Origin of the sequence: Phaeodactylibacter sp., assembly GCF_040219495.1 — a bacterium.
Lineage (GTDB): Bacteria > Bacteroidota > Bacteroidia > Chitinophagales > Saprospiraceae > Phaeodactylibacter.
Genome location: NZ_JAVJSK010000026.1, coordinates 1 through 57,671 on the forward strand (window position 1 = coordinate 1; position 57,671 = coordinate 57,671).

General features: G+C 51.5%; 31 protein-coding genes (1 of these 31 running past the window's edge). 16 read left to right on the plus strand and 15 right to left on the minus strand.

Going from position 1 to position 57,671, the window contains the following annotated elements; all coding sequences use genetic code 11:
• Positions 1-2,420: T9SS type B sorting domain-containing protein (locus RIC19_RS04245; RefSeq protein ID WP_350177047.1), on the plus strand; the 2,420-nt coding region annotated here is incomplete at its 5' end.
• A 7-nt stretch (positions 2,421-2,427) separates the two neighbouring features.
• On the opposite strand, the gene RIC19_RS04250 is transcribed toward RIC19_RS04245, so the two are convergent.
• Entirely contained in the window at positions 2,428-3,159 is a 732-nt protein-coding gene (locus RIC19_RS04250) for a phosphatase PAP2 family protein (protein WP_350177048.1), read from the minus strand.
• 102 nt (positions 3,160-3,261) lie between these two features.
• Between RIC19_RS04250 and RIC19_RS04255 the strand changes: the two genes are divergently transcribed.
• Positions 3,262-4,350, plus strand: a complete 1,089-nt coding sequence (locus RIC19_RS04255; protein WP_350177049.1) for an AI-2E family transporter — start codon at positions 3,262-3,264, stop codon at positions 4,348-4,350.
• 29 nt (positions 4,351-4,379) lie between these two features.
• Here the strand turns inward: RIC19_RS04255 and RIC19_RS04260 are convergent, their stop codons facing one another.
• Positions 4,380-5,297, minus strand: coding sequence for a bile acid:sodium symporter family protein (locus RIC19_RS04260; protein WP_350177050.1), 918 nt, complete (start codon positions 5,295-5,297; stop codon positions 4,380-4,382).
• Between the two features lie 111 nt (positions 5,298-5,408).
• Here RIC19_RS04260 and RIC19_RS04265 point away from each other — a divergent pair, with 111 nt between their 5' ends.
• Positions 5,409-6,791, plus strand: a complete 1,383-nt coding sequence (locus tag RIC19_RS04265; protein ID WP_350177051.1) for a M20 metallopeptidase family protein — start codon at positions 5,409-5,411, stop codon at positions 6,789-6,791.
• Between the two features lie 65 nt (positions 6,792-6,856).
• On the opposite strand, the gene RIC19_RS04270 is transcribed toward RIC19_RS04265, so the two are convergent.
• The 11 genes from RIC19_RS04270 to RIC19_RS04320 form a co-directional block, all read right to left on the minus strand.
• Positions 6,857-7,543: a hypothetical protein gene (locus RIC19_RS04270; RefSeq protein ID WP_350177052.1), complete on the minus strand. Its 687-nt coding sequence runs from the start codon at positions 7,541-7,543 to the stop codon at positions 6,857-6,859.
• A gap of 68 nt (positions 7,544-7,611) precedes the next feature.
• Positions 7,612-8,853 (minus strand): helix-hairpin-helix domain-containing protein, encoded by a 1,242-nt coding sequence (locus RIC19_RS04275; protein WP_350177053.1) that lies wholly within the window; start codon positions 8,851-8,853, stop codon positions 7,612-7,614.
• Between the two features lie 61 nt (positions 8,854-8,914).
• Positions 8,915-9,823, minus strand: a complete 909-nt coding sequence (locus RIC19_RS04280; RefSeq protein ID WP_350177054.1) for an OmpA family protein — start codon at positions 9,821-9,823, stop codon at positions 8,915-8,917.
• 125 nt (positions 9,824-9,948) lie between these two features.
• Positions 9,949-11,874, minus strand: coding sequence for a tetratricopeptide repeat protein (locus RIC19_RS04285; RefSeq protein WP_350177055.1), 1,926 nt, complete (start codon positions 11,872-11,874; stop codon positions 9,949-9,951).
• Positions 11,875-12,860: 986 nt separating this feature from the next.
• On the minus strand, positions 12,861-14,309 hold the full coding sequence (locus RIC19_RS04290) for a TolC family protein (protein ID WP_350177056.1): 1,449 nt from the start codon (positions 14,307-14,309) through the stop codon (positions 12,861-12,863).
• 2 nt (positions 14,310-14,311) lie between these two features.
• A complete protein-coding gene (locus RIC19_RS04295; RefSeq protein WP_350177057.1) occupies positions 14,312-15,697 on the minus strand; it encodes an HlyD family secretion protein in 1,386 nt (461 codons plus the stop codon).
• Positions 15,698-15,702: 5 nt separating this feature from the next.
• Positions 15,703-17,496, minus strand: coding sequence for a peptidase domain-containing ABC transporter (locus RIC19_RS04300; RefSeq protein WP_350177058.1), 1,794 nt, complete (start codon positions 17,494-17,496; stop codon positions 15,703-15,705).
• A gap of 181 nt (positions 17,497-17,677) precedes the next feature.
• A complete protein-coding gene (locus RIC19_RS04305) occupies positions 17,678-18,466 on the minus strand; it encodes a TetR/AcrR family transcriptional regulator (RefSeq protein ID WP_350177059.1) in 789 nt (262 codons plus the stop codon).
• A 53-nt stretch (positions 18,467-18,519) separates the two neighbouring features.
• Complete coding sequence (locus RIC19_RS04310) at positions 18,520-19,053, minus strand: RNA polymerase sigma factor (RefSeq protein ID WP_350177060.1); 534 nt, start codon at positions 19,051-19,053, stop codon at positions 18,520-18,522.
• Between the two features lie 244 nt (positions 19,054-19,297).
• Positions 19,298-24,793 carry a T9SS type A sorting domain-containing protein gene (locus tag RIC19_RS04315; RefSeq protein WP_350177061.1) on the minus strand — a complete coding sequence of 1,832 codons (5,496 nt, stop codon included), beginning with the start codon at positions 24,791-24,793 and terminating at the stop codon, positions 19,298-19,300.
• A gap of 593 nt (positions 24,794-25,386) precedes the next feature.
• Complete coding sequence (locus tag RIC19_RS04320; protein WP_350177062.1) at positions 25,387-37,896, minus strand: CLIPPER-2 domain-containing protein; 12,510 nt, start codon at positions 37,894-37,896, stop codon at positions 25,387-25,389.
• 1,472 nt (positions 37,897-39,368) lie between these two features.
• On the opposite strand from RIC19_RS04320, the gene RIC19_RS04325 reads away from it, so the two are divergent.
• From RIC19_RS04325 to RIC19_RS04375, 11 genes are all read left to right on the plus strand, one after another.
• Positions 39,369-39,731 carry a response regulator transcription factor gene (locus tag RIC19_RS04325; RefSeq protein ID WP_350177063.1) on the plus strand — a complete coding sequence of 121 codons (363 nt, stop codon included), beginning with the start codon at positions 39,369-39,371 and terminating at the stop codon, positions 39,729-39,731.
• 48 nt (positions 39,732-39,779) lie between these two features.
• Positions 39,780-40,961: a sugar transferase gene (locus RIC19_RS04330; RefSeq protein WP_350177064.1), complete on the plus strand. Its 1,182-nt coding sequence runs from the start codon at positions 39,780-39,782 to the stop codon at positions 40,959-40,961.
• Positions 40,958-41,698 (plus strand): TolC family protein, encoded by a 741-nt coding sequence (locus RIC19_RS04335; RefSeq protein ID WP_350177065.1) that lies wholly within the window; start codon positions 40,958-40,960, stop codon positions 41,696-41,698. Before RIC19_RS04330 ends, RIC19_RS04335 begins: the two co-directional genes overlap by 4 nt.
• 4 nt (positions 41,699-41,702) lie before the next feature.
• Entirely contained in the window at positions 41,703-43,934 is a 2,232-nt protein-coding gene (locus RIC19_RS04340; RefSeq protein ID WP_350177066.1) for a GumC family protein, read from the plus strand.
• On the plus strand, positions 43,931-45,283 hold the full coding sequence (locus RIC19_RS04345) for an oligosaccharide flippase family protein (RefSeq protein WP_350177067.1): 1,353 nt from the start codon (positions 43,931-43,933) through the stop codon (positions 45,281-45,283). The genes RIC19_RS04340 and RIC19_RS04345 overlap by 4 nt, the downstream gene beginning before the upstream one ends.
• Positions 45,280-46,755 carry an O-antigen ligase family protein gene (locus RIC19_RS04350; protein WP_350177068.1) on the plus strand — a complete coding sequence of 492 codons (1,476 nt, stop codon included), beginning with the start codon at positions 45,280-45,282 and terminating at the stop codon, positions 46,753-46,755. The genes RIC19_RS04345 and RIC19_RS04350 overlap by 4 nt, the downstream gene beginning before the upstream one ends.
• A 15-nt stretch (positions 46,756-46,770) precedes the next feature.
• The gene (locus RIC19_RS04355) at positions 46,771-47,667 is read left to right on the plus strand and encodes a glycosyltransferase family 2 protein (RefSeq protein WP_350177069.1); all 897 of its coding nucleotides are present in this window, start codon (positions 46,771-46,773) and stop codon (positions 47,665-47,667) included.
• Positions 47,668-47,677: 10 nt separating this feature from the next.
• Positions 47,678-48,898 (plus strand): glycosyltransferase family 2 protein, encoded by a 1,221-nt coding sequence (locus RIC19_RS04360; protein ID WP_350177070.1) that lies wholly within the window; start codon positions 47,678-47,680, stop codon positions 48,896-48,898.
• On the plus strand, positions 48,895-50,049 hold the full coding sequence (locus tag RIC19_RS04365; protein WP_350177071.1) for a glycosyltransferase family 4 protein: 1,155 nt from the start codon (positions 48,895-48,897) through the stop codon (positions 50,047-50,049). The genes RIC19_RS04360 and RIC19_RS04365 overlap by 4 nt, the downstream gene beginning before the upstream one ends.
• Complete coding sequence (locus RIC19_RS04370; protein WP_350177072.1) at positions 50,046-51,239, plus strand: glycosyltransferase; 1,194 nt, start codon at positions 50,046-50,048, stop codon at positions 51,237-51,239. The genes RIC19_RS04365 and RIC19_RS04370 overlap by 4 nt, the downstream gene beginning before the upstream one ends.
• 255 nt (positions 51,240-51,494) lie before the next feature.
• Positions 51,495-52,109, plus strand: a complete 615-nt coding sequence (locus RIC19_RS04375) for an acyltransferase (RefSeq protein WP_350177073.1) — start codon at positions 51,495-51,497, stop codon at positions 52,107-52,109.
• Positions 52,110-52,490: 381 nt separating this feature from the next.
• On the opposite strand, the gene RIC19_RS04380 is transcribed toward RIC19_RS04375, so the two are convergent.
• Together RIC19_RS04380 and RIC19_RS04385 are read right to left on the minus strand one after the other, a co-directional pair.
• A complete protein-coding gene (locus tag RIC19_RS04380) occupies positions 52,491-54,557 on the minus strand; it encodes a glycosyltransferase family 2 protein (protein WP_350177074.1) in 2,067 nt (688 codons plus the stop codon).
• 5 nt (positions 54,558-54,562) lie between these two features.
• Complete coding sequence (locus RIC19_RS04385; protein ID WP_350177075.1) at positions 54,563-55,882, minus strand: glycoside hydrolase family 2 TIM barrel-domain containing protein; 1,320 nt, start codon at positions 55,880-55,882, stop codon at positions 54,563-54,565.
• A gap of 268 nt (positions 55,883-56,150) precedes the next feature.
• Here RIC19_RS04385 and RIC19_RS04390 point away from each other — a divergent pair, with 268 nt between their 5' ends.
• Positions 56,151-57,341: a glycosyltransferase family 2 protein gene (locus tag RIC19_RS04390; RefSeq protein ID WP_350177076.1), complete on the plus strand. Its 1,191-nt coding sequence runs from the start codon at positions 56,151-56,153 to the stop codon at positions 57,339-57,341.
• Positions 57,342-57,509: 168 nt separating this feature from the next.
• Positions 57,510-57,671 carry the 5' end (the start) of a DUF6702 family protein gene (locus RIC19_RS04395; protein ID WP_350177077.1) on the plus strand. Its footprint extends 342 nt past the window's final position, so 162 of the gene's 504 nt are visible here — the first part of the coding sequence; it begins with the start codon at positions 57,510-57,512; the stop codon falls past the right edge of the window.

Genomic DNA, 57,671 nt, shown 5'->3' on the forward strand with positions numbered 1-57,671 from the left:
CCTGCAACCCTCAGGATACAGGTAGCGTTACGCAGACTTTTATGAGCCAGTTAGGGTGTGACTCTATTGTTGTCAACCAAACCCTTTTGTGGCCCAGCGACACCACTTTGCTATTCAGCGAAAGTTGTAGCCCCACGGATACCGGTACCGTCGTGCAAAACCTGGCCAATCAATTCGGGTGCGACTCTACCGTCATTACTACCACGACGCTACTGCCTAGCGACACCACACTGCTATTCAGCGAAAGCTGCAGCTCCTTGGATACCGGTACCATAGTGCAAAATCTCGCCAATCAGTTCGGGTGCGACTCTACCGTCATTACCACCACGACGCTGTTGCCTAGCGACACCATATTCCTGAATGCCATAAGTTGCAACCCTCTGGATACCGGGGCTACGGTACAGATGCTCACCAATCAATTCGGGTGCGATTCTACCGTTATCACCACCACGACGCTGGCAGAAGAATACCTGATTACCAATACAGACTATTCCTGCAACCCTCAGGATACAGGTAGCGTTACGCAGACTTTTATGAGCCAATTAGGGTGTGACTCTATTGTTGTCAACCAAACCCTTTTGTGGCCCAGCGACACCACTTTGCTATTCAGCGAAAGTTGTAGCCCCACGGATACCGGTACCGTCGTGCAAAATCTGGCCAATCAGTTCGGGTGCGATTCCACCGTCATTACTACCACGACGCTACTGCCCAGCGATACCACTTTGCTATTCAGCGAAAGCTGCAACCCCATGGATACCGGTACCGTCGTGCAAAACCTGACCAATCAGTTTGGGTGCGATTCCACCGTCATTACTACCACGACGCTGTTGCCTAGCGATACCACTTTGCTATTCAGCGAAAGCTGCAACCCCATGGATACCGGTACCGTCGTGCAAAACCTGGCCAATCAGTTTGGGTGCGATTCCACCGTCATTACTACCACTACGCTGCTGCCTAGCGATACCACTTTGCTATTCAGCGAAAGCTGCAATCCCGTAGATACCGGCACCGTCGTGCAAAACCTCGCCAATCAGTTTGGGTGCGACTCTACCGTCATTACAACCACTACCCTGTTGCTTAGTGATACTACGCTCCTGTTCAGCGAAAGCTGCAACCCCGTGGATACCGGTACCGTCGTGCAAAACCTGGCCAATCAGTTTGGGTGCGATTCTACCGTCATCACAACCACTACGCTGTTGCCTAGCGATACCACACTGCTCTTTAGCGAAAGCTGCAACCCCGTAGATACCGGTACCGTCGTGCAAAACCTCGCCAATCAGTTTGGGTGCGATTCTACCGTCATCACCACCACTACGCTGTTGCCTAGCTATCAGATACCGGTTGTTCTAGATATTTGTGCCGGTGACAGTATATTTTTCAATGGCAGCTATTATTCTGAGCAACAGCCAGCGGGAATAGATACGCTGAACACAGTAGACGGTTGTGACAGCATTCTGGTTGTGAGCATTAACGTGCTGTTGGAGCCTGAGATCCGATTCTTAAGGGACACTCTTTGCACCGGGGAAACATTGGAATTGTACGGCACGACCTATTCTGCTGCACAGCCAACAGGGCAGCACACTATCAGCAGCTTGGAAAATGGGTGTGACTCTGTCATTATGAATATAGAGCTAACCTTTAATACACCCGTAGCAGAGCTCGAGCTATCAGACCCAGGCTGTCCGGACAGCACCGGTCTTTGGGCAATCAGGCGACTTTCGGGGGGGCTTCCGCCCTACACTTATGCCATTGATGGTACCAACTTTGAGGTGGCAGAAGGCTTACCGCTACGCGGACCTATTCTTCCCGGGAATTATATACTCGTCATTCGGGACGCATTGGGCTGTGAAGCACAACAGGCTTTCGAAATACAGGCCATGCCTCCGCTTACCCTCGACCTTGGTGGGGATATTGAAGTCCGCCAGGGAGATACCGTTACGCTCAGTCCGGAACTCAACTTCACACCAGATACTTTGATTTGGTCACCGGTCGACCTGCTGAACTGTACCGATTGCCTTAACCCATCGCTTGTGCCGTTGAACAGTACAACTGTCACCCTGCGCGCCCTGCTGGATGCCGGCTGTGCAGTAGAAGACGAGGTATTGATACAGGTAGACAAACGCATACCCGTATTTGCCCCAAACGCATTCAGCCCCAACGGGGACAACAACAATGATTTCTTCACGCTTTTCGCCAAGTCAAACCAGGTGATGGAGATCAACGTACTAAGTATCTATGACCGTTGGGGCAACCAAGTGTTTGAGGAACGGTCTTTTCCACCCAATGAAGAGAGCATGGGCTGGGATGGAACAAGCCGTGGGCAGGTGCTCAATAGCGGAGTCTTTGTTTACATGGCAGAAGTCAGGCTATCTGATGGCCGTATCCTTAATCTGGAGGGAGAGGTCTTGCTATTGCGTTAGTAATTCATTAGCGATGCAAGTTGGGCACCAAAACCCCGATCAGGGCACCAATACCATAACCTACAATTACATCAGTGGGAAAATGCTTGCCCGCTTTAACCCTCCACAGAGCAGTCAATGCCGGAAGCGTGGCTGCAGTAGCCCAAACCAACCCCTTGTTTTGCATCTCCGGCCGGTTTTGCACCAGGGTTTGCGCCGTGAAGAAAGACATGGCTGCGGTATTGGAAGCATGCCCGGAGAAAAAGGAAAGTCGGGCTTCAGGATCAATTTTTAGTGCTTCCCCGGTCAGAGGGTTGTAGGTGTAGGGGCGGCTGCGGCGGGCCCCAATTTTCACCAGACGAGTGATGCCATTCGTGACCAGTAACGTTTCCAGCCACATCAAAGACACGACCCCGTAGTTTTCCCGGCTATTTGACTCCGCCAATAAGCCTAATGGCAATAGCAGCGCCGTACGCAGGGCGACATCAGAAGCTAGGCGGGCTTTCTCACTGGCTTGCAGCGTAGCAATACGATCCAGGCTGTTTAACTTTAGTGGGTCCAGGAGTTCGAGGTCATCCAGCGTCATACCCGGCATCTTCTTTTGAAGCGGTATGCTGAGCCCATAGGTTAATGCACCAGTCCCCAGCAGCCCGCCATCGACCGGCCAACTGAGTTGATGGACCTGGCTCTGTGCTGAAGTAGGCAACAGTACCAGGAACGTGAGGCAATACCAGAAATACTTAAAGGGCATAAATCGCATAGACAAAGGGTTTTAGTACTGGCAAAGTAAAAATTTCCGGAATAAATCCCATCTCTAAATGATTTTCAGTCCTAACTTAGTGGAAATTATTGCCTAAAGCCTATGCAAGCCAATACCTGGACCCTGGACCGCATCATCAATATTCTACTCTATCTCGGCGGCATCGCTCTTTTTCTCTGGCTGCTGGACTATCTAAGTCCTTATCTGACTTCCTTCTTCATTGCCCTTTTCGTAGCCTACCTGCTGGAGCCAGTGGTCCGTTTTTTTCAGCAACGGCTTAAGGTACGGATTCGGTGGCTGGCAGTGCTGCTCACCCTAGTTAGCCTGATCGGTTTCCTCATTTTGGTCGGCCTGCTGGTCGTCCCCGCTCTCAATGTAGAGATTGCCAAAATGCAGGCGTTGTTTGAGGGGAGTTTAGACCTGCATTTCGAATCCCTGCTCCCGCCAGAAGTGCTGGCGGAGATTCAGGCTTATCTGCACAGTGAGGAGCTCAAAGCCTTACTCACAGAAGAGAATATTTACAATTATGGTGTCCTGATCCTATCCTATATCTGGAGTGGGCTGAGCAGTGCCATGGGCATCGTTTTGGGGCTCTTTAGCATCATCACGTTCATGCTCTACCTGGTCTTTATCATGCTGTTTTATAATGACTTTGCAGATAACTGGGAGGCGGTCATCCCTCCCGCCTACCGGGAACCCGCCGTCATGTTGGTGCACGATGTGGAAGATGGCATGCAAGTGTATTTTCGCGGGCAGGCCTTGGTGGTTTTTTGGGTCTGCATCCTTTTTGCGACCGGCTTCAATCTGATTGGGCTGCCATTAGGCATACTACTGGGCATCTTTGTGGGCCTGCTCAACTTTGTACCTTACCTGCAGACACTGGGGCTGTTGCCTGCGCTGCTGCTGGCCGGAGCGCAAGCCGTGGAAACCGGGGAAAGCTATTGGGTATGTGCCGGTGGGGTACTCCTGGTATTTGTGGTGGTACAGGCGGTGCAGGAAATCATTCTCACCCCCCGGATTTTAGGCAATGCCACCGGGCTGAACCCGGCGGTAATCCTCCTCGCACTTTCAGTATGGGGCGGATTGTTCGGGGTGATTGGTATGGTAATCGCCTTACCGCTTACTACCCTGCTGATCAACTACTACAAGCGGTTCGTTTTACAGGACACCCCACTGACCGAAGAAGAATAGACTGACAGGCCCGACCTGTACATGGTTTGTTATTCGTTAACAGGGCTTCTAGTAATGGGCCGGTACTGCCACCACAAAGACAGCAGAAAGGCGGAGATCAGGTGCCAAACGCCCCAAAAGGCCGCCACCAGTGCCATTCCACCCAATCCATCAAAGAAATTAAAGATCAGGATGAGCGCCAGCCCTGAGTTCTGAATGCCCGTTTCAATGGAAATGGCCCGGGCATCCGCCTGAGGCAGGCCATTCCTGAACGCCCACTGATAACCGACAAAGAGCGCTGCTGCATTGTGGATCACCACCAGGTAGAAAACGATGTGGAGGTAATTAACGATGTTGTCGTAATTGGCGTAAAGCGCGAAGATCACAAACCCGATGAAGATAGCCATGGACAGCGTGCGGACAGGCTTCTTCAGCATAGTAGTGGTTTTGGGGAAGCGGGCGTGTAACCACATACCAATCAGCAAAGGCACCAAAATCAGTTGCACGATCGTTGTCACCATGCTCATTGGATCAACGTAAATATCGCTTTGTAAACCAGCTGAGCCAGGCACAACCGGGGCCAGCAGTGTAAAGTAAAGCGGTGTGATGACCACTGCGGCCAAAGTAGATATGCTCGTCATCAATACCGACAAGGCCGTATTCGCCCGGGAAAGATGAACCGCAAAATTGGAGACATTCCCGCCCGGGCAGGTCGATACCAGCAACATGCCCAAAGCGATACTCGGTGCGGGCCGGAAAAGGTAGATCAACCCGATGGTCAGTATGGGTAGGAGAATGAGCTGGGAGCTGAGCCCGATTAATGGGGCTTTTGGCCGTTTCAATAACTTCCGGAAGTTATCAATACGCAGGTCAAGGGCCACTCCAAACATGATGAAGGCCAGACAGATATTCAGCAAGGTGAGCTGCTCCGGATTAAAGTTGATTTTTATGGCATCAATAGCGTTCATCTCTGCAACTTTGGACGCCCTAAATGTAGGAAGAAAACCAGAAAGACAAGGCAACACTCGTATTGGCCCTATGGTTTTGCCTATATTCGGTACCGGATGAACTAAAGAATCATGATGAAGCACCTGATCCTGACGAGTTTGATACTAGGCAGTGCGATGGCACTATCAGCGCAGAATGCTCTGGACGCCTTAATACAGGAAGCGCGCGATGACCACGCTCACCTTTCCCGCACGAATGACCCTTATGCCGGCCTGAAAGCAGCCGTGCAAGAGGACTATCCTTACCTGCAAGACCTTTACCAGCATTACCACCTGCACCCGGAGCTGTCCTTCCACGAAAAGGAAACCTCCGGGCGCATGGCTTCAGAGCTGCAGCAACTGGGATTTGAAGTCACCGAAAAGGTTGGTGGATATGGCGTGGTCGGTGTACTACGCAATGGCGAAGGCCCAACGGTGCTTGTCCGGGCAGATATGGATGCGCTGCCGATTGTTGAGGACACAGGCCTGCCTTATGCCAGCACCGTTACTACAAAAGATGACGCCGGAAATGAAGTAGGCGTGATGCATGCCTGCGGGCACGATGTGCACATGACAGTTTGGACCGGAGCCGCCCGGCAGTTAGCAGAGCGGAAAGATCAGTGGAGCGGCACGCTCGTTTTCATTGGTCAACCGGCCGAAGAACGGGGCGGCGGCGCTAAAGCCATGCTTGCGGACGGGCTTTACGAGCGGTTTCCCAAACCAGACTATGCGATTGCACTGCACGTAAACGCGGGTATGGAGGCCGGTAAAGTAGGCTGCCGGAGTGGGTACAGCCTGGCGAATGTAGACATGATGGATATCACCGTGTACGGACAGGGCGGGCACGGGGCTTATCCCCACACTACCAAAGACCCGGTCCTTCTTGCTTCCAGAATTGTTGTCGCTCTGCAAACAGTGGTCAGCCGTGAACTATCGCCTTTGGAGCCAGCGGTGGTCACAGTAGGGTCCATTCACGGAGGTACCAAGGGCAACGTTATCCCCAATGAAGTAGGGCTCGAGCTCACCCTGCGTTCCTATACCGATGAGGTCCGGGCAGCCATTATTGAGAAAATCAACCGCATTTGCAAAGGGGTAGCCCTATCTGCCGGACTGGAAGAAAGCCAGTACCCGAAGGTAGAACTCCGGGACGAGTTCACCCCGGCTACCTACAATGACCCCGAACTAGCCAATCGGGTACAGCAGGTTTTCGTCAAAGCACTGGGCAAAGACCGTACCCTTGACGTGGAACCGGTGATGGGAGGTGAAGACTTCGGCCGCTACGGACGTACTGAAGAAGAAGTCCCCATTTTCATGTTTTGGCTGGGCACCGTAGCTAAGGAGCAAATGGCGGCCGCTGAACGGGGGCAGTTACAGTTGCCGTCGCTGCACAACTCTGGCTTTGCTCCTGATCCTGAGCCGACAATCACGACAGGTGTGGTGGCAATGACAGCCGCAGTCCTCAATTTGCTCCAATAAAGAATGCCCCGCTTACAACCCGGAAGTTGCAAGCGGGGCACCGGCTCAAGTAGCTGAAAGAGTGGTTATTCGAATGTGACGTCTTTCATATTGTAAGCATCTTTGTTTATACGCAGCTCGTTATCGAGCACCATTTGATAGGAACCATCATCGCCCTGCAGGTAGATAATGTCATTCTTGACCAGGGTTTCTTCATCATCGGCTTCCATCCTGCGAAATTTGGTCAGGATATCTAAATCTGTATCCCCATCAAGGTCAGTGATAAAGCTGTCCTGTTGGTAGCAGAAGTCCCCCTTGCAGTAAGCATAAGCCAAGACCTGCACCGGCTCCATTACTTCTCCATTGAGATCAAAAAGTACAATCGTATTAGGCCCTTTGTCGGAAGGCATCCTTACCAGATAGTGCTCCGCTTTATTGCCCTTAATACTGTAGATACCATAGGCATAAGCTTTATCCGCTTCAAGCAGGGCGCGGTAAGTCCCGGAAAACATTTCATAATAGGCTTTAGGAATCTCTTTCCCTTTGAAAGGATAATTGTAGGGTAGTTCATCATCATGATGTGCGTATACTCGTAAGTTACCGACGTTGCTCTCCTCAAACAGCGCAATGAATGCTGCGGCTTCGGGACTAGCCGGTACGTTGGCAGCAGGATAAGGGCGCACATCAAATTCCCCGTAGGAAGTATCTTGCTCTTGCCCGATAGCAGAAAGCGTCATACAAACAGAAAGAATCAGCAAACTCAGGAATCGCATATTTTACAGTGTTTTTAATTTCTTATTCAACTGTAAAACAACGACTTACGGGCACATGTTCGTTCAATTCACCCTTCACGCATCTCTTCCTGGTATTCCTGCAGCAGCCCCCACTGCCCTTCTACAGCCAGGCGTGCCTGTGCTGGCCAGGTTGAGGGGTCGTGCATGTTATAGTTGGGCCCGGAAGCTTCAAGCACTTCGCGCAGATGCCCGGTATCGGCGGCAGCCAGTTCGCCCCAATTGCTGATACCAGCGGTCTTGAGCGCATCCGCTACCATAGGCCCGATGCCTTCAACGATGGTTAGGTCGGAGGGGTCTTCTGACAATGGAGCGATCTTAGATTTGAAGTCATCCGGGTTTTCCTGCTTTTGGAGCGCCAACTGAGCAGCCTGTTCCACCCATTGGTCTTTTTCGATCCGCCCTTCGAAGTAACCAATGGCTTGCGTTACTTCCTGAATGCGCCCGGAGTCCCAACTGCTCATTTCTTCGTAAGTGTTCACCCCGATATCATTGAGCTGCTTTTCCAGGAAATTGCCAATGCCTTCGATGCGGGTCAGATCGTCCCGTTCCTCTACCTGCTCTCTGATTTTGTCCATATAGGGTTTCCGGGAGGTAAAGCGCAGCTCCGGTTCTTCATCGACAACCGTGGCATCCGGCAGGCCGGGCATGGGGTGGACCTCAGGGTGCAATTGGGTTTCCTGTGGTGTAATACTTCGGGGCACTTCACCCACTTTCAAGGCGTTCAATTCGGCATGCAGCGCTGCATTATCGCTGGACAAGGCTTCCATTTGGTACTCTAATGCTTCCAGCCGCTGCTGATTGCCGCTGCTGCCGTTTTGCCCCGGCGGTACCTGACCGGCCCCCGCTTCCTCCAACGCATTAGCCAATGCCTGATTCTCTGACCGCAGCGCCGTGATTTCGCCATTCAGGTCATCCACAATTTGCTGGTAGGAGTCTCCACTATGCCCCCCTTCTTCCAACTGCCGGTTGAGTATAAAAATTTCTTTATCCAGTTGTTCTTTTTCTTCCTCCACGCGATTGAGGCCAGCTTCTGCTTCCTGCAGGGAAAATCCCAACTTTTTGAGGTCAGCATCTTTCAGGGACAATTGTTCGCGCAGGGCTTCTGTTTCTGCCCGTGCATCAGCTAGTTCTTTTTTTTTATCCTTCAGCTCGCGCCGAAGTTCGCGCACCCGGCGGCTCCGCAGCAGGTAGCCTAAAAGCAGCCCAAAGAGAAAGGCCACCAGCATAACGATGAGGATAAAGATACTTTCGCGGGCAGTAAATTGGCTGAATAAGTTACTCAAGTCCATGGTTTATTGGTATTAAAACGGGCAAAAGCCCAGGGTTATTAACTAGGTTGACAGGCCGGGCCTACTGTGTGGCAGTAGAATCAGCAGCGGTGCTCAAAACGAAATTGACCCGCCGGTTTTTCTGCCGCCCTTCCGGATTATCACCACCTGAAGGCTGGGAATTGGGCGCTACGGGCCGGGTTTCCCCTTCGGAGTCGATTTGTATTTCTGCGGTCACATCCAGTGAATCCTGGAAATAAAAGCGGGCATTTTCCGCCCGGCGCATCCCCAGGTCCAGGTTGTAAGCATCCGACCCAATGCTGTCGGTATGCCCGATGATAGCCATACTTGCCTCCGGGTTGAGCTCCAGGTAGGTCCTCACAGAATCGGCATACAGTTGTAATGAAGGCCCCGGCTTAAATGCCGCAGAGTTGTACTCAAAGTTAGCATCCGAAAAGGTCATATTCTTAAAGGTGAATAAGACTTTCTCGAAGCCGCCCTCCACAGCAGAGGGGTCATAGAGGTCAAACAAAACCGGTTCCCGCAGTTGGCGGTCTTCGCTAATGCCGTAGTCAAGGGTGAAACGGTTTTGATTGATCCCCCTGCGCATCATCAGTTTACGGATTTGGTCTGCGCGGGCCAAGCCTAAATTTTCAAAAAAACCAGGGGCAACCTCACTTTCGCTTTCGCGGTAAAGGGCGGTGAGGGTCACGTTGCGGTCCGTGTGGTCTTTCAGGATTTCCGCCAGTGTATCCAAAAAGAAACGATTCTTGTCATTGAGTCGGGGCTGCAAGCTGGCCGAGTCAAAGGCAAACTGATCGTACCCACGAAGCAGGACGCTATCGCCTTCCGTCAGCTGCAGAGTTTGTAAACGAGCATCGACCAGCTCTCCGGGACCACACTGTTGCCGAAGCTCACAGATGAAGTACCACCGCGCCAACAAAGCGAAAGCCAGGAAACCCAGAAAAACCAGTATGGCCAAAAAACGCATAGTGTTCTAAGTTGGTTATTCGTTAGTACAAAGGGGATTCACCCTTTGGTTATTGCCAAAGTAATACTTTTCTTCCTAAAATGCCCGAAGCGGTTTGGGAAATAGCCGCAGGTGCAGGCAGCCTTCTAAATTTTTTCGATAAAAGTATCCAAATCTGCGGTGGTGCCCAGCCCTAATTTTCTACTCAGCCGATGGCGGTTGCGCCACACGCTTTGGAGAGAAATCCCTAAGGCATCCGCTATTTCCTTACTATCAAATTTCAACTTTATGAGCAAAACAAGGCGGGTTTCGCCAGAGGTCAGCTTAGGGAACTTGTACTTCAAACTATCAAGCAACCCCGGGAAGCTTTCCTCGTAGCGCTCCTTAAAAACGAGCCAATCTCTGTCTGTCAGTATTTTCATGCTTTTTAGCCCCCCAAACTCCTGGGGCGTATTGCCAACTATTGAAGCCGGAAGATTGCCCTTTTGGCTGAGTTTGATTTGCAACTCCTCAATAAGCTGGCTTTTCAGTGCCAACGCCCGTTCGGTATTACTGAGCTCTTTTTCCGCTTCCTCGAGCTGATTCCTCGAACGCTCCAATGCTTTTGATTTTAGTTTTTCCCGGGCATGGATCAGTTCTTTTTCCTGCGACAACAAGTGGTTCTTTTGTACAAGAATAAGCCGGCGATTGTGCTGCCTGATGTAAAGTGCCGAAAGCAGGAGAATGACCGACAGCAGGGCGAGCGCCCAGACAAACTGCCGCAGTCTTAAGGATTGGTGCTCTTGCTCCAGGCTAGCTATCCGATGCTCTTTTTGTGAACTTTCATACCTCGCTTCAAGTCTGACCACCTCTTTGGCTTTATCCGAGTCTAACTTGATTCTGTATAGCCGATGGCTTTCATTGGCTTCGTTCAATGCGCTTTCCCAATCACCACGTTTCGCATAAATATCACTCAGCATTCTGTGCGCAGCATAGAGATTGCCGGTGTCTGGGGAAGCCAATGACTCTTTGATATACCATTCTGCAGAATCCAGTTGCCCAAGGTTAAGATAACACTCCCCGAGTGCCAAAGGTACCTGGAAATAAGAAATACGGATACTGCCAAATGGATTTTGGTGGTAAGCGCCCTGAAATAAAGGAAGAGCCAACTGATACCGCCCTGCTTCGGAATAAGCCCTCGCGAGCCTGTAGTCCATAATAGCGGGTAGCTCTTTTTCAGGGTTGGCTTCCTTAAAGATTTTTTGCATTTGCTTTACCCAGTAAATACTGGAGTCCGGTTGAGTTCTAAGATAGTGGACACTCAAGTGACTCGCTGTCCTTGCCCGAAATCTCCAGGGGTTGTATATTTTAGAGACATCCGCTTTCCAACTTTTTTGTGCCCACTCCAGGGACTGAGGCCTGTCCCCACTGCGCTCATAAGCTACAGTAATATCAGAGTAAAGATTTGCATGCCGGTCAGAAAAATGGCTGCTTGCCTTATTCAGGACGTCCAGCAATTCAAAATAAATTTCCAGTGCTTCCGCAAACCTGCTCTGATAAATATAGCTGCGGGCCTGAAGATAGCGAGCATCACTTGCATCAAGAGGCCGGCCCAACTCCATATAGCGCCGGTAGGCATCTTCAGTACATATTTTAGCCAGGTCGAACTCGGCAAGATCCACATAAAACTCAGCACGCATCATCTGACAAAAAGCAAATACCGTATCGTGGGGATAATGCGTTTCATAGAGCTCCAATAAGCGGAAGTTGACTTCCGGGCTGTCCCGCGGCAGGTGGTACCACAGAGATAGACAAGCCCAGGGCTGCAGAAGAGCTGGCACTTCTTCTTTTAGCCGGACAATACAGGCGTCGGGATCTGAAAGTGGATAAGTAGCGAGATAGTCTCCGTCATGAGCCGCATTTTGTCGTTCGAAGAAATCATCTCCGGTTTTATCCTCCGTTTGCTCACAGCCTGTTATTGCTATTGCTATGCAACACCATAAAAATAGTACGAGGTATTTTAAAGCATCTCTCAAATCAGGAAACAGCACGCAACGGTATCCCCTACCACTCCGTCCAACTAGATTCAACATCTTCATTGAATTGAACATATCATTTGCTTACAGAAAAAACTTGATCTGGGGTAAAAGTAAGACGTCATCCCCCTTTTACCCACAGAAAAGGAAGGTGTTTCTTGCGTATTAGCGATTTGTCCGAGTAATTGTCCGATTGTAAAACATGGAAATCATACGATTCAGTGCGTAATTTGTACTTGTAAATAAGAGGTCAGTTTATAAGCCTCTCACTCGCAAAACAACTCAAACAAATATGCTTTTACAGCTCTATTGTCTATTCCAATAAACCGATCATAACAACGCCCCCCATTGGCGATGCCGGCTTTTGGCTGCTCATTGTTACGCCCTCTAATGTAGCGCGTAAACCTTCGCAGTATCTGGTTGCAATGCCCCTCTGAACCTGCTCGAATATTTGAGTTGATGTTGTGCCTGAAATGATCAGGTACAGCATCGGTAAGGGGCTATAAGCCTGAGCATTTGTCTGTTCAATTGCACTAGTGGTTTGTAAAGTATCAAACAAAGGGTAATCTGTGGCATCCTTTGCCCAGCTCTGTGTTAGAGAACCGCTCATGTAGCTCCACGAGGGAAGGGGTTAAAGGGAGCCATTATTGAATCGCATAGCTTTAGTTGCATGACCGAAGAGCAGGACGAAACCTGGCAAGAGCAGCCCGAAGGATAAAATCCAAACAACCTCTAAATCTGCTCTTGAGCAAAAACCAATTATGGGGAATTTTTTTAAGGCGCCACAGACATTGCTGTGGTGCTTTTTTATTAGCGTTTATGCCTGCGTTCCTGACAACTCAACAGTACTATTGTCAAGTGTGAAAAGCTGGGTAGCTGGGGATGAGCATAAAGGGCATCTCCTTTGGCTGGGGAGAACATGCGGTTTCTCCGAAGTCGACCTCCTGTAGTGTTGCCAGGGTTAAAAAGATATAACATCTCCCAAGTTTTGCAGTGCTTTCTGGCTTGACTCCGCTTATTATTTCATAAGAATTGACAACCCACTAATTCGCCATCAAGCCCAGCCGGCCGGCAGCCCATTCGAGCTTCTGCCGCGTTTTGAAGAACTTACCGCGCAGTTCCGTAAGTTTCAGTTGCGCATCGATGAGCTTCTGCTCGCGGGAGTTGACCAGGAATATGGAACTTTCACCCAGGTCAAACTTGATGTATTCCGCTTCGAGCAGGGTATTGTAGTTTTGGACAGCCCCTTCATAGAGCTCTATTTGTGCAATGAAGTTGTCCTGCTCATTGTAGTAGTTGTTAATCTTGTTTTCCACTTCCAGCTGCTTGCGCTGCAGGGTGTACTCAGCATCCTGAATTTTGATGCGTGTCAGCTGCAGTTTGCCGCGCTCCTTGCGCAGGAAAACCGGGAAGTCGAAGCGGACGCCCCATTTGTAATTTTGGCCCACCAATTGGGTAATCCCATTATCTGTCGTGGTACCGGGCAGAAAATTGGTACCCTCGCCCAGAAAATTGTATTCCACATCGAGGCGTGGTTTGAGCTGCTCCAGCGCCAGGCGGCGATCCACGTCGTACTGCTGCAGTTTGTAGCGGTACTGCAAAAGATCGGGGTGCATTTGCCGGGCTTCCTGCCAGAGCTGCTGACGGGTATTGGGGACCGGATCCGGCTCCAGGTCTTCCAGCAATAAAGGGCGGAGCTCATTGGTCACTTCCAGAGGCTCTCCGGCTTCTGTCCATAGGAAATTGGACAGCTGTAGCGTGGCATTCCGATAGGCAATCAGGGCGTTGTTGTAGTCAAACTGCCGGTTTTGCACCTGAATCATAGTCTCCAGTGTATCCATAGCCGGCAGGTCACCCGCAAAGAAGCTTTGCCGGATGCCTTCAAAGCGCTCTTCTGTAATCACCAGCGCCCGATCAAAGACCATCAACTGATTGAAAGCAACGCTCCAATCCCAGTAAATTTTGGCGGACTCCAGCAACAGATCGTTGACCATGCCTTGCTGCTGCGCTTCGTTGGCGTTCGCCATAATTTTGGCCTGTTCGAGTGCTGCACGCCGGTCATCAATGATCAGGTTGCGGCCCAGTGGGACTTTTATCCCCAATACCGCTTGCCCCATCTCCGGCAGGGTCCGCTCCGCATTCTGATAAAGAGCGTCTACATCGGCTACAGTATAGGCTCCTTTGAGTTCAATACCATACCAAGTCGGGATTTTCACGCCCGCTTCACCAAAGGCGAAGTATTCACTTTCCTTAAAATTCTTCTGGTCCCAGTCACCGTAGAGCTTGGGGTCAAAGCCACCACGAGCCAGACGCTCCAGCGCCTCAGCCTGCACATTGAGCAGTCGGCCTTGCCGGGCTACCGGATGGTAGTTGGCCACCCAGGACAAGTACTGCTCTGCGGTGAGTACCTGTGCACTGTCTGCCGGCTGCCCCGTAGCTACGGAGCTAAACAAAACGAGGACGAGTAGCGTCGGGATGAATTTCAATACCATTGTTATTTGATTGATTTTGCCGGAGCTTTCATTTTGATGCCGTCTTTATCTCCGTCTTTGCCTTCACCTGTCTCGTAGTAGTCGGGCGGGAAACCGTTGAGGCGGCGCCAGATTTCGTACCAAAGCGGCACATTATTCAGCAGTGCGATACTCTGAGCACCGGAGCCCACCCGAAGTGCTTCCGGCCAGGACTTGCCATCGGGGTCTGCTCCAACAAGAATCCGGTACTGCCCATTACTACTGATCATATTGTCGATAGCGACCACACTCCCGGAATAAGTACCGAATGACTGCCCGGGCCAGCCGGAGAAAATAAAGGCAGGCCAGCCATCAAAAATAAACCGGACTTCCTGCCCCAGTTCAATCAATGGCAGGTCCATGGGCTTGATAAACAGCTCGACTGCCAGCTGATAATCGGCAGGCATAATGGTCACAATCCCCTCCCCTTCCTTGACCGTCTCGCCAATACCGGGCTTTACCGCTTTTGTGATGTAACAATCCTGAGGAGCCAGGATATAGTAAAACATGCTCCGGGCGCTGTAGTTGGAGGCTTCAATGCGTAGTTTATTCACACTGCCTTCTGCGTCATACAGAGTAGACAGGGTACTAAACTTGTCTGACTCAGCTTTCGCAATTTTCTGGTTGTACTCGTATTGAACCGTACTTAGGGCCAGCTTAGCATTTTCCAGCTCGTTGCGGGCTTCCTGTACTTTATTTTGGGCAGAGACCAGCTTAGCCGACGTTTGCTGCACCTTCGACTGCTTGTCTTCCAGTTTGGTCCGGGAGTCGATGCCCTTGTCAAACAGTTCCTGCGAACGGATGTACTGCCGCTGGGCAAGGGAGTCCTGTACAATCGCCTGTGCGTAATCAGCCTGTTCAGAATTCAGCTTGAATTCCATCTGGCTGATTTTGTTGGTCAGCTGCCGCTGCTTGAATTCGAGCTCCGACCGCATTGCAGTAATTTGCTGCTCCAGCGCAACGATTTTATCCCGGTAAGACCCCATAGCTCCTTCCTTTGCCTCGACTTGGGAGTTGGTACGGCCTACGAGGTCAGGGTCAAAGTATTCGGATTTAATCTCCGAGAGGTAGACAATGGTATCGCCCTTACTGACTAGTTCTCCTTCCCGTACGTACCATTTTTCGATACGGCCGGCAATGGTCGACTGAATGGTCTGTGGGCGCTGCCCGGGCTGCAGGGTCGTCACGTTGCCACTGGATTGCACATTTTGTGTCCAGGGCAGGAACAGGAAGACCACGACCAGGAAAAGCGTAAACAACAGCCAACGCGTAAACATCCGGTTGGCATTAGACAGTACCGTACGCTTGAAAGAATTGAAGCGGCTGAATTCTACCTCTTGATTCACCGTATTATCGGAAATATTAAGCATGTCGATTAGGCATTAGATTCAACAGATTCGGTTGACTTATCCACTCTTTTGCCGGAGTGGCGAGTCCCGTCTGTACGGGTAAAAATATTGTGATAGTGTGGCCCCTCGTAGATATCATCAAAGGTGCCGGATTGAACAATCTGCCCTTCCTTCATCACGATGACACGATCGCAACGGGAAGCCAGTACAGGGTCATCCGTTACGGTCACCATCGTCCAGTTGTGCTCTTTGGAAGTCAGATAGTCTGATATCATTTCGCGGTCGCCCTGCTCAATACCGTAGAAGAAGCCTTCAACGGCCAGCATTCGGGGGCTTGTGATGATACAACGGGCCAGAATTATTCGGGTTCGAATGCTTTGTGTCACGTTGCTGCCTTCCGGCAAGAGCATGGTTTCATATCCTTTAGGGAGCTTATCAATATAAGTGCTCAGCCCGATTTGGTTGGCGACCTCCACGACCCGCTTCAAGGGTACATCCGGGCAGCTGAAGGTGATATTTTCCAGGATCGTACCCCGGAAAATGTCCTCCTGTGCCGAATAGTCCCCAATCTGCTGCCGCAGGCTATGGATATTCAGGTTCCGCAAGGGGAAACCGTTATAGGAAATGCTGCCCTTGAAGTCAGTATAAAGCCCTGCCATGATTTGCAGCAGCGTGGATTTGCCAGAGCCGTTGTAACCCGCAATGCAGATGCGCTCATTCGCATCGATCATCAGGTCAAGGTTATCCAAAGTGTTTTTGTAGGAATCGTGGAATTTAAAAGTCAGCTTCTCCAGCTTCACCTCAATCCCTTTGCCGGTATCGACCTGCTCAAACAGGCGGCCTGACTCCTCTTCGATCGGCAAGTCGGTAACAGCACCCAGTTTTTCCAGGCCAGTCAGCACATCGTAGATAGTTTCCATGCTCAGGATAAGCTTCTCGACGGAGTTCATCACCAGGATTACCACGATCTCAGCCGCAACAAACTGACCGATGTTGATCTGATTATTAATCACGAGGTAAGCACCCAAAAACAGGAGCCCGGCAGTAATGATGGTCTTAAAGGCAACGATGTTGCCATACTGAAAGACCAGGATTTTAAAGTGGTTTTTGCGGGCATCCAGGTAATCGCATACCAAACTATCGGTTTTGTTGAGCGAGAAGGAATTGCCGCCGGATAACTTGAAGGTATTCATAGCGCGGGCAATTTCTTCCAGCCAGTACGCCACTTCGTATTTGTGCTTAGACTCCTTGAGGCTCGTTTTGAGCCCCCCGGGCCCGGTGATCCGCATAATCGCCAACAGGATCACAATCAACGCCAGGCCGAAGAAAACGAAGAAGGGGTGGTAAAAGGAGATCAGGATAAGCCCAAACAGGATCTGCAGGACAGCCGTCGAGAAGTCCATCAGAATTTTGGGGACGCCTTTCTGCACAGCAAGCGTATCAAAAAAGCGGTTCACCAGTTCAGGCGGGTAAAAACGGACCACCTCATCGAGCTTAATACGCGGAATGCGATAGGCAAAATCAAAAGCAGACCGGGCAAATATGCGCCGCTGAATGGTCTCTGTCACGGTCAGCTGCATCACCTTAAGAATACCAGACAACGCAGTAGCCAGCGTGACCACCGCTACGAGGACGACCAGAGAAGCAGAAAGCGTACCCCCCGCGATCAGGCCAATAATAGCCTGTATCCCCAACGGAAGGCTAAGGGTAATCAGTCCCGCGAAGATCGCGTAGACGTAGATGTAGTAAATGTCTTTTTTATCGAGTTCCAACAAACGGAAAAACCGTTGCAGCGGTTTTGCAGAACCATAATCAGCCATTCTAAAAAATGTTTGACAGACTGTTGATAACGGCGAACCGATTCAACAGTGCTGCGTGAATGATACAAACCGATAGTTTTGAAAGTGTGGTTAGGGATGCCTGTTCAGGCGTACGAAGAACCTGCTCCGCGGAGCACATCCCAATGAGCCTTTAATGAGGTCAGACTTTGCAAATAATACGCTATTCTGTTGAATGTTGCAAACCGTTGGTTACCACATCTACACTCCAGCGTTCAGGCATCAATACCTGACGATTGATTTGCTGTTCCTTCTCATCATGCTGAACGGTTGGCGGGAAGATAAGTTTCCAAATATAGTACAACATCAGCTCTTCTACCTGCGCAAGAATATCACAATTGTCTTTTACTTCTGTGAGGCTGGGCAAATGTTCGGCAAAGTAGATATGGTTGTTGGTCATTTCCAGAATATTGGAAGCCATAGACCGCGGGTATGGAAAATCAGGGTTATTCTCCAGGATTACATCGGCCACCTTTTTAGAAAGCTCCTTATAGGAGGAGAAAAAACCATCCCGATTCTGGGCATCTACGGCTTTATTGTGGTACGCTTTGGTACCTTCCGCCACAACGATGCGGTGCAGAATATCTTCATCAATGAAGGCTACCGTTGTATTGCGTTTAGCTGTATCTACAATACAGCTAATGACTGTCCGAAGCCGCCTGACCGGATCCTCGATCTCCATCGTCTTGAGATCAATCCGGAAGCTCATCCACTCCCAATACCAGTTGACCAGATAGATCAACAGCAGGTATTTATTCTCAAAGTACCGGTAGATGGACGCTTCGGTCGACCCAATACGCTGCGCCAGTTTTTTGAAATTGAAGCGTTCCAGCCCGAGCTCATCAATCATGATGACGCTATATTGCAGGATTTTCCGGCCCAGGTCGGTGCGCTGGGGGTCGTTTTTAAAAAGCTTCTCGTTAATCTTTAACTCAATAGAAAGCAGAGCCATTGGAATTTGTCAGTTGATAAACAGTTCAATATAATGACCTGACGACCTGCCAATTAGTTCAGCAGCTCATTAAGGTTTTGGGATTCATACATACGCTTCAGCCCTTCTTGCAGTTTCTTGCGGGCGAAAAAGATCCGGCTCTTTACCGTACCGAGCGGAATGTCCAGCTCATTGGCAATTTCTTCGTACTTGAAGCCCTGATAGTGCATCAGAAAAGGCACTTTTAGCCAGTCTTCCAACCCGTCCACGAGGCGTGACAGCTCTTTCATGGTCACAGAGGACTCCCCGCCGTTCAGTACGGTGCGGGTTCCACTGTTCAGGAAGTAGTTGTTGGGGGTCTTGTCATTCAACGTCTGACGGCGTTTCTTCTGGCGGTAGTTGTTGATGAAAGTATTCCGCATGATGGTCATCAGCCAGGCCCGCAGATTGGTGTGCGGCTTGTACATACTGCGGTACTTGAAGGCTTTGTATGCGGTGTCTTGTAACAGGTCCTGTGCCTCCTCCTCATTCTTCGTTAAGTGGTAAGCAAAGGAAGATAACATAGGCCTGAACTGGCAAAATGACTCGGTGAATTCAATCTGTGACATAGGGCTACAATTTTTTAAAAAAGCTTAACTCCATCAAGCAATAGTAAAACTATCACACGTGCAAATATAACACTCTTGCCCAAAGTTGGTTGAAATCCAAATACTTTTTTTAGACAAATTTCAAATAAAGCCCGGAACCCGGAATCCTCAAAGGTAAGATGCACACTGCCCTGCTAAATAAAACAGCCCCGCGTGCTTTCCTGACACGCGAGGCTACTCAACTATTTCCTACAATAGTAAAACTCTAATCCAACTTCAGCAGACGGTGAGACCAGACCTGATTGCCACTGCGAAGCCGGAGGAAATACAGCCCGTTCATGGGAACAACCGGTTCTGGGAGCAGCCATTCCTGCCAGCCTACAGACTGTGGCTGTCGCTGCCCTTCCCAAATTATTCGGCCTTGCTGATCCAGTATCCTCAGTTGGGCGGGCTCGGTGGATGAAGCATAGTACCGTACCACCACCTCTTTCACAAACGGATTGGGAAACACTTCCAGTTGCTGACCTGCTCCATTTGGCGAAGCGAACTGCAGGAAGACCGGCCCTTTCTCCAGGCCGGGCGTATAACATTCCGGTAGTATTGGATGAGCCTCCAGGCGCACGGCTTCAGAAAGCTGAACGGCACGCTTGGCGCGCAGGGTCAGGTACAGCAGCGGTGCATCTGCTTCAGGGGGCGCAGGTGCATTCCAGCTGATGCCCAGTTGCCCGGTTGTATGCCGGTAGAAATGCTCCGGCAGCGTGCCGGGTACCACACGCTCCAGTTCTACTGCTTCCGGGTCGAAATGCAGCAGAGCCTGCAGCCCGGAAAGCCCCGACCAATCACTTGTCAGCGGTACTTCAAGGGTGGCTCCTGCGGGCAAATAGGTTTCTTTGAGTTGGAGGGCTGTGGCCCGGCCACGATAGCGCCCTCTGTTTTCGGTTGCCTGCAGGCCATTAGCAACAGCACTCAGGTCGATATCCCCAATTTTTACCGCAACGTAATCCTCTCCCAGCTGGGAAGTGGCCAAATCGTTATAGGTTACCGAATAAGGCACCGGCTCCGTCCAGGGGTTGGCGGGGTCTTCAAACTGATGGCTCTTCGGTATAAAGCGCCAGCTGGGGCCATTCGGTATTTCCACCAGAATGCTCAAAATCACCTGACGGAGCAGGATCATATCGAGCGTACTGACCGAGCCGGAGCCGTTGACATCGGCAGCGATCAGTTGGTAAGGGGAGTCCAGGTGATCTATACCCAAAATATGCCGGCTGATTAATACCACATCGTAAGTGGTCAGCCCGTTTTGGTCATCCCCGTCCAGGAAAGGGGTTACCGTGTAATCATAGTTGGGCTCCAATCCTTCCAAAGCATAAGCGCCCAGGCTATCCGTAGGCACGGACTGACTGAGCAGGCCACTCAAATCCACAGATACACCAGACACCGGCGTTTCATTTTCCCGTTCTATAGCTCCGGCAATTGCCGGCAGCGGAGCATTACAGTCGGCCAAATTATTGGTGACGAGTATATAGGTTTCGCAATTATCGTAATTCGGGCCGCCTACTGTGCCATCGGGCTGTATTTGGAAGGGGTTGTCGGCGCTGTCCCAGGCGTAGACTTCTACAATCGCCACGCCCAAATCTTCACAAGTCAGAATGATAGAAGTTTGGTCGCGGCCGGGTTGTTCTCCCACCCGGTTAATGCTGTAGGTAACCGGACCGCTGCAGTCCGTATAGGGGCTCGCAATCAGGTCTGTAGCAAACACGGTCGCAGCTCCACGGTCAAAGTCTCCATCGCCGTCCACATCAGTTTGCGGGGGCACAGGCATGAGGGGCGTAGACAGCCCGTTGATACAGGTGGGTGCAGGAGCCAGGCAATCTACAATACGGAATGGCATCGTTGCCGAGGCCTGATTACCACAGCCGTCCTCTACGCGGATTTCAAACTCGTGTTCGCCAATCGGCCAGTCCCCGTTAAGCTTCCACTTTGGGTAAGTCCCGAAAATATCGGTGAATACAGAATCAACCGTACCGTCGGAATATTCATCGTAGTATACCTCTATAGTCAGGTCGGAAGGCGTACAATTGTCCAGCACACTAAAGAGGTACTCTGCTGAAGCCCGGCAGGTGACGTTGTTGATGCTGCACACATCCAAAGGAGGGATAAACAGAATCTGCGGCGCTTCATCATCATAGACCTTAATGTGCTGCTTGTACTGCCAGAAACCATTAGAAACCACATTGCGCCAGAAACCTTCCGGGTTGGTCTGCCCATTGCAGACCGTTCCCTTGGTGCCGGCAGCGGGTATGCTGTTGTTGTGGGCATTATCACGGTCTACAAAGGCGTGTTCGGGCCGGCGCAGCACCCATACATCCTCATCACCGGGCACCTCGTCGCAGTCTTCATCACGGCCAATCACTACGGGCGGGCTTTCCCCATCGTATTCACACCAGTTGATGACCTTATAAGTGCGGAATATCTTGTAGCATTCATCCCCTGAAGCGGAGAAAACGGTATCTGTAACACTGACAGCCAGCAAATCGCAAGCCATCTCGAAGATTTCAATCGTATCCGGGTTTGGAATACCGCAGTCGGACATGCCATCCCGCGGGAACTTAATCGCGTAGTTGTGCCTGGGCTCGATCGTCACCAACTGCTCACAGGCGGTATTGGAGACGTTGCCGGTGGCATCAATAGCCTGAAAACGGCGGACGATCGTGCCCACTCCGCATTCATCAATCAGAGGCTCAGGCGCTAACTCCTCCCAGGTTGCCGAGCAGTTATCCGTCACGGAGGGCGTACCAAACAAAGTCTGCAGCGTCCCAATACTATCCGGACGGAACCCATCTGGCAAGGTATCACAGGGAAGGGTACGGTTCGTTGGCGGACTGCAGTTTGGCCGGATTTTGTCTTCGATCAGCACCTCTGCCCAGCATGTGTTTTCATTGCCCGCTGTGTCAACGACCAAAAGCTCGATAACGACCAGGGAATCAATATCGCAGCAGGTAAAATCCACATAAGGTGCCCAGTCAGAATAAGTAGAATCAACAGGCATACAGCCCAGCCCTGTAGTGATGAGCCGACGCACTTCCATTTGCTCGATCGCACAGTTGTCCCAGCTTCCTTCATCTACGCTTGGCGCTAAAAGGCGGACGAAGCCGTCGTGCGAAAGGGATACATTGAGCTGCTCATTGCAGTCCGCTACAGGCTCAGTGCGGTCTTCCACACAGAATGTGCAATACCGCTCGATCTGATTATCACAAGCATCCGTCACCAGGTACCGGAAGGCATGGCAGCCCGTGGGGATACCGGAGACGAAGCGGTTGGGGGCATCGTGCGGTATGGTAGCCAGCACCTCTTCTATTCGGATAGTATCCACCGGAGCACCGGCAGCGTTGTACAACACACTGTCCCGAAAGGTCACGACCTGCGTAAACACCTCCCACCCCGAGCAGTTGTCAGTAACATCGGGCAATGGGACGGGGAAAGCGCCAGTACATTCAAAAGGCTGCGTGGGAAACACCAGAGGGTCATCCACTCCGTCACCATCAAGGTCCTGAGCAGGACAGCTCAACAGGGGTGCGGTAAAATCGCCCACCTTAATGATTTGCCCAAAGGTGAAAGACCCGGCCGGGTCACACCAGTCCATGATTTCCCAGGTTCTCAGAAACTGGAAAGAAGACTCGCAGACCGGGATCGCCGGGCCATCGCTATAACTCGCACTAAGGTTGCAGTAGACCTGGTCCAGGTCGCGCGCACCCTGAATGGTTAGTATAAATGGATAGCCGGTAAGACTAGGCGAGGGATTGCCCAAACCGTTTACCGGGTAGTTCAAATTACAATCAATGGGAAAAGCCTGTGGCGGCAGGGAGATGTCCTCTACGCCTGGCCGCCGCAAATCAATTTGCTGTATACAATCAGCCGCGTTGCCGGAGGCATCCACAGCGGTAAAGGTACGCTGTATGCGCAAGGCGCCACAATCACCGGACTCCTCCACCTGATCTTCGTGACTTACATCTGCTACCCCGCAGTTGTCTGTCACCTGAGGCACGCCCGTCCATTGCAGGCTATCCGTTTCCTGAAGCACAAACAGGTCTTCACAAAACAGCGTTTGCGTAAACGGCAGCAGCACGTCGGTAGCGCCGCTCAGTTGCCCGGTGCCATCGGGCAGCACGGTGTAGGTGTAGCTGCCGGTACCTCCGGGGATATCAGTAGTGGTGAACAAGTAGTAGAGCTGATTGGCTTCCAGAGGAAGAGCCAGCCGAACGTATGGGTCGCTGCTTCCATTAAATGGATTAGGGGAAGCAGGGAAATCGTGCTGAGCCAGTATGCTCCCGCAGGGGCTCAGGGGGCTAAAGCCGCCCTGGAAAATAGCCATATGCCCACCTCCGTCAGAAAACGCGGTATTGAGAAAAAAAGTGAACACCCCGGGTTGATCTACTTCGAAGGAGATCACATCGTAAAAACGGTCACCGTTAGAAGGCAGCCCTCCCGATAGACAGGAATGCACGCCGGTATTTAGGGTTGGGCTCTGATTGGTCAGGGTACCGCTCAACTGCTGTGCAGCACGCAGTACAGTTGCCTCATCTGTGTCGGGTGGGCAAGTGAGGGCTGGGGGCTGCTGATCCCGGGCAACGACCGTGCCCCAGCAGGCAAAAGCAGCGCTGAGGTCCACCTCATCCAGCGCCAGGTTCCAGTTGGTGATATCAGCGCGGAAGGTTGAGTTATTGACCTCAAGCTCCTCTGCGATTAAATTCAACCACAGGACCTGCCCCTGACTAACCGTTGCCTGAAAAGTACCGGAACCGGAGCCCGAATAAGCCTCTTCGCTGGCCAGGCTCCCATCGGCATTAAGCACCTGAATACTAAAAATTGCAGAATCCGGTAGTTCGAAGGCTGTTTCCCAGTCAAAGGACAACGTACCATTAAAACCGATCGGTAAAACAGCAGCTGACCAGCCGCCCTGGCTTTCTACCGTTTGCCAAAGTGTATCGGCTGACAAGGCGGTTGAAGCCCCACCACGATTGGAGAGCAGCCAAAGGCTCGGATCTGCCGATTGTGTGAACCCCTCAGACGTAGAAACCTGCTGTGGATTTAGCTCCACCGGATAGGCGCCCGGCCCATCTACTACGGGTCCGTTACCGGGCTGTTCGTCCACAACCTGAATATCGAAGTACTCCGGTGGGAGGCACCCGATGCCGCCTTCCAAAATCATATCTGGAGTGATCAGCCGCTGACAGGCATCGCCAAGGCTCACTAAAATGGTGTCATTACAGCCGTAATTCGTCCCCGGTGCCGGACCCTGATCTACATTAACCGCAAAAACTTCATCCCGGCGATTACCAGTAGAGTCTGTTGCAGTCACTGTGATTTCATAACTTCCGGGCAGAGCGGAAAGCAAAAAGTGCGTACCGTATGGGTTGTAAAGTGTAGCACCCGAAGGGTCTCCTCCGGTCACCTGCAGCTCGTACAACGGTGCCGGATCACAATCGTCCGCTATGGTAATGGAAAAGAAGAAGATGGCAGGTTGCCCAAGGGCACAGCTTTCGATGTTGGCTTGCAGTCCGGCGGAAGGAAAAACAATGATTGGAGCAATCGTGTCCATCTCGCAACTGTAGAAAGCAGGATTGAGCCGCATCTCTTTTACCCTCTCCTCATCAGTCCTGGCATCGTTGGCTGGGACCGACCATGCCGTCATACAGAGGAGCATACTAAGCCCCAATGCATAACCTAACACGCTAGAAACCGTGGCGTTGGACGTATTCATAATTTCATGAGATGCAAGTCATCAGTATGATTGTAAAGATATATGTCTTACAATCTCCTGCGGTACTGGTTTAGCAAAATATTACATATATGACAAATTCTTTTCTGTTTTATGTCAAAAGTAATGCACTTTTATTGTCTGTGCTCACTCCTAAGACCGTCAATGGCGCCAATAGGCTGCCTGATGGCCGCAACATCCTTTAGTGTCTGAATTTGTCCAAGTGTGTGCTTATTGTCCGTGCTCTGGACGATACCCATGGGGAAGGGAGAAAATATAGCCTGTGCGCCTAGTTCCAAATCATACAGCGTGTTTCACGCCTGGAAGTAACCTTTTACGTTTAGCCACTTCCGGAACTATCCAACAGGGAACTCAAGGTCGTCGTTAATCAGGTAGATGTGACTAAGATATCAACACCATTTGAACCTCAATGGGGAAACAAGAATACTTTGATACATCCTTGATATGACAAAAATGCTAAAATCATCTTAATTATTCAACAGATACTCTTTTTATCTGACGCAGTTGTGCTGTGATTTATAAAAAAACCCTGCCAGCGCTCCGTTTTGGGCACTGGCAGGGTTTTTATCAGGTGGTTAGTCCTGAACAATCATCTTTCTGGTCGCTACTTGCCCGTTCATTTGCAGGCGGTAGTAGAATACGCCGGTAGCCGGCAATTCATCCCGCTGCAATTGGACCTCGTTGTAGCCCGCCGCGTAGTCTCCTTCGTAGGTCTTCAACAATCGTCCATTCAGGTCGAAGATATGCAGCACAGCTGTGCCCGCTTCCGGCAAATCAAACCCGATGACGGTGCCCCGCTGGAAGGGGTTCGGCCGGTTTTGGTATAAGCGGAATGGTGCCTGAGCTACATCGCCCTGCACAAAGTTCAGGTCGACATCCAAAAGGCGCCCATCGCGGCTGTAGGCCTCTGCCAGCGTAACACTTGAGTTGACCTCAAGTGCCTTACTCAGCGTAGGTACCTGAGCTCCAACCACATCAAAGACCAGCGTAAACAGTACTGGTCCACCGGTGGTGCCACCATCGGCCATCAGCTCCTCATCGTACCAGCTTGCTGTAATCAAGCCATTCGCGGCATCATACAAGCCCAGGCTGTTTTCCTGCGCCAGACCGTATTCCACTCCTGAAAGTTCCAGCACTTCTGTATCGAAGTTCATAGAGAACTGGTAACCATAGACTGGTTCATCAGAAGGCGCACTGACGGGTACCCGCACCTGCGTACCTTTTTGCAGCGGTTGCTCTGCTGTCTCCAACTGTAAAGCACCACGGAAACTCCGCTCATCAATACCGGTAAAGAGAGTTGTCGTCGCGCTATTGTTCACATCACCCACCTTAATGGCTACGAAGTCATTAGCCATCACATCATCATCCAGGTCGTTGATCGAGATGCTCTCAGGGAATAAAGAGAACCATGGGTTTGTAGGTACCGGGAACACGAAGTTGCGGTCTACAAATCGCCAGCTGGTATTATTGTTAAACTCCTGAATTTCTCCCAGAATCAACTTCTGGATCTGAATCATATCCAGTGTGGTAATGGAATTGGTCCTGTTGACGTCTGCTGCGATCCTCTTATAAGGGCTGCTCAGGGATGCAATGCCGAGCAGATGCTGTTGAATGATAATCAGATCAAAGGTAGAAATACCGTTGCGGTGCTCATCATTACGGAGCGGGGTAACAGTATAGTCATACCCCATCGGCAGGTCAGCAAACTCGTAGGTACCGTTGGAAGTGGTCATCATAGAGCTGCTCATCTGACCACTCAGGGACACTTCTACAGCTTCTACGGCATCATCGTTCTCCCGTGAAATCAGGCCAGCCATCATAGGGTCCGCCTGTGTGGTCGTACAGAAACCTTCCGGATCGGTGATCAGCACATAGGTTTCGCAGAAATCCCAGTTCGGCCCACCAACGGAGCCATCCGGCTGAACGGCATTCGGATTAAAGGCACTGTCGTAAAAGTACACTTCGATCGGTATGTTACCGACATCATCACAGGTGAAATAGATGGAGGTTTGGTTGAAGTTCGGAGTCTCCCCTACTAGGTTAATCGAGAAGGCAATGGTATCATCACTGCAATCGGATTCGCTAATGTGGAAGTCATTGGCCCAGATACCCGCACCATAAGCATCGATTTCGCCATCACCGTCGATATCCGTATTCGGTGGCAGCTCCTGCAGGCTGAAGGTGATACCATTCAGGCAGGTCAGTGTAGGCGGTGCACAATCAATGACTTCAAACGGCAGTACCGCAAAGTCTGTATTGCCACCACAACCGTCTGATACCGTCACACGGAACTCGTGGGTACCGATCGGGTATTCTCCACCAATCACGTAGTTCGGATAAGAGCCGCTGAGTTGGTTGGTGATATTAAAGTCGACAGTACCATCGGCACCAGCATCCAGCTGAACCGTGATATTGAGGTTGCTGGGGTCGCAGTTTTCCACGATAGTAAACGGAAACTGCACCGTAGCGTTGCAGGTCACCTGATTGATGCTGCAGTATTCCTGAGGGCCACTGAAGCTAATTTCCGGTGCCTCTGTATCACTCACTTCAATGATCTGCGTGTATTCCCAGTAGCCTACGGATGAAACTGTGCGCCAGTAGCCTGCCGGGTTGGTCTGCCCGTCACAGGAAGTGCCCTTCACACCGAAGGCCGGATTGCTGTTGTTCGGATTGTTGTCCCGGTCTAGATAGCTTATCCCCGGTGTGCGCACCACCCAAACGTCTTCGTCTCCGGGTGTGCCATCACAATCTTCATTACGGCCCACAACGAATGGACCGGAAATACCGTCCCACTCGCACATGTTCTGTACCCGGTAGCGGCGGAAGATCTTGTAGCAAGACGCATCATTGCCTCCTGCGTTGGGGTAGAAGTATTCGTCTACCACACTCACAGACAGCATATCACACCCCTGCCCGTTCACCAAAATAGTATCCGGTGATGGAACCCCGCAGTTCGAGATTTCATCTTTAGGGAACTTGATGGTATAGTCGTACTCCTCCGTCACCGTGATGATCTGCTGACAGGTATTCGTGGATTGGTTACCGGCATTATCAAAAGCGGTAAACGTACGTATGATGGTACCGAATCCGCAGGCATCAAGCGTAGACTCCGGCGTAAACTCCTGTACAGAAGCCACACCGCAATCGTCCTGAGCACCAGGTATACCAAACAGTACATCGAGTGCCTGCGGGTCTTCCGGATCAAAGCCGGTTGGGATATCCGCACAGCTGATGGTCGTATTATCTGGTGCAACACAGAACGGGTTGATCTTGTCTTCGATCATCACTTCCAGCCAGCAGATATTCTGGTTGCCGTAGATATCGGTTACCCGAAGCTCAATGGTCACCATACTACCGGCATCGCAGCAGGAGAAGTCTACGAAGTTGCCCCAGTCGGAGTAGTAATCGGCTACATCATTACAATCATTCGGATCATACTCGTATAGTCGGCGGACCTCCAGTGAAGCAATTCCACAGTTGTCGCTGCTGCCTTCGTCAATATCCGTAGCAAACACACGTGCGGCACCGTTACCACCAAGCGAAATATTGAGATCATCATCACAAACAGCAACGGGCTCGATATTGTCCTCAATGCAAAACGGTGCGTCTGTAATCGTGAAGTTGTTACAGTCGTCTGTCACCTTGTATCGGAACGTATGGCAGCCAATCGGAATACCCGTGATGAAGCGGCTGTCGTTCGGGCCAATAGAGGCAAACACGGTTTGTACGGTATCATAACCGATCAGCTGACCGAACTGATTGTAATCCGGCACGATTTCCTCCACGAGGATATCGGTATCAATCTCGAAGCTGGAGCAATTATCGACCACGTCTGGTTCAGGGACCACAATCGCTGCGGTACAGTCGAAGGTGCCCGTAGAGTAAATCAGTGGGTCCAGGTCGCCATCACCATTGCTGTCTACATTCGGTGGGGTAACTGAAGGCCCTTCGTCATCACCAACCTTGATGAGCTGGTTAAAAGTCGTTGTGTTGGCTCCTCCGCCCGGGCACCAGTCGATGATGGTCCACTCGCGGACAAACTTGATGGTCCCGTCGCACACCTGAACAGGTGGCCCGTCTTCAAAGACAGCGCCCAGGTCACAGAGTGCACCGTTAAAGAAGTAATCATTGTAGTAGCCATCAATCATCGGCGAGCCGGTCACATCTGCAGTAGGGTTACCGGTTACCGGATCTGCATCAAATGGCTGATCACAGGACACCACCGGTGCCGGGTCTGGCTGCATAATATCACTGAAGGACAGGTTGCGGAAGTTAATCTCCTGCACACAGGTAGTTGAGTTGCCGGCCGGGTCGGTTACCGTAAAGGTCCGGTTGATGCGCTGCCCCTCACAATCAGGCAGCCCCATTACCATCTCATCCGTAAAAGTGATGGTATTGTAGTCCACACAATTGTCGAGAACGGTAGGCTGGCCGAGGTCCTGCAGGCTTGACGCTGCGTCCATCACAAAATCAAAATCGCTGCAGATCAGATCGATTTCCTGCGTTGGGCATACAATAGTAGGCGCCGTCACATCGGTGACCCAAACGTTGCCCCAGCAAAGCAGCCCGCAGTAGGGGTCAATCACCTCCGCAATCAGCAATTGACCGACTTCATTGCCGGTAATCGTATTGCCAATCGGTACGCCATTTTCATTAATCAGATTAACCTGCAGGGAGCCCATACAATCGGGTGTGCCCTCCAGGATCATGTCTGGTGTGACCAAAATCTCACAGCTTGTACCGAAAGTCACGTTGACCTGGTCATTACACCCGTAGGAAGTAATGTCTGTAATCTCTATGGTCACGGTAGCGGAAGTCTGCGGGCAAACACCCATGCCGCCTACTGTATATACGAAATCATAGCTGCCTTCCGGCACACCGGCAAAGTCTACATTGGCCGGATCGATGAGGCTCACGCCCGCACCGTCCAGGTCCTGCCAGAAACCACCCGGGCTTGGCGTACCCGCCAGGGCACCAAACAAGTCGTAGTTGATTTCGTCCGGTGTACAAGACAAGCACAGCTGTTGATAGGTGCCAATACCTGCCGACAAGTTATCGCAGTTGTTCAGCGTGATGGTGGCCGGGTCATGGTCATCTTCGTCCGTCGCAGCAATACCACTGCCCGGTGCGCCTGTACCATTACCATTGATGGCATTATCTGCAGCGGTATTGGGTGCGCCGCCAGCATCATTCGACGGGATGTAATCGTAGAATGAGTCCACATCGGTGGGTGGGGTATTCGTGGGGTCATTATCATCGTCAGCAGCACTGATTTCCGCGTAGTTGGTAATGGCTGAGCCCATGTATCCTGCATCGATCTCAAAGTCGATGGTCACTGTTTCCGTACCGCCCAGGGCCGCAATCGGGCCAGGTATGGTGTACCGGGCCTGAGACCCGACTTGTGACCAGTCCGTATCCGTCAGGTTGAGCCCGGTTGGGATGTAATCCGTGATTTCCACGTTGTAGGCCGGGAAGTCCCCCTGATTGGTAATGGTGATGCTGTAAGTAACGGCACCGCCCATCGTGTAAGGGCCTGCGCTACTGACCACTTTGGTAAGCGCCAGGTCAAAGGCTGCCTCCGGAGTCTGATCTACAATGAGGGCAGCACTGCTGTAATCATCTTCGTTCCCTCCCGCAGCACCGTTACCCGGTGTGGAGTCGCCATCGCCAAGCCCGATCGGGTTGACCGCACTGAGGATTTCAGCAAAGTTCTCGATGGAAACCCCGTCAAATTCAGGGTCAATCACAAAGTCAATAGTGACCATCGTGGTCTGCCCGGCTGACAGGGAGAAGATAGGCTGGTTAAGGGTAGCGATACCGTTATTCTCTGTCCAATCCGGATCAATCAGTGTCAGTCCATCCGGTATAAAGTCCTGCACTTCCACAAACTGAGCACCGATACTGCCCTGATTGCTGATGTTGATGTTGAAGGTCACGTTGTCGCCCGGCTCGAATGGCCCAACAGTAGCCACAGTCTTGATCAATGCCAGGTCAAAGTCCTGCTGCGTCACCGTCAGGGTGGCACTATCGATATCATCTTCTGCAGAACCGGCAAAGCCGTTGTTCGGTGTGGAGTCAATATCCTGAATGCCCTGTGCATTGGTCGCAGAGTGGATTTCGGCATAGTTGACCACACTCGACCCCTGGAAGTTCTGATTCACAACGAAGTCGACCGTAACGGAAGCCGAGTTGCCCGGTGCCAGTGTGGCAATAGGCGTATTGAGCACGACCGTGCCGCCCTGTGGTGACCAGTTGATATCAGCGGGGATCAGTCCGGCCGGAACATAATCCTTAAGGACGATGTTCTGCGCCGTCAAATCGCCTTCGTTCGTCACGGTGATCACAAAGGTCACCAGGTTGCCTGGCTGATAAGGGCCAGGAGTTGCATCGGTATCAATGGCTTTCTCCAGAGACAGGTCAAAAACCGGATCATCCTCCTGAGAAACGTTAATAAAGGCCCCGTCAAAATCGTCTTCTCCACTACCGGCACTTGCGTTGCCCGGCGTAGAGTCCACATCTGTAAAGCCGCTGGTATTGGAAGCCGCACTGATTTCAGCGTAGTTCGTAATGCCAATACCCGTAAAGCTTGGGGAGACGGTAAAGGTGATATTCCGGGTCGCCGAAGCACCTGCGGGCAGGCTGGCAATCGGAGTCGACAGCTCTGCAAATGAGCCGTTCTGAGACCAGGTATTGTCGGCCAGCTGTAGTCCTAGTGGGATGTAATCCCGGACCTGCACGTTCTGGGCGTTGATATCACCCTCATTGGTTACGGTGATGCTAAAGGTGACCGTACTGCCCGGCAGGAATGGACCAGGAGTAATGCTGGTATTGACGTTTTTAGTCAATGCCAGGTCAAACTCCTGAACGTCATCAAGAATGGTAATGATCGCATTGTCGTAGTCATCTTCACCCGAGCCGGCAGCTCCGTTAGCCGGGGTGGAATCGGAGTCCCCAATGCCCAAGTCATTGGTAAAGGCACCAATTTCTGCGTTGTTATTGATCACCGAACCGGTAAATGCTGTGGACACGGTAAAGGAGATATCCACAGAAGCAGACTGCCCGGGGGCCAGGTTAGTGATCGCATTATTGAAGATAGCCGTAGACCCGTTGAGGTTCCAGTCGGTATCTGCCAGCACCAATCCAAGCGGTACGTAGTCGCGCAGCTGAATGGTTTGTGCGGTCATGCTGCCCTGATTGGTCACCGTAATGGTAAAGGTGACCGGGCTACCTGGCATGAACGGTCCAGGAGTTGCACTGGTATTGAGTGATTTGGACAGTGCCAGGTCGAAGTTTTGCTGCAGGACGGAGATGGTTGCGCCATCGTAGTCATCTTCACCAGGCCCCATGCTGCCATTGCCGGGTGTAGAATCCTGATCATCAATACCCAGTGTATTGAAGGCACTGCCGACTTCAGCAAAATTGGTCAGCGAGGTGCCTGTAAAGTTGCTATTGATTTCAAAGGCAACACTTATGGTTGTGGTTGCGCCCGGGGTGATACTGGTAAGCGGCACATTCAATTCGGCCACTGACCCTACTGCGTTCCATGCCGGATCGATGAGGGTAAGCCCACCCGGAATGTACTCCCGAAGCTGTATATTCTGAGCAGTAACACTGCCCTGGTTCGTAATAGAAATATTGAAGGAAACCTCGTCACCCGGCTCGAATGGGCCAGGCGTGGCGACGGAGTTTAACGATTTGCTCAGTGCCAGATCAAAGGTCTGCTGCTGTAAGCTGATGATCGCTCCATCGTAGTCATCTTCGTTGGGCGCATTAGCCCCGTTGCCGGGTGTGGAGTCCGAATCCTGTACCCCACCGCTGTTGGTCGCCCCTGCGATCTCTGCATAGTTGGTGATTGTAGCACCGGCAAAGGAAGCAATAACGGCCATATCAATATCTACCGTGACCGTGGCGCCAGGCGCAAGGCTGGCAATATTGGTATTGAGCGAAGCAATACCGCCGCTGTTGGTCCAGTCCGGGTCAATAACAACCAGGCCCTGAGGCACATAATCAACGATTTCGATATTCTGAGCAGTCAGGCCGCCCTCATTCGTCACTGCGATGCGGAAGGTAACCGGCGAGCCCGGTGACAGGTTGCTACTGCCCAGTACGGTTTTCTCCAGTGCCAGGTCAAAGTTTTGCACACAACTGACGGTGATGTCTATCGCATCGTCGTCGTCCTGATCGTGGCTACCGTCAGCCGGGTAAGAATCTACATCGGGCTGAGGGGTGCTGTCGCCGGCGATTTCCGCACAGTTCGTCAGTACTTCCCCACAGTCCACATTAGCCTTAATCTGGAAGGTAATAGGCACGGAAACCGATGCTCCCGGTGCCAGGCTGGCAATCGGGGTTTTTAGGCGCAGGATATTTCCCTGTACCGGCTCCCAGTCGCTATCCGCCAGCGTCAGGTGGCTAAATGGATAGTAATCATAAAGCTGAATATCCGTTCCGGTGATATTGCCCTGATTGCTCACATTCAGATGGTAAGTCACGTACTGCCCGGCTACATAAGGGCCCGGCGTCTCTATGGTCTTGGTCAGGGCCAGGTCATAGTTCTGCACCACCGAGATCAGTGCATTGTCCTGATCATCTTCCGCGCTTACACCGTTGTTAGGTGTAGAATCGTCGTCCGGCAATTGAGATGCATTGCTCACGCTGAAAATTTCAGCGATGTTATTAATCGTAGTGCCGGTAAAACCTGTATTGATAGTGAAGGTAATGTTTACACTGACGCTGCCGTCTACCGGAATATTGGCAATAGGCGTATTCAGGGTAGCCGTACCGTTATCGAATGTCCAGTTCGGGTCATTGGGAATGAGGCTGGCCGGGTAAGTATCTTCAATTTGAACGTTCTCTGCAGCCAGCGTACCGTTGTTATCTACTGTAATGGTGAAGGTGATGGCATCACCGGGCTCGTAAGGCCCAGGTGTAACGGATGCATTGACGGATTTGTCCAGTTCCAGGTCAAAGTTTTCGAACTCGGGGCTGATCTCAATCGCTGCATTATCCGAATCATCTTCTCCATTAATACCGTTAAAGGGCGTCGAATCGGTGTCTGCCATACCGAGAACATTAGAGGCCGCTGCTACTTCCGCATTATTGACTATCGCACCTTCGGGCGCATTGCCATCAATCATAAAGGTGATGGTCCGGGTTACCGACTCGCCGGGAGCGATGCTCGCAATAGGCTGCATGAGGGTAGCGGAGTTCATAATGGGCATCCAGGCGTTGCTGGTTAGGGTCAGGAAGTTGGGTATGTAATCGACAATTTGCACACCGGAAGCCGTGAGGTTGCCCTCATTGGTCACGGTGATATCAAACGCGACAGTCTGACCGGGCAGGAATGGCCCCGGGTTGACTTCTTCATTGACCTGCTTGGTCAGGGAGAGGTCGAATACCGGCATAGGCTGCTGTACGGTCACCACTGCGGTATCATCATCGTCTTCCTGTGTACTGCCATTGCCGGGTGTAGAATCGGCATCCGGATTGAGGCTCATATCATCGTACGTGCCGATTTCACCATAATTGATAATGCTCACGCCACTGAATCCATTCTCAATACGGAAGGTAATTTCTACCGTTTCGGTAGCCCCCGGCATGACTAACGGGATGGGGGCGATGAGGTTAGCGCGGGCAGCGGTCACCATTTCCCAGTCGGCATCTTCCAGTACCAGGCCTTCCGGTATTTGTTCGTTGATCTGTACGCTGGTCGCCATCACAGACCCCTGATTGGTGACTTCAAACTCAAAAGTTACCAGGTCACCGGGCTCGTAGGGCCCAAAGCTGACTAGATTTTTGTGCAGGGCCAGGTCAAATGAAGGCTGCACCATAACCAGTACTTCGTCCTGATCATCTTCTTCCGGGTTGTTGTTGTTTGGTGAGGAGTCCTGATCATCGGTCCACGGGAAGTTGTAAAAGCTAAACACTTCTGCGGTATTGATGATAGAAGAGCCGGTAAAGAAGGGATCAATGGTGAAGGTGACCTGTACCGTTGCCGTTTGACCGGTTTCGATTTCAGTAATTGCTTCTTTGAGTACTGCTACGCCATTATCATTTTCCCAGTCGGCATCGCTAAGAATAAGCCCCTGCGGGGTATAGTCCTGGATGACAACATCTTCTGCCAGGAGAATGCCTTCGTTTTTGACGGATATTTCAAAAGTAACATCCTGCCCTGGCTCGAAGGGTCCGTTACCGAGGACTTTTTTCTCGAGGCTAAGGTCAAAGATCAGGGCCGCGTTGACCGTAATAGAGGCGGTGCTATAGTCATCTTCCCCGTTGTCGTTACCATTGATAAAGTCAGGAGTGGAGTCTGTATCTGAATACCCCATGGCATTATTCACCTGGGCGATTTCCGCTGCATTGACGAGCGTTTCTCCGGTAAATGCATTATCGATACGGTACGTTACGCTCATGGATACGGAGTCTCCGGGCTCCAGGTCCGGCAGCTCAAAGAGGTTACCGGTAACGTGGTAGTCCCCCCCATCTTCAAGGTTGAGGCCAGCGGGTGCGTAATCCACTACGCGCAGGAAGGTAGTGCTGAGCATACCTTCATTGTATACTGTGATGTTGTACTTGACCAGCTGCCCCGGAATGAAGGGCGGAGGGGTCAGTACCGTATCCAGTTCTTTTTTGAGAGACAGGTCGAAGAGTACTTCCTGGAAACCGGCATCAAGAGAGGCATTCATATACCCGGCTTCTCCGGTTGAGAAGAGGAAGTAAGGCAGGCCATCGGGGATACTCCCGGGCATATTGGCAGACAAGGCTTCCGGGTCCGGGTTAGAATCGTGCAAAGAAGAGCCACCCAGTTTGCCGGTCGCTTCAAATATCCTTCCGTTGGCGACTACGAATTGGTTTTCCGGGTTATTGCTATCATCTCCAAATACGATATAATACTGGGTTTGTGGCAATACCTGTGTTTCCAGCAACCAGTTTTCGCCGGTTGTACCATGCTTGGTGAAGTGGTAGTGCCCGTCGGCAGCAGAAGTAGTGGCGGCCAGAAGGTTGCCGCTGCCATCGTAAAGGCTGATCGGCATACCGGCAAGCGGAGTCTCACAGGCATCCTGAATGCCGTTTTTATTCTTATCGCCCCATACATAATCACCGAGCTGAATCGGTGCCGGGCGGCAAATGCAGAACGTAAAGTCGCTCACCCCTACCATCTGAGCGGAGGGGTTGCCCGGGCTTTGTGCACCGGCCTCAAGGCGGACCACTACGGAGTCGACCTTTTCAGAAAAATGAACCCACACGTTACCACTGGGGTCAGATGCATTGAGCATTACCCCCTGTGATTCGTACTCGTTAGGGCTAAGCAGTGCCACCTGATTGTTGTACATCCCTGAATAGGACATCACGTCGTTCAGGGAAAGGGCTACTTCGGTACCATTGTAAAAGCCATGCACACTTACCTTATCCTGATAAGCGCCTGCCATCTGATCAATTCCGAGAATGGAGAAGCTCAGGTCATCAACTGGTATGCCAAAGGTGAAACTGCTTTGCACATACTGGCCCACAGAGCCGGCGTCCATACCCAACGGCCAGAAGCCACGGGTACCGCCCAGTGGAGACAAGTCGGTGTCTACCATAAAGGCGGTATTCGTTGCAATGCCTGCGGGGTCTTCATTGATCACATCCAGTACCGCACCCGCCATCGCGATGGGCATAGGGTTGGCATTATTGTCTCCAAACTGATGCCAATCCATGATGCGGGCACACTGAGGCGCGATGGGCACGGGGTCTTCGCACCACTGTATTTTACCGAGGCCGATCATTTGCAGGCCAGGGTCATCAACAGCGGCTCCGATAGCAGAAAAGTTGATGGCGACCTGGTCCACCGGATCTGTAAAATGGACCGTCACATTACCAGAAGTAGACGCATCATTAACGGTTGTTGTGCCTTCGAACACCCCGTCTCCGAGCTGATTGACATGCACTCCAACGAAAGAATCTTCCATATCCATGGAAACGGGCACGCCGCCGAGGGAGCCCTGTATGGCTACCCGGTCAATCGCATTCCCGGTAATATCAATATCCAGCACTTTGAAGATCAGCCGCTGTACAGGCCGGTCAAAGGAGAATACCACCCCCACATCTCTGGGGTCATTGGCATCGTGGCTGTCTGCGTCCATTTCCAGGGAGTAAAATTCTTCATCACCACCCAGTACTTCGTGGTATACCCGGTGGGTGAGGGGTGTTGCATCCGCTGAGGTGACGGACCAGGATATCTCATCTCCATCAATAACTTTAGTATAAGGAGGGAGCAGGAATGGATTGGTGCCATTTGCGTAGTCTGCCCAGTCCAGGATATTAAAGTTCTCGATACAAGCGTTGCCATAGTTATCCGGGTTTTCGCAGTCTTCGTCTATGATCTGCGGAACAAACCCAGCCATGATGGTACAAGTGCCGGGCTGTGCAAACCGCACATTAGAGACATTATCTTCACCAACCATAGAAAAGCCCACGCCCTGCAGATTTTGAGCGGTGAGCTCAATGCGGTAGTCTTCCCCTGCTGTCAGTCCGGGAATAGACCAAACACCATCTGCATTGGAATAAGCGGAGCCTGCCAGCTCGTTGTTGCAGTCATAGGCTTCCACCTTTATGTTGGCCAGCCCCGGCTCTGCGCCCAAGGCTCCATCGTAGTTGAGGTCTTCCCAAACCAGTCCGCCGATTTCATCAGGGTCACCGGCACAGGGGGGAGTACAGGCCACTGCCGCAACCTCCTCAAGAACCTGGCATGTTGCTCCGGCCGTGAGCATTACCGGGTAGCCCGCACCTGGTGCCGGGAGCGTAAATCCATTTAGCTCACCGCTACCACTGCTGGTGTTCACGGCATAGGTTTGAGATTGCCCTGCCACAATAATTTCCAGTTCATTACCAGCGACGCCCTCCCATGAAAAGGACACCGTTACATCAAAGGTGCTGCTCCCGCCCTGGAATGCACAGTCTACCACAACCTCATCGATGGAGAGGCTGCATGGGTTTTGAGCATTTACGGAAAAAGAAATGGCCCCAAGCAGGAGTACCAGCAGGGCCTTGTTAATGACTTCAGTTAATCGTTTCACTACATTGAAATTGGTGTAGCTATGTCTCATGTGATTAAAATTTGAATACTCTGATAAAGAAGCTGGTTGAAGCATTCAACCACCTTGTCGGTGCGTAAATCCTGAAAAAGCAGTTACTCTGCTACCTTCAAGGTGCGTTTGGCTACATCCAGGGGCGTATGGACACTGTACTTGTACAAATCATTACAACAAAATCTGCGCCAATTTTTGTTTGAGACGCAAAAAAGAGGAAATGAGTACACAAATAACTGAACGGTGTTTGCTCACCGCAATACGATGACCACACTCTGGAAACTTAATTTAGAGGTTTGTAAAGGGGGTTAGGTGCGAGCCGGGGCTTACATCTAAGTTTTTCGAGAATATCCTGCTCGGGGCAGGGGGGTATTCTATCCGATTGTAGGTTACGGAACCGGCACAGGACTATCCGGTTTGGTTGTCACAAAAATAAGGAAATATTTAAAACTCCGCCACTTTTCGGCAGCTAAATGTGCAATGACTTTACACATCTATAAGTAACTCAAACACATTGTTATTTATTGAATATCAAAACATTAGATAAAAACCGGGCAAACCCAAGCTCTATTGGGCTGCCCGGCGGAGGTGAAATTGTTCACCAAAAACCGTTTCTTGATGTGGTGTACTGACCTTAAAGCCAGAATCTGCACGGTAAAAAAGCTGCTGCTCCTCAAATGAACGATCAGCCGCTTATCCGGAAGCCTGCACAAACCACTCTACTGTTAGACCCGCTCAAGTGGCTTTTCGCTTCCTCGGCTAGCTAGCTTTTATCCAACTGCTCCTGCCTACCGATTGCAGGGGGGCTGACAGCCTGTTTCCACGCTTTGAAGCCCCGGGGTTGCTGAACTTTACGTTCAACGACTTCCGAGACAACCCACTAGCGGGCGCAGGTTGGGCGCAAAAAGTTTGTTTTTGGGAAAATGGAGGCTGGCAGATCAAAAAGCAGCTCACGAAGGGAGAAACCAGGCTTGATGCGTCAGGGATCATTACAGGGTTATAGTCTAGTAAAGCCTGGCTCTTATTCCTTAGTATCTTTTGCTGCTGTTTTACAGCATTAAAAACATTATCTACAATAAATATACTTTATTTTCTCATACTTTGAATTCCTTAACCTCCCTGTTCTTCTTTTTTTGTTACTTTCCTATATTTGTGACCCCTAAAACGGTATTTATTAGGATTAATCGCTATCTTTAAAGTTTAGAATTTCCTTTTATTCAGGAATTCAAGACACAAAAACAACACTTACCAGAGGTGCCCTTAAAAACCCTTGCAATCCCGAGCACCTCCAGAACACCTAAATTGGCTCAAAAGCCTGTACATCAACTAGCTACCTGCCACCGAAAGAACGTTCTTTCAGGCAGGCTTCGCAACCATTAACGATAAGCAACCCACTAATTACTTTTCTCCCAGAACTGTTCCGTTTGCACCCGGTATTGCCCGTGGTGCTGATTTGAATTTATCACTTAACCAACCAACTTCCGGAATCCATGAAAAAAATCCTTGTTGTAGATGACAAATCATCAATCAGTGACCTTATTGTACAGCTGCTCAAGCAAAGCTACGAGGTAGAGTCCAGATCCAATGGCGTGGAAGCGATGACTTATCTGCAAGATGGCAACTTACCAGACCTGATCATTTCTGATCTGGAGATGCCGAAAATGTCTGGCTTTGAGTTGATCAAAGCCGTACGCGAGAGTGGCTTCTTTTCAGAGACGCCCATCATCATCCTCAGTAGTCTTGACAGCTCCGAAGACCGCATCAAATGCCTGAAGTTAGGTGCTGATGACTATATGATGAAGCCCTTCAACCCTGAGGAGTTGTTGATTCGGATTGAAAAGGCACTGAAATAGCACAGGCCTACAAGTCGTAACCTTCCTGATTAACCCAAACGGATAATTATGCACCTGCTTTATATTGGCGATGACCTCAGACTAATCGAGTCCTTACTCCAACAAGAAGACGAGCTCGAGATCCATCAGGAGCCCAACCCGCTGCGTGCCAGTGCCTGGCTGCAAAGCCGCCCAAACCTTGACGGTATTATTGCAGAGTACCAACTTCCCGGGCGTACCGGGCCGGGGTATTACAAATACTTTGTTCAGAACTTTGACCCGCAACGTAAAATCCCTTACATCGTAGTCGCACCGGAGCGGGCCAAAGAGCTCATTAAAGAAGCTATGGATGCTAAAGTAGATGATTTCTATGCCAAGCCCATTGACCCGGAGCAGCTACTTGGCCGCCTACGCCGGCTTGCCCAGCTGAAGGCCGTCATGGGCACTGCAACTTCAGGGCAGCCTGCCGCCAATTCCCAACTGGAAGATTACAAAATTGGCTTCCTTAAACGGTCCTTTGATATTTTTGTAGCCCTGACGGCGCTGCTCCTCCTTTCTCCACTGCTGCTAATCACCATCCTGGCCATACGGCTGGAGTCCAGGGGTAAGGTCTATTATATTTCCAAACGAGTAGGGACTGGCTACAAAATTTTTAATTTCCTGAAACTGCGTTCCATGTACCCGGATGCAGATAAGCGCCTGAAGGAATTCCAGCACCTCAATCAATACAACAGCGGGGAAGAGGACAAGGAAACAGTTGCCGAGCCACAGGAGCGACAGGTTGCCGCCTCTGGGGGTGCTACCCTGTACGGAGATGATATAAGCGTGGATGAGCAGGCCCACCTACGGAGTAAAAAACAGGAGCAGGCCCGCGCTTTCGTTAAGTTTGATAATGACCCCAGGATTACTAAGGTGGGGCATATCATCCGCAAGCTGAGTATTGACGAGCTCCCACAGCTTATCAATGTGCTGAAAGGAGATATGTCCATAGTCGGCAACCGCCCCCTACCCCTCTATGAGGCAGAACTCCTGACCACCGATGACTGGATTAAACGCTTTAATGGGCCCGCAGGCATTACCGGACTTTGGCAGGTGGAAGCTCGTGGGCGCACTTCCAAAATGTCCCCGGAAGAACGAAAGGAACTAGACAATAAATACGTGGAAATTGCCAACAGCAAGTATGCATTTTGGAAGGACATGTGGATTATTCTCCGGACCATACCTGCTGTTTTTCAAAAGGAAAATGTATGATTCGACTCCCTGCAATACTATTTTATATTACCTGTTTAGTATGGCCAGTCTCTTTGCTTGCCCAGGGCCAGCAAGCCTTTATCGAACGGAGCCTGGCCAGTAATGACATCACCGAACGGCTTCCGCCTTTGGACACGCTACTGCAGGCCGCAGAGCAATATTCTCCACTCCTTAAAGAACAGGATGCCAACCTGGTACTAGCCAAACTGGCTGAGCAATCGCAGCGGCGCGACTGGATGCGGCACCTGGGTGTCAACCTGGGGTGGAGCTACGGGCAGTTTGATGCCCTCACTGTCAACCCGGATGCCCCCGTGGGCGTAGCTACTACCACCTCTTCTCAGAACCGCTATACGGTAGGCGCTTTTTTCAAGATGCCCCTGTTCACGCCTATCAACCGGAGTAACGAAATTCAGGCCACCAAAATAGAGCAGGAACAAGTCCGCTACCGGCGGCAGTTCCAGGCTATTGAGTTGCGCAAACTCGTCATCGCACAGTATCAGGCTGTGGTACAGGCTCACCGGCTGCTGCTCATCTCCAACAACCGCTTGCAAACCATCAGCTTACAAGCCAGGCGAACCGAACGGGAGTTCACAGACGGGCTCATCACCATAGGGGACTATACCCGCGTACAGGATATGCTCATTAATACCATGGAAGCACTTGAAACCCGAAAAATTGAATTCGTTACTGCTTATTTACTGTTGGAAGAAACCACAGGCGTAAAATTAAACCTGTAAAGCCTTGAAATTTAACCTGCTATTTTTCGTACGGCTTTTTTTAAGACACCTGCACCTGTTGATCATTGTACCGGTGCTACTGGCAGGCCTTGTCTTTTACTTAACTAAGGATGAGGCCAAATCCTATTACTCTACGGTCAAGATTTATACAGGTATTGCCTCCGGGGCTTCTATTGAGCTGGACAATCAGCGCTTCGATTACCGGGCTGCCAATACCGCTTTTGACAACCTCATCAATATTGTAGAGTCTAAACGCACCCTGTCCGAAGTGGGGCTCCGGCTATTCGCACAGCATATGACCCTCACAGAGCCTGACCCTATGATTATTGGGCGGGAGAAATACCACGCCCTGATGAGGATTGTGCCGGAGGAGGTAAAAGCACTGGCCAAGCCAGGCGATTATGCCGGGAATTTGCAACGCTTTCGGGACTACATGAACCAGAGCACCGAAAACTTCCTGCACGAGCTCATCAACCTCCGGCACCCCGATTACAGCTATGAAAAAATCGGGGCTAAAATATGGGTCAAACGGCTCTCCAACAGCGACTTCATTGAGCTCGGCTACGAAACCGAAGACCCCGGTATCTGCCAGAATACCCTGCGCATCCTTGTAGAGGTATTTACCGTCTTTAATACCGAGATCAAAGTCAATAACTCTGATGAGGTCGTCAGGTACTTTCAGGCCCAGCTACAGCACGCGGCGGAGGAACTGCGGATCGCAGAAGGAAATATGCAAGTCTTTAACAAGACCCACAATATCATCAACTATTACGAGCAGACGAAGCACATCGCCTCTCAGCGGGAACACACAGAGCTGGAATACCAAAATGTCCTCACCAACTACCACGGTGCCAAAGCTATTCTCAAAAATCTGGAAAGCCGTATGGAGCTCCGCCAAAAACAACGGTTAACCAGTCAGGCTATCCTGGATACCCGGGACGAACTTGCCGAGGCGAATTTCCAGATTGCTATGCTGGAAATCACGCCTCCTGAAGACTCCCTGAAACGGGAATCTAATGCTCAAAGTATTTATCAGCTGCAATTGAGAGCAGATGCTCTGAAACGAAAGCTAGGTACTGTCATTGATACCCTCTACCGGGCCGATATTGACCAAAACGGGCTGCCTTCCACTTCCATCCTCGACAATTGGCTCAATACCGTTATGGAAGTAGAGCGCAAGGAAGCCCAGCTCAAAGTGTATGAAGAAAAGCGGAAGGATTTCGAAAAGCTGTATGCCACTTTTTCCCCACTCGGTGCCGAAATGAAGCGGTTGGAGCGCAAAATCGACGTAGCCGAACGGGAATACCTCAGCATCCTTCACAGCCTGGGGCTGGCTAAGCTTAAGCAGCAGAGCATCGAGATGAAGTCTAACTATACGATTGCTGAGCCGGCCTACTATCCGCTCATACCCAAACCCAGTAAACGGAAAATCCTGATTGCAGCAGCCGGGGTCATGGGCTTTGCGCTTACGGCTTTTACGATCCTGCTTTTAGAGTTCCTGGATACCAACATCAAGGATGCCCGCCGGGCAGAAAAGAAAATCGGCCTGCCGGTCACAGCCATCTATCCAAAGCTGGTGCGCCGGAGCCGCCGCATCGACGTGGACTACCTCAAGGACCGGGCTACGGATGCTATCCTGCTCAATGTGGCTTTCGCTGACCGGGAAAAGGAAGCCAACCCCGAGGGCCCTTCCGTCAACTTTTTCATCTCTACCCAGAAAAATGACGGTAAGACTTTCATCGGGCACCGCTTGCTCAACAAGCTGGCAGGAATGGGCTACCGCACCCTGTTCCTCACCCCCGAAAACAAAGAATACTCCATGGAGGAAGGGGCCTACGACCATCTGGAGTTCCCCTCAGACAGTAAGCTGTATGCTAAAGAACGGCTTTCCGAGCTCAACCCCGGCCTCAGCCCCGAACAACTGAGCACCTACGATTTCATCTTCGTGGAGGCCCCACCAATCATATCAAAGGCCTTCCCGGTCAAGCTCTTTCACGAAGCAGACCACGTTTACCTGGTCGTACGCGCCAACCGCCCCTGGAGCGAAGCTGACAAGAATGCGATGAAGGTGTTTCGGGAAATTGCGCCGGAGCCAGAGCCTAGCATCATTCTCAATGGTGTCGAATTGCTGGAGATGGAATCTGTGCTGGGCGATCTGCCCCGCCGTCGGACCTGGGTGCGGCGGTTTATTAAGAATACACTCCGGCTTCGGTTCTTCTCAAAACGAAAACTATGAGGCTCGTTTCCATCATAAAAAAGGTGCTTTTTGAGAAGAACATGTCTTCTCTGCTCAGTAATGTGTCTGTTGCGGCGGCCGGACTGGTAAGCTTCATGTTACTGGCCCGGCAGTTGGACAAAGCTGCTTTTGGGGACTGGGTGCTTTATGTAGCCCTCGCTTCCTTTATTGATCTGTTGCGGTTTGGGCTGACTAAAACATCGTCAGTACGCCTTTTATCCGGGGCGATGGCAGAACAGCAGTGGGCAATCATGGGCACAAGCTTCCGGATTAACCTCTGGCTCTTAGGTGCCGTGGCCTTGGTTTGCTGGCCGCTCGCCTTCTGGGCACAGCAGGCGGGTACAGGCATCAGCCGGGGCTATCTATTGTTCCTGCAGTGGTACCCCATTCTTGCCCTGTTCAATATGAACTGGAACAACGCCACCTCCCTCTTTCAGGCTGAACAGCAGTTCCGCCGTATGATGTACGTACGCCTGGCGGCAACGGGCAGTTTTGTCCTTTTCCTGGCTGCCAATGGTTTGTATTTCAAGTGGGGTTTGATGGAAATCCTCTACGCCCACCTCGCCTGCAACCTGCTGTCCAGCCTTTGGACGGCTTTCGCCAAATGGGATGGAATGGCCTACCTGGGGAAAGCCACCCGGCCTATCCAAAAGGAACTCATCGATTTTGGTAAATACTCCATGGGGACATTGGTAGGCTCCAGCCTTCTTAAAAGTGCGGACACCTTTATTATAGGTTTAAGCCCGGTTATGGGCTCCACTGCAGTAGCCCTTTACGCAATCCCGCTCAAGCTGACCGACCTGCTGGGTATCCCGCTACGCAGCTTTACCATGACGGCTTACCCCCGGATGGCCAAACGGTATCATGAGGAAGATATGGCTGGTGTGCGCAAGATATTCTATGGGTATACCGGTGCAGTGACCCTGCTTTTTATACCGGTGGCTGTGCTCTGTTTCATTCTGGCTGAGCCTTTAATCCTTTTCCTGGGCGGCAGCAATTACGCAGACAGTCTGCCACAGGTCACTTTGATTTTCCGGATTTTTACGCTTTATACGCTACTGTTGCCCATCGACCGCTTTTCCGGAGTAGCCCTGGATAGCATCAACCGCCCTAAAGTGAACCTGCAAAAGGTAGTGGTGATGACAATCGCCAACGTCGTGATTGACCTCATTGGGGTTTTTGTATTCCAGTCACTGGAGGTGGTCGCTATCGGGACCATTGTATTCACAATGATAGGTATCGCCATCGGCATGCGGGAGTTGAAGCGGGAGTTGCAGGTGCAATCCAGGTACATCTGGACCGAAGGGCTCGCCTTTTTTAAGAACCTCAAAAGCTTTTTAGCCGTATGAGCAGCGAGGTCTACAAAAAAGCGAGTGGCGCCAGCTGGCTACAGAAGCCCATACCCATACTAATCATGTTGGGGGTACAACTGGTCATGGCCTATGGTATCGCCACTAAAGGATTATCGATTGGCATTCTGGGCATTGCCCTGCCCATTGTGATCTCGTTTGTCCTTGCGGTTATGCTTTACCCCCAAATCGGGTTCTACACTCTTTTCTTCCAGGCCTTTGTCATTCTGGGGGCCAGCCGGTATGTGCCGGCCCAATGGGGGCTGACGATCGACGGGGTGCTATTCCTCATGTACGGCTCGCTGTTCTTCAAAACCTTTCATCAGGATGTGCCCTGGGAGAAAGCGAAAAGTGACATCACCCTGGTCGCCTTTATCTGGTATGGCTACCTGCTGTTCCAAATTGTCAACCCGGAAGCGGCAAGCCGGGCGGCCTGGTTTTATGCCATGCGGGGGCTGGGGCTTTACATGCTGCTGATCATCCCACTCATCCTAATCATTTTTGATAAACGGCAGCACATGCATGGCTTCTTCATCATTTGGGGGATCATGTCTTTTTTGGGTACTCTGAAAGGAGCACAGCAACTCGTCCTTGGCCCGGACCCTTTCGAGCAAGCCTGGCTGGATAAAGGGGCAGCAGAGACGCATATTTTGTTTGGCAAACTGCGAGTCTTCTCTTTCTACTCCGATGCCGGGCAGTTTGGGGGCGCTCAGGCTCATGCAGGAGTCGTGTTCGGGATACTGGCGCTGGCGCAAAACCGGAACTTCTGGCTCCGGGTCTTCTACATCGTGGTTGCCCTGGGCGGCATTTATGGCATGTTCATCTCCGGTACCCGCGGAGCTATTGCTGTACCAATCATGGGGGGCGCCCTGTACTTTGTGCTCAAAAAGAATATCTATGTAATGGTCATCGGCGCTATTATGGGGATTGCCTTCATTGGCTTCTTCAAGTATACGACGATTGGCAATAATATCGATCAGATCAGGCGTATGCGCACCGCCTTCGACCCGGAGGACAAATCCCTGCAGGTACGACTGGAAAACCAACGGAAGCTCAAAGGTTATCTGGCTTCCCGGCCCTTAGGAGGGGGCATCGGCTCCTCGGGCAACTGGGGCCGCCGGTTTAGCCCCAATACCTTCCTGGCCAATACCCCTACCGACAGCTGGTATGTGATGATCTGGGCAGAGCTTGGCATTGTGGGGCTTTTGTTACACCTTGGCGTCTTGTTTTATATCCTGGGCAAGGCCTGCTATCTGGCAATGTTCAAAATCAGGGACGACTGGATACGCGGGACTACTACGGCTATGGCCTGCGGTATGTTTGGCATCATGGTCGCTTCCTACGGCAACGGTGTACTGGGGCAGTTCCCTACCGGCCCCATGCTCTATACCAGCATGGCTTTCATGTTTCTTTCCACCAGAATGGACAAGGAAGCCCAGGCAGAAAAAGCTACAGCAACAGCAGAACCATAAAAACCCCAACGAGACATGTATGCACAACCACTTGTTTCAATAATCACCATCAACTACAACGAATCTGATGTGACGTTGGCGTTGCTGGAAACCCTCCGGGGCCTCACCTATCCGACCGTGGAGGTCATTGTAGTCGACAACGCCTCGCCCAATGACCACCCCGACCGCATCAAGGAAGCCTACCCGGAGATCAACCTGATCAAAAGCCCGGAAAACCTGGGCTTTGCCGGCGGTAACAACCTGGGCATTAATGCATCAAAGGGCGACTTCCTGTTTTTCATCAACAACGATACCGAAGTGCCCCCGGGCATTCTGGAGCCCCTCGTGGAGACCTTACAGCAGCACCCGGAAATTGGGATCATCAGCCCCAAGATTAAGTTCCACTGGGACCCCAGCCTCATTCAGTACGCAGGCTACACACCGATGAACCCCTGGACGATCCGCAACAACAGCATTGGCTACCGGCAGCCGGATGGGCCGGACTATGATACTGCTGGCCCCACGGAGTCTATACATGGAGCTGCTATGATGGTGCCGCGGCGCATTGTAGAAGAGATCGGTAAGATGCCCGAAGGCTACTTCCTCTACTACGAGGAGCATGACTGGGCCGCGATGATCCGCCGGGCCGGCTATCAGGCGTATTACCAACCGGCTTCCTACATTTTGCACAAGGAATCAATTTCCACCGGTAAGAACAGCCCGCTCAAGACCTACTACCTGACCCGCAACCGGGTGCTTTACGCCCGGCGCAATTTCAGCCGCCTGCACCTGCTGTTCAGTATCTTGTACCTCGGCCTGATCTCTATCCCTAAGAACACCCTGACTTTTTTGCTAAAGCGGCAGTGGCAACACCTCTCTGCCTACTGGCGGGGCATCACCTGGAACCTCAACCACCCGGCTTTGGCCAACTAAACACAAAACCATGGAATACTTACTGTACTTTACTGCAGCATTGGAATGGATCCTCCTGATTTATCTTGGATTTGCTGCTTTTTATATTTTCCTGTTTGCGCTGGCCAGCCTGTTCCCCTACCGGCCTGAGCGTGCAGGCCAATCTACCGGACGAAAAGTTGCGGTGCTCATCCCCGGCTACAAAGAAGATGCCGTCATTGTGGATGTAGCTAAAGATGCCCTGCAGCAGGACTACCCCGCTGAGCAATACGATGTGGTGGTCATTGCGGACTCCTTTCAGCCCGAAACGCTGGCCGCACTGCGCGAGCTGCCCATCCGACTCGTGGAAGTTTCCTTCGAGAAAAGTACCAAGTCCAAAGCCCTCAACCGGGCGATGGCCACAATTGGAGACGATTACGATATTGCGCTGGTGCTGGATGCCGACAACCTCATGGAGCGCAGCTTCCTGACGAAGGTCAACGACGCCTTTGACCGGGGCTACTGGATCGTGCAGGGGCACCGGGCAGCCAAAAACCTGAATACGCCTTTTGCTATACTCGATGCCATCAGCGAGGAAGTCAACAATCAGATTTTCCGAAAAGGGCACCGGGTGCTGGGCTTGTCTTCCGCCCTCATTGGCTCCGGCATGGCTTTCGACTATAAGTTTTTCAAGGAAACCATGGCGAATGTCAAGGCGGTTGGAGGGTTTGACAAAGAGCTGGAGCTCAAACTCCTGCGCGACCGGCAAACCATCGAGTACCTGCCTGATGCCATCGTGCTGGATGAAAAGGTGCAAAAACCGGAAGTATTTGCCAATCAGCGGCGGCGGTGGCTCTCGGCTCAGTTCACTTACTTTCAGCGTTATGCCTGGTCCGGGCTGGCTGGCCTGCTGCGCGGCAATATCGACTTTGCCGACAAGGTGTATCAGATGATTGCCCCACCCCGGGTGCTGCTGCTGGGTATTGTGACCCTGTTGGGCATCGGTTATTTCCTCCTCTACTGGCTGTTCCCAGAAGCCTCCTGGCTTGCCCTTTCCTTCCGGGAATGGCGCTGGCCACTTCTGCTCACCTATCTGGGCATGGTCCTGGCTGTGCCCCGCAAATTCTACAACCTGGATACCCTCAAAGCTTTATTTACCCTTCCGCGTGCCTTTGTGCTGATGTTCCTTTCGCTATTCAAACTGAAAGGAGCGAACAAGAAATTCATCCACACACAACATGGTACCATCGAAGATAAAACCCCAAACGCATGAGAATCGGCATAGAGGGGCAGCGGCTGTTCCGCCCCAAAAAACACGGCATGGATATGGTGGCCCTGGAGCTCATCAAAAACCTGCAGGTGATCGATCAGGAGAATGAGTATGTCATCTTTGTAAAGCCGGATGAAGATAACACCTGCATACCCGAAGCGCCCAATTTTAGAATTGTGGAGCTTTCAGTACCGGGCGGGTATCCGGTTTGGGAACAATGGGCCCTGCCCCGGGCAGCCCGGGCCGAAGGGTGCGACCTGCTGCATTGTACCAGTAATACGGCGCCACTGCGCTGCCAGATGCCCTTGATGATCACCCTGCATGATATCATTTATATGGAGCAGCTGAGCCTTTTCCAAAGCGGCAGCACCTGGTACCAGCGACTAGGCAATTTGTACCGGCGCTGGGTGGTGCCCCCGGTACTGCGGCGTAGCCAATGCGTCATCACGGTATCCAATTTTGAAAAAGACCGTATTAATGACTTCTTCGGGCTTGAGCCGGGTAAACTAACGACGGTGTACAACGGCGTCAGCCCACACTTCAAAAAGGTGACTGATCCGGATGCGCTGCGAAAGGCCAGAGAGGGCTACCAATTGCCGGAACGTTTCCTGTTCTTCCTGGGCAACACCGCACCTAAGAAGAATACCCCGGGCGTCCTTAAGGCTTTTGGCGACTTTAACGGCAAGCAGGCAGAGCCCTACCACCTCGTCATGCTGGATTATGAAGAAGCGAAGCTACAGCAGATCCTCAATGACATCGGCCATCCCGGGCTACGGGCATACATTCACTTGACGGGCTATGTACCCAATGCCGAGCTGCCCGCTATCATCAGTCAGGCGAAGCTCTTCCTCTACCCTTCTTTACGGGAAAGTTTTGGTATCCCGATTCTGGAAGGCATGGCCTGTGGGGTACCCGTGATTACTTCCAACACCTCTTCCATGCCTGAAATTGCCGGTGGGGACGCCCTGCTGGTCAATCCTTTTCAGCCTGCTGAGATTACGGCAGCGATCGAGCAACTGCTTGGTGATGAGGCGCTTTACCAATCGTTCAGTGAACGCGGCCCGAAGCGGGCTGCACAATTTTCCTGGCGGGCTATGGCAGAGCAGGTACTCAAATTGTACCAGGGTATTCACCAGAAAACCGATGTTGTATGAAAAAGCAGCCCCCGATTGTCTGTATCTCCAACACCACCTGGCACGGCGCCTACACCAAGTCGACTGTACAGCTGATGTCCCTCCTGGCGCAAGAGCGGGAAGTCCTGTTTGTAGAGTATCCCTTCACGATAAAGGACGTAGTAACAACTTGGCTGGGGCGTCAGCAGGCACCGGTCAGGCGCATGCTGGGCATGGAGCCAAGGATGCAGCAGATCAAGACGGCCTACGGCACCATAGTCCACCATCTCGTTGTACCTCCGGTGCTGCCTGTAGATTTCATTCCCCTGAATGCTGTTTTTGAAGTCTTCTTTCAGTGGAATGCCCGGCAATACCGCCGCACCGTACGCCGGGCTATGCGGCAGTTGGGGTTTGAAAATGCGATTGTCGTGACCGCCTATAACCCTTTTTACGGGCTCCCTCTGATCGGTAAACTGGACGAGCAACTGAACGTCTACTACTGCTACGATGGCATTGGTACACGCCGTCACGGGCAGCGCATCTTCGCCCGCGACCGCTGGTTCTCCGAAGCCGTTGATGCCATTATCACCAGCTCCGATTTTATCCGGCAGGAGAAGCTGCCCCGGAACCCGGAAACGTATACGGTCAAGAACGGAGTGGACTACGAGCTGTTCCGGCCCTATGCTAAACAAGCCTTACGGCAGCACGGTGACCGCCCCAAAGTAGGCTACCTCGGAAGCATGGACCACCGTTTTGATATTGACACCGTAGAGCACGCCATTAAAAACCTGTCGGAATACGAATTTGAATTTGTCGGCAGCCTGCGCAATGAAACGGTGCGTGACCGGCTCGACGTTTATCCGAACACCACATTCCGGCCGCCGGTACGCCCGGACGAAGTGCCCGCTCTGATGGCAGATTGTGAAGTCGGGATCATCCCTTACCTGGCCAACGACATCAACCGGAGTATTTACCCTTTGAAGATCAATGAATACCTGGCGGTGGGCGTCCCCGTGGTGATGACTGCTTTTGCCCATTTACCCGAATTTGAGGGCTATGCATGGCAAACAGATGGTGCAGAGGCTTTCGCCCGGGCATTGAGGGAAGCCGTTGCCACCGATAGCCCCGAACGGATACAGGCAAGAACTGCCTTTGCTCAGTGCAACAGCTGGCCTGCTAAGGCAAAGGAGTTTGACCAATTGCTCAACCAGCTGTACCAGCAAAAAACATAGTAAACTTGATGCGTCGGGTCAGTGCAATGGGAAAAACGAGCTATTTTCAACCACGTGTCCCGGTAATTAACAGGATTTCAGGAGCTTAGCCTGAGCTAATGGACTAAAAAAAGGCATCCCGGTAGAACTGGGATGGGAAGAGGCAGCGCTATTTTAACCCTGTACTAACCCCCGACGCATCAAGTCTAATATTTGCTGAGTATGGACCAACCGTAAGTTATGGAATCTTTTAACCCTACTGCAAACTAAACTGTTATGAGCTTTATCTCCAAAATCAAATCCAACCCCAAAACCAAAGTGTTTGTACTTTGGCTGATCACCCCCAATCGCAATCCACGCCCGCGTTGGTGGGTGCGCCATATTCTGAACCGCTTTTTCCATAAACGGGGCAAAGGGGCTACCATCCGGCGGCGTTCCCGCATTGATGTTTTTCCATGGAACCGCTTTGAGATCGGAGAGCTGACAACCATCGAGGACTTCACGACTATCAACAACGGGTCCGGTGATGTACTTATGGGCAACCGGGTACGCATTGGGATCGGGAGCGTGGTGATCGGACCGGTCACGATGGGCAATGGCTCAGGGCTGGGGCAGCACGTCTTCATTTCCGGATTTAACCATGGTTATGCTGACGGGGCGAAGAACTCGAGTGGGCAACCACTGGATATCAAACCGGTCATTATTGAGGAGGAAGCGCACATTGGGGCCAACTCGGTGGTTGTTGCGGGCATCACAATCGGCAAGCGTGTACAAGTGGGCGCTGGCAGTGTGGTTACCAAGGATATCCCCCCCTTCTCAGTTGCAGTAGGCAACCCCGCCCGGGTGATCAAACGATATAACCACGAGCGTAAGCAGTGGGAGCGCGTATAAGCAAAGCTAAGGGCGCACGGCCAGTCAAAATAGCCTTTAGGGATTGCGCCACAACAACTTCGGCTATTCTGAGTAACTTATTAGACTTTTTGCGCGATCCCTTAGAGCGTGTTGGGGTTTTGTTTTTGGAGCGAACGCAACCAAATTTCGTTCTGATCGAGGTGCGAGACATTCAAGAATGGGATTAAGAGCTTGTTGGGACTTTTGTCTCCTAGTCGAAAACTAACATTTTTTTGGTTAGACGAGGTACGAAAACCGGAGTTTAGCCTTAGCTAGATAGCCTGTCCCGCAATTTGCGGGAAGGATTTTCGGGACGAAGTGTAAGCAAAAAAGTGTCCCGGTGCACCGGGACAGACCGATTACTAAAGTCCCAACATGCTCTTAGTCCGGGAATGGAGTCCGTAACGGTACGGCCACGACAACCGGCTCCTCCCCGGTTCGTTCCGCCAATAGGACGACCCGGAAATCATCTACTCCTTTAGGCACTTCGATATTAGCCCAGGCACCGGTGCCCATCTTCGCAAAACGATAGGCCTCCGGTGTATCTCCGAGCCGGAGCAAAAACCACCTCATCTGGTCATAATCAGCGGGGTCGGTAAGCACCCAACGGTTACCTTTCGGCTCAACCGCAGAGAAAACAGCAAAATCTCCCGGAAAAAGTACTTGTGCCGGGCGCAAGATGTCCAATTGATCTGAATGTTTGATGGCCAAATTCAGGGGCAGGCCTTTACGGATTGCAGGGTGCTGCGCGTGCTGTTCCCGGATCCATTTCTGTATAGTCTGCTCTTTGACAAGCTGAAACCGGTAAGTCGGCCAGTCCTGCAGCAGCCAGATTGCTCCAATAGAAACTACGGCAACGAGTAGGAAAGCCGTTTTCCGGATGAGTGCAAACATCCGGTGGTTCATCAGCCAGATTGCCCGGCGGACCTGCCTTATCCGGTGGTCAAGCAGCCTAAGCCACCGGCGGCTATCGATTATCCGCCTCCAGCTGCGCTGCCGGCTGGCCAAAACGGTGAAGCTCAGAATAGCCACGTTGAGCAAGGCCAAGCTGCTCATCATAGCGTAATAGATATTCAGGTGGGCGTTTAATCCATAAATCACTGCGGCAAGCGATATCCCGATAACGGCCAGGTTTGGGATATTCAACGGCCAGTTGTTGGCCTCCTGATTATCTTTGGGTGTGGGGTCATAGGGTACCTTGCGCCGTAAGATGGCAAAAACAAAGCCCATCAGGTGAATCCACCAGGTCCCAATCAGCAGTAGCCCCCCTGCAGTATGCAGTCCGCGCTCCCGTTCTTCCATCACCCAGTTTTGGGCGTACTGACGGATAGACAGGCCGGAAATAAAAAGGGGCAATCCAATCAGTACAAACTCTACCAGATCCATACGCATGGGCATATACCCGGTAAAGAGTGCGATGACAGGGATCAGGATATTGAGCAGGTAGGCTACGCTCAGGAAATAAAATCCGGGCAGCACGCCGTAGTACATCCTTTGAGGCCAGGACAGCTTGCTAAAGATTTTCGGATAGGTAGTGAAAAACAACTCAAAAACACCTCGCGACCATTTCAACTGTTGCTTGTAGTAGGCGGACAGGGTGGAAGGTACTAACCCCCGGGCCAGGACATTGGGTACGTATACCGATTTCCACCCTTTGGCATGAAGTTGCATAGAAGTATGCATGTCCTCCGCCAGTCCGGCTGCATGCCCTCCGATGGAATCGATTGCCTTACGGCGAAAGGTGCAATTGGCTCCGATAGCCTGTACCGTCCCAAAGCTATTCATGGTCATCATCATGGGGCCATAGAACTGAAAAGTCTGTTGTGCAGCTCCTTTGGCAATGAGCGACTCGTGGATATTTTCGTAGGCCTGTACTGTTTGGACAAAGCCAATACGCTCATCGGCAAAGTGGGGGACGATGTGGTCTAGAAAATCAGGATGGGGGACGTGGTCCGGATCAAGGATCAGGCAAATCTCACCGGTAGCCTGGCGTAGGGCGTTGTTGATGTTACCCGCTTTAGCATCTACCTTACGCTCCCTGGTTACGTGGTGAATCCCCAGCTTTTCGCAATAAGCTTTCAGGCGCGGGTCGTTGGCTTCATCACACAGATAGGTCTCGTGCGGGTAGCGGATGTTTTTAATCGCGGCGAGTGTTTCCTCAATCATTTCGTAGGGCTCTCCTGCCATAAACGTGGTGAGTACGTCTACGGTGTATTGTGGGGCCTCTTTAGGCGTTTCAGGGATACTGATACTGAAATAATAAAACCACTCAAGGATCACCTTGCCGGAAAGCAGGCCCAGGGCAAATAATAAGGTCCAGTAGAGTGGTGGATAGCCAATATGCACGGGACGAAGCAGTTCGTACCAGAAAAAAACAAGCGCGCCCGTCCCTATCAGGATAAGGCCACGCATAATGTAGAGCTGAGTCTGGGTAGGAGGTGTGACCATAATGATTATTCAATAACGTAGATGGGCGTATTCAAGGTAGTGGCAATACTGCCGGGATAGGACAGTGTGGCAAAAAGGCGATAAGGCCCCTCACGGGCTGGTGCGGAAAACTGTATACTCATGGTATCCAGAGCATTGAGCAAGTGGTCATAACTAACTACCGGCACAAGGGTATCCAGCTCTAAATTGTACCAGTCTTCGCTGCGCAGGGACCAATCTGCCCTTACGTTAGTATCCGGGGCAATCCCAAAGACGATGTTTGCGGTATAAGCCTGACCGGGGTTGAGCATAATATGGCCCGCTGCTCCGGCCCCATCTACCAACATGTACGCCACCTGAGGCGCGGGGAGATAAGGCAAGGTATCTTTGTTCAATAGCGCATAAGCCTCGTAAAGCGGCGTAGGTTGCCCGCCCGCTGTAAAGGTATTGAACCACGTTGCCGTGAGCTCCTGCTTTTGCCCCCAATAGAAGAGACAACTCCCAAGAAACCGGGGGTCCTTTACAGGCATTTCCTGATGAAACCGGCTGAGCAACTCCTCTTTCTTTTTCCATCCTGCATCTTCAATTGAAGCGCCCCAGGCTGTCTTTGGCACCTCCCAGTATCCATTGATGCTCCATTCACTAACGAAGTAGGGGCCCTTCCACATCCAGGCAAAGTCAGCCATGTCTTGTTCCAGGTCCTTTAACAACCCGAAAGTATTGATGCCCAAGACGTCCAGGTCTGGTATTTTGAGCCGGATGTTGGTGATGGTCCGGCGCTGAAAGTTGGTGAGCGCCGTGGCAACAGGATGCTGCCCGTCCACCTGTTTGATCATGGCCAGAAGGTCATTATACGCACGATAGAAAGGGGTATAGTTGGGTTTGTACGGAAAGTCCAGCTCATTGCCAAGCATCCACATCAGCAGGGCGGGGTGGTCTTTGTGCCGGTCCACGAAAGAACGATAGGCATTCATCTGGCCTTTGACTTTCGCCTGATCCCGGTAGAAGCTCAGGTGCTGGCTTTTAGGCAGGGGGAGGTCAGCAATAATAGCAATGCCGTAATAATGGGCTGTGTCCAGGACTTGCGCCAGGTTGAGCGTATCGTACACCCTGAGGCAGTTGCCGCCTGCTCTGGCCAGCTCCCGGATGTACCGGGGGTCGCCTGACGCACCATGGATAGAAAAGGGTTGCCCGTTTCTGGATAAAGTGAAGTGCCCGGCTATCTTTTCGATGTGAACCTTTTGTCCGGTTGACCTTCCCTGAGGGGGCTCCGTGACTTGTACTTCACAAGCCCCAACGGCAAGCAGCAACACAAGCAGTAAGCAAGGAACGATGCAGGGTTTCAATGTGCGTATTTGTTTAGTAAACGGTTAAGTAATCTTGCAGGCGAATGCCCAGCCTTTCGGCTCAGCTTTTCTTCAACAACAGCCAATCAAAGGTACAAAACCAGCTGACCATAATCAATTACTATAAAGTATTACTCCGATTCAATAAATACATTACAGAATTTCTTATTTTGGGAGTGCTTTTCCAACCTGAAGATATGGGCATTGCCTAATCATGCCTCAATTTGGAAAAGCACAGCGATCTGGTTTCAAACCCAACAAATATGCCATGACACTCCTAGAAATTCTATTCTGGTTATTCCTGTTTATCGTTTTTTACACCTACGTTGGTTACGGTATACTCCTTTACGTAATCATAAAAATCAGGCGCCTGCTTGGGCTGCACCGGCCCTACGAAGGCAATACTGACTACCAGCCGGAAGTCACCCTGTTTGTGGCCGCCTATAACGAGAAAGATTATGTGGCTGCCAAAGTCCGGAATTCCAAGTCACTGAATTACCCGCAAGACAAGGTCCGCCACATTTGGGTGACGGATGGTTCGGACGATGGCACTCCTGACCTGCTGCGGCAATATGACCGGGTGGAGGTGTACCATGACCCTGCCCGAAATGGTAAAATTGCAGCGATGAACCGGGGCATGCAGTTTGTCAAATCGCCTATTGTCATTTTCTCAGATGCAAATACGGACCTGGGCAAGGACTCTATTCAGGAAATTGTGCGCCTGTTCCGCAACCCGGAGGTAGGCTGTGTTTCCGGTGAGAAGCGTATCCACGAAAAAGGAGCAGATGCCGCTGCGGGTGCGGGTGAGGGGTTGTACTGGAAGTACGAGTCGACCCTTAAAAAGTGGGACGCCGAGCTGTACTCCGTTGTTGGGGCAGCAGGTGAGCTTTTTGCGATACGCACGGAGCTCTGGCAGGAGGTGGAGAAAGACACGCTGCTGGACGACTTCATCATTTCCCTCCGCGTCGCCATGAAGGGATACACCATTCAGTACAACCCAAATGCCTACGCTATTGAGACCGCCTCAGCCAATGTAAAAGAGGAGCTCAAGCGCAAAGTCCGCATCTCGGCGGGTGGCATTCAGTCGGTGGTACGCTTGTGGCCCTTGCTCAATATTTTCAAATACGGCCGCTTGTCGTTCCAGTATATTTCGCACCGGGTTTTGAGATGGACCCTAACCCCTTTACTGCTCCTGCTGCTCATCCCGGTCAACCTGATGCTTGCACTGCAGGAAGGGCTGTTTTCCTTTGAGCTGTACAGTTTGCTGTTCTGGGGGCAGGTGTTGTTTTACGCCGCAGCTTTACTGGGCTGGTTCCTGGAGAACCGCAAGCTGAAGGTAAAAGTACTGTTCGTGCCCTATTACTTTTTCATCATGAACCTCTCGGTCTTTCTCGGCCTGCGCCGCTACCTCAAAGGGCAGCAGAGTGTGAATTGGGAAAGAGCCGTACGCGGTTCCTGATCAACTTTTCGGGCTGGTAAGCGTATCTGAAGAGGGGCGGCTGTACGCTATTGTATTAAAGCTTGTTGGGATTTTACACTTCGGGCTGCTCTTGCCAAATTTCGTTTGCTCTAAAAGCAAAATCCCAACAAACGCTTAGCGCAACGTGCCCTGAAAATACGCGAACCGATGAATACAGCTTTTCTTTCCCTTTTGTTGCTACTTTGTCCAGGCGTCAGTGCGACGGATGCCCATGACTTCCACGTCAGCAAATGCCTGATGGAGTACGACCCGGAGGGGCAGTCTTTGCAGATGAGCATGCATATTTTTCTGGATGACCTGGAGCGGGCC

Excerpts from the sequence above, each read along its gene's own strand:
- RIC19_RS04290 (WP_350177056.1), bottom strand. The coding sequence starts at position 14,309 with ATGGTATTGAAATTCATCCCGACGCTACTCGTCCTCGTTTTGTTTAGC.
- RIC19_RS04380 (WP_350177074.1), bottom strand. The coding sequence starts at position 54,557 with ATGGTCACACCTCCTACCCAGACTCAGCTCTACATTATGCGTGGCCTT.
- RIC19_RS04360 (WP_350177070.1), top strand. The coding sequence starts at position 47,678 with ATGGAATACTTACTGTACTTTACTGCAGCATTGGAATGGATCCTCCTG.
- RIC19_RS04285 (WP_350177055.1), bottom strand. The coding sequence starts at position 11,874 with ATGTTGAATCTAGTTGGACGGAGTGGTAGGGGATACCGTTGCGTGCTG.
- RIC19_RS04320 (WP_350177062.1), bottom strand. The coding sequence starts at position 37,896 with ATGAGACATAGCTACACCAATTTCAATGTAGTGAAACGATTAACTGAA.
- RIC19_RS04365 (WP_350177071.1), top strand. The coding sequence starts at position 48,895 with ATGAGAATCGGCATAGAGGGGCAGCGGCTGTTCCGCCCCAAAAAACAC.
- RIC19_RS04335 (WP_350177065.1), top strand. The coding sequence starts at position 40,958 with ATGATTCGACTCCCTGCAATACTATTTTATATTACCTGTTTAGTATGG.
- RIC19_RS04310 (WP_350177060.1), bottom strand. The coding sequence starts at position 19,053 with ATGTCACAGATTGAATTCACCGAGTCATTTTGCCAGTTCAGGCCTATG.
- RIC19_RS04390 (WP_350177076.1), top strand. The coding sequence starts at position 56,151 with ATGACACTCCTAGAAATTCTATTCTGGTTATTCCTGTTTATCGTTTTT.
- RIC19_RS04255 (WP_350177049.1), top strand. The coding sequence starts at position 3,262 with ATGCAAGCCAATACCTGGACCCTGGACCGCATCATCAATATTCTACTC.
- RIC19_RS04330 (WP_350177064.1), top strand. The coding sequence starts at position 39,780 with ATGCACCTGCTTTATATTGGCGATGACCTCAGACTAATCGAGTCCTTA.
- RIC19_RS04270 (WP_350177052.1), bottom strand. The coding sequence starts at position 7,543 with ATGCGATTCCTGAGTTTGCTGATTCTTTCTGTTTGTATGACGCTTTCT.
- RIC19_RS04295 (WP_350177057.1), bottom strand. The coding sequence starts at position 15,697 with ATGCTTAATATTTCCGATAATACGGTGAATCAAGAGGTAGAATTCAGC.
- RIC19_RS04250 (WP_350177048.1), bottom strand. The coding sequence starts at position 3,159 with ATGCGATTTATGCCCTTTAAGTATTTCTGGTATTGCCTCACGTTCCTG.
- RIC19_RS04280 (WP_350177054.1), bottom strand. The coding sequence starts at position 9,823 with ATGCGTTTTTTGGCCATACTGGTTTTTCTGGGTTTCCTGGCTTTCGCT.
- RIC19_RS04300 (WP_350177058.1), bottom strand. The coding sequence starts at position 17,496 with ATGGCTGATTATGGTTCTGCAAAACCGCTGCAACGGTTTTTCCGTTTG.
- RIC19_RS04355 (WP_350177069.1), top strand. The coding sequence starts at position 46,771 with ATGTATGCACAACCACTTGTTTCAATAATCACCATCAACTACAACGAA.
- RIC19_RS04305 (WP_350177059.1), bottom strand. The coding sequence starts at position 18,466 with ATGGCTCTGCTTTCTATTGAGTTAAAGATTAACGAGAAGCTTTTTAAA.
- RIC19_RS04375 (WP_350177073.1), top strand. The coding sequence starts at position 51,495 with ATGAGCTTTATCTCCAAAATCAAATCCAACCCCAAAACCAAAGTGTTT.
- RIC19_RS04325 (WP_350177063.1), top strand. The coding sequence starts at position 39,369 with ATGAAAAAAATCCTTGTTGTAGATGACAAATCATCAATCAGTGACCTT.
- RIC19_RS04350 (WP_350177068.1), top strand. The coding sequence starts at position 45,280 with ATGAGCAGCGAGGTCTACAAAAAAGCGAGTGGCGCCAGCTGGCTACAG.
- RIC19_RS04370 (WP_350177072.1), top strand. The coding sequence starts at position 50,046 with ATGAAAAAGCAGCCCCCGATTGTCTGTATCTCCAACACCACCTGGCAC.
- RIC19_RS04315 (WP_350177061.1), bottom strand. The coding sequence starts at position 24,793 with ATGAATACGTCCAACGCCACGGTTTCTAGCGTGTTAGGTTATGCATTG.
- RIC19_RS04345 (WP_350177067.1), top strand. The coding sequence starts at position 43,931 with ATGAGGCTCGTTTCCATCATAAAAAAGGTGCTTTTTGAGAAGAACATG.
- RIC19_RS04260 (WP_350177050.1), bottom strand. The coding sequence starts at position 5,297 with ATGAACGCTATTGATGCCATAAAAATCAACTTTAATCCGGAGCAGCTC.
- RIC19_RS04275 (WP_350177053.1), bottom strand. The coding sequence starts at position 8,853 with ATGGACTTGAGTAACTTATTCAGCCAATTTACTGCCCGCGAAAGTATC.
- RIC19_RS04265 (WP_350177051.1), top strand. The coding sequence starts at position 5,409 with ATGATGAAGCACCTGATCCTGACGAGTTTGATACTAGGCAGTGCGATG.